The following is a 54,569-nucleotide window of genomic DNA, read 5'->3' on the forward strand; positions in this document are numbered from 1 at the left end:
TTGGGTCCGGCCGCAAGCAACACAAAACCCCGACGTCGGCACCCACCTTGGGTGCCGACGTCGGGGTTTCACTGCGTTCACTCAGCCCGCGTATACCCGCACGCCGTTGACCCAGGTCTCCACAACCTCGATGCTGCTGATGTCGCCTTCCGGCGCCTCAAGCGGGTCAGCGGCGAGGATCACGAAGTCGGCCAGCTTGTCCGGCTCCAAGGAACCAAGGTCCTTCTCGCGCCCCATGGCCTGCGCACCGTTGATCGTGTGGGCGCGGAGGGCCTCGACGACGTCGATCTTAAGATCGTCCGAGCCCAGTTGGACGCCGGAGCGGGTCTTGCGGGTCACGGACGTCTGGATGGCCTCCAGCGGACGGGGATCGGCCACGGGAGCATCCGAGCTCATCGTCACGGGCACCGCTGCGGCTACGAATTCACCGAGGGGGTTGAAACGCTCGCCCGGCGAACCGATGGCATCCGTGACGCCGGGACCCCAGTTGAAGTAGTGCTGCGGCTGGTTGACGGGGATGATCCCGAGCTCGGCCATCCGGTCGATCTGCTCCAAGGTGGGCAGTCCGCAGTGCTCGATCCTGTGCCGGTGGTCCTCCCGCGGCGACACCGAAAGAGCTTCGCTGACGGCGTCGAGCACCAACTGAATGGCGGTGGGCGATTGGGCGTGGGTCGCCGTCTGCAGCCCGGCGTTGTGCGCCTTGGCGACGAGGGCGCGGTACTCGGCCGGCTCATGGTACAGCGAGCCGGTGCGGCAAGGATCGTCGCGGTACCCCTCCGGGAAGTACGCCGTCCAGCCGCCCAAGGTGCCATCGGCATAGAGCTTGATTCCGGCGAAGGAAAGGAGTGAATCTCCGAACTTGTCCACGAGACCAAGTTCCAGGACCTCGTCCAAGAGGCTCGACAGGAAGTAAGCGTTGATCCGCGTCACCAGTTCACCCCGCTCCACGAGGTCCAGGTAGGCGCCGAATTCGCGCTTGGTCACCTGCGCGTCGCCGATGGTGGTCACGCCGTGGCTGAGGAACTCGCGTTGGGCGTGCAGCAGCTGGGCGCGGTGGTGTTCCTTGCTGTCCCCGAGGTGGAAGTTCGGTCCGTGGTGCCCCAGCTTGACGCCTTCGTCTCCCGTGAGGATGTCGCAAGCGGCGTCGGAGAGTTCGCCCGTCAGCTCGCCGTCGGCGTCCCGGAAGAACGTTCCGCCCGGCGGGTTGGGAGTGTCGCGGTCCACTCCGGCCTTCGCGAGGACGTACGAGTTCACCACTCCGCCGTGGCCGCTCGCGTTCATGACGTACACCTCTCGCGTGGTGGAGACGGTGTCGAACTCCTGCCGCGTGGGATGGCGCTGCTCGGCAAGGTTGCGGTGCTCGTAGCCATAGCCGCGGATCGGGGTGTCCCCCGGGTTGTCGGCCGCCGCCTTCGCCAGCAGTTCAAGCATGGTGGGGATATCCGGTGCCGCCTCGGGGCCGCAATCCACCCAGGACAGCAGTTGTCCGTACATCAGGGGATGCGCGTGCGGGTCGATGAAGCCGGGCACCAATGTGCGGCCCCGAAGGTCGACGACGGCGGGCACCGCCGTCGTGAGCTTAAGCGCCGCATCGCGGCACTCCTGCGGCGTCCCGACGGCGGCAACACGGTTGCCGATGACCAGCATCCCCTCCGCGACGGAGTTCAGGGCGTCGACGGTCCGGATGCGGCCGCCGTAGAAGAGCGTCGAGGCGGGAGCCACGGCTGAAGTTTCATGGGATGCCAGGAATGACATGGAAATGACCTTTGCGTGTTGAAGTTTGCGGTACGGCCGGTACTCAGCGGGCAGATGCCAGCTCGAACAACGGGGTGTCCGGGGCTCCGCTGCGGGCTTGGGAAATGACGTTCTGCGCCTGGATCCTGACGTATTCGGCCAGCGTGTACTCCGAGAGGAAGCCGACGTGGGGCGTCACGAGGATCCGGGGGTGGCTCATGAGCGGGTGGTCGGCAGGTGCCGGTTCGACGTCGAGCACGTCCAGCGCCGCGCCCCGGATATGGCCGGAGTCGACGGCGGTGCGTAGGGCTTCGTCGTCGATCAGCTGCCCGCGGCTCACGTTCACCAGGTAGCTGCCCTGCCGCATGGTGGCGAGGCTCCCGGCGTTGATGATGTGCCGGGTTTCGTCCGTGAGCGGCATGTGCAAGGACACGACGGCGGATTCTGCCAGGACTTCTTCCAGGCCAGTCCGGCGGATGCCTGCCTTGGCCAGCATCTCCATGGTGGTGGGAGTGTCCGGGAGGTACGGATCGTAGCCGACCACCTCGCCGAAGACGCCGGAGGCAAGTTCCCCGAGACGGCTGCCGATCCGCCCGAGTCCGATCAGCCCCAGCCGCTCCTGGCTGAGGCGGAACACCGTGTTGTCCGGGCGGCCGTTCCAGTCGCCCTCGGCCACGCGTCCCTGGAAGAACGGGATTTCGCGCGTGATGGCGAGGGCAAGCGCGAGCGCGTGCGAAGCGACTTCCTCGGTGGCCACGCCTGGAAGGTTGCTGACCCAAATGCCCCGCTCCTTGGCGGCATCCAGGTCAACGTTGTCGAAGCCCATCGAGACCAGCGCGATGATCTTCAAGCGCGGGATGGCGTCCATGACCTCGGCGGTCACGGGCGCGTAGCCCACCAGCAAGGCTTCGGCGTCCTTCGCCTGCTCCGCGATGACCACTGGATCCTGGGTGCCGAGGTACCGGACGTCGTAACCGTTGTCTTTGAGCAGTGCGACGCCGGCGGAATAGTCGAGGTCTTCCATGTCCGTGTAGACGGCGAGGGGGCGATGCTTAGTGGACATGGCTCAAGAACTTCCTGGTGCGTTGGTGCTGTGGGTTGTCGAAGAACTCGTCCGGGGTTGCTTGTTCCACGATCACGCCGCTGTCGAACAGTGTCACTTCGTCGGCCACCCGTCGGGCGAAACGGACTTCGTGGGTGACGACGATCATGGTCATGCCGTCGTTGGCCAGGCTTTCCATGACGTCCAGGACTTCTCCGACCAACTCGGGGTCAAGGGCGGAGGTCGGTTCGTCGAAGAGGAGGACGTCCGGGTTCATCACCAAGGCGCGGGCGATGGCCACGCGTTGCTGCTGGCCGCCGGAGAGTTCCGACGGAAAATGCCCGGCGCGGTGCGAGAGGCCGACGCGCTGGAGCATGGCCATGGCCTGCTCCTCGGCTTCTTTGTGGTGGATCCCCTTGACGGAGGTCAGCCCGAGCATCACGTTGCGGCAAGCCGTCAGGTGCGGGAACAGGTTGAACTTCTGGAAGACCATGCCGATGTTGCGGCGTTCCTTCGCGAGTTCGCGTTCGGGGAGGGCCACGGCTCCGCTTGCTTTCTCGCGGACACCGATGCGCCGACCGCGGAGCCGGATCTCGCCGTCGTCGGCTGGTTCAAGGAGCGCCATGAGGCGCAACATCGTGGACTTGCCGGAACCGGAAGGGCCGAGCACTGCTTTGACTTGTCCCTGGCGGATGTCGAATTCGACCCCGCGCAGGACGTGCTGGTCCTGGTAGCTCTTGTGGAGGTTCCGCACGCTCAGTACGGGATCGTTGGTGGACCAGGTTTCCGGCATGAGTTCCGGGCCGCTGTGGGTCATGACTGCACTCCTTGGCCGACTGGTTCCAGGATGGAAGGCTTCTTGGATTTGGACCGTGACGTCCAGACGAATTTCTTCTCCACGTAGCTTTGGAGAAGCGTCAGAAGGCTCACGATGATGAGGTAGTAGACGATTGCCGCGGCGTAGTACTCGGCGTAGCGGAACGTGATGTTCACTCCTACCTGGGCCGTGGTCAGGAGTTCCTGCAGGGAAATCACGGAGGCCAGAGAGGAGAACTTCACGAGGCCGATGAACTCATTGCCTGTCGGAGGCAGTGCGGTACGGATGGCCTGCGGCAGGACAACTTTGAGCATGACCTTGACGGGCGACATCCCAAGCGCCCTGCCGGCGAGGGCCTGTCCGTCGTCGATGCTAAGCAATGCCGACCGGATGATTTCCGCCATGAAGGCCGCCTCCACGATGCCCAGGCCGATGAACGCGGCAATGAACGGGGAGAACCAATCCTGGCGGAGGACGGGAAAGAGCTGCGGCAAGGCGTTCCAGATGATGAGCAACACCAGCAGCGCGGGGATGGCCCGGAAGAACCAGGTGTAGATTCCTGCGACGCCCTGGGCGATCCGGCTGCGGGAGGTGCGTCCCAGTGCAACCGCGAAGCCGATGGCCGTGGCCAGGATGAGTGAAAGCACCGCGACGGCCACGGACAGGAAAGCCCCGGACAGGTAGCTCGGATTCACGAGTTGTTGGACGAAGATGTTGACGTCGAATTCCATCACCAACTCCTTTCGCTTGAGGTGGCGGAGGCCGCAGCGCTGTTGCGGCCCCCGCGGGAAGGATGGCTAGGGGACGTCGACGATCGTGGGGTCCAGCTTGTTGTCCGTGGCGATCTTGCCCAGGGTGCCGTCCTGGTGGAGTTCCTTGAGCGCCTGCGCGATGGCGGGAGACAACGGATCGTTCTTGCGGGTGAACACGCCGAAAGTGGTGTCGGCCGGGAAGACTCCGGGGGCCACTGCCAGCTTGCCTTCGTTCTGGCTGGCCATGTAGGCGGCCGCCACATTGGTCTCGATCAGGGCCTCGGACTTGCCGTTGATGACAGCCAGCACCGTTTCAGCAGTCTTGGGGTATTCGGTGAGCTTGGGCTCCTCCTTGCCGGCTTTCTTGCACTCGTCCTTGAGCGCAGTGATGCGGGCGGCGTTGGAGGAGGCACTCTGCGCTGCGACGGAGTGGCCGCACAGATCCAGCGAGGTCTTGTAGTTCCCGGCGCTGCTTGGGGCGGCGAGGATCGCGGGACCCGCGTTCATCACTGCCGAAGCGTCTGCGACGTCCAGGCGAGCCTTGCTCATGTACAGGCCGCCGAAGATCGCGTCGCAGCGGCGCGTCTGGAGTCCCGGCATGAGGCCGTCGAACGTAGTGACCTCGAACTTGGCATCGACGCCCCAATGCTTGGCGAGCGCCCGGGCGGCATCGGCGTCGAACCCTACGATGTCACCGCTGGAACCGTTGGCGTAGTACTCCAGCGGCGCGTATTCGGGGTCGATACACAGGGTGAGCTTGCCGCTCGTGGTGAGTCCCTTCGGCGCGGTGGCCGGAGCTTGCCCCGTGGAACTGGGGGAAGCCGCGGCGGAGCAGCCGCTCAACAGCAGGGCCAACGCAGCGGCCGCCAAAGCGGGCTTCGTGAACTTGAGCATGTGCAGATCTCCAATTGAACTGTTGGGGTCGCGTGGAAACGCGAGTCGGAGTGCGCCGATGTGGCGTTGATCACGATGCTAGCGAAAAAGCTACGCAAATCAAGCGAATCAGTTGTTTAATATGGATGTGACACAGTTTTTGTACGTTTATATTATTTTTTGACTCCAAATCACTTGCGCGTTGCTTGAGTCGTGAAAGTATTAAGTACGACGGCGGCGCTCGGCTTGCCGGGGCGCCGCACCTTCGCTGAGCAACCCCTGCCGCGGCCCCGAAGACAAGGCGGTTATTGTGAAGACCATGCATGATCTGGACGACAGGCTGATCCGCCTGCTGCAGGCCGATGGCCGCGCCTCGTTCAGCGAGCTATCCAAGCAACTGGGCGTGACGCGCTCCGCCGTGACGGCCAAGGTCAATGAGCTCACGTCCTCCGGAGAGCTGCGGATTGTCGCGGCAGTCCATCCACGCCTGCTGGGCCTGACCGCCGTCGCGCACCTCTCCATCCGGCTGAACGGTTCCGCGCGCGCGGCCCTGGAGAAGCTGAGCCAATTGGACGGCGCCGTCTTCGCCTCGCTGACCACGGGCAAATACGGCATCATCGCCGAACTCCGCCTGCCCACTGTGGAAAGGCTCTACGAAGACGTCGAGGCGATCCGGCTTTGCGAAGGCGTGGCTGCCGTCGATGTCCTGATGTACAAAGAGGTGGTCCGCAGCCTCTTCCTCGGCAAGGAACCGCCGGACCCCCGGCTCGAGCTTGATCAGGCGGATCTGCTCCTCATGAGCGAGTTGCAAGTGGACGGCCGGCTTGGTTTCGAGGCCCTCGGCGAACGGATCGGCCTCTCGGCAAGCGCTGCCAGGATCCGGGTCCTTCGCCTGCTGGAAGCCCGCGTCATGCAGATCGGCCCTATCCGGAGCCGCTCCGGTTCCTCGCGGTCCATGGCCTTTGGCTTCGGAATCTCGACTGCGGCCGGAACCGAGGAGGCAATCGACTTCTTCTCGGCGACGCCCGGCGTAGAGTTCATCGCCAGTTGCCTCGGCAGGCACGACCTCGTGGCCACCGTGGGCGTCAGCTCGCTGGACGAAATGTACGAGATCCTGGACAAGGTGCGCGCGATGGACTCGGTGGCAAGCGTGGAGTGCTGGTTGCACCTGAAGATCGTCCAGGAACGGTACGCCAAGCCCCTCGACAAGATGCTCGCGACAAAAGCCCAATCCAACGGCCACTGACCCCCGGCCCCTCTCTTGCGACGCTCGCTCACAAACAACGCCTCCCGGGCCGACGCTCGCTCACATGACCGGCCCTTTTCGGCCAGAAGTGAGCGGGCGTTTGGGATTTGGCCGCCACATGTGAGCGAGCGTCAGGCTTTGGCGATTGCTTCTTCCAGTGCGCCAAGGACGAGCGTCACCGATGCCCTGTTGGCATTCGGACCCATCATGCCGATCCGCCACACGGTCGACGTAAACGCACCCGCCCCGGAGCCGATTTCCATACTGAAGTTCTCCAGAAGGTAAGCGCGGACGGCGGCCGAGTTCACGCCGTCGGGCACTTTGACTGTTGTGAGGCTCGGCAATCGCGAGCCCTCGGCGGCAAACAGCTCGAGCCCCATCGCCTCGAGGCCATCCCGCAACTCAGCCCCGGCCGCACGATGCCGGGCCTGAACAGCCGCGAGCCCTTCCGCCAAGATGCGGTCCAGCCCTGCCTCGAGTCCGGCAATCATGGTCACCGGCGCTGTGTGATGATACGTCCGGCTGCCGCTCGCCGCACCAACATACCCGCCCAGAAGGCCGATATCCAGGTACCACGAACGCGGCTCCTTGATGCGCCGCTCGAACGCGCGCTCGGACACCGTGAAGGGGGACAAACCGGGAGGCGCTCCCAGACACTTCTGCGTCCCGGCGTACCCGACGTCGATCCCCCAGCCGTCAGCCAGGAGTTCCAGCCCGCCGATGGACGTCACCGCGTCCACGATCAGGAGCGCGTCACCCTTGCCGGCGCCGAGGGGCGCGACGTCGGACAGGACACCTGTGGAGGTTTCGGCATGGACGGCGGCAATCACTTTGGGATGGGGGTGCGCTGCGAGGACCCGCTCCGGATCCACGGGCTGGCCCCATTCATGGTCGACGCGGACCACGGTGGCACCGCATCGCCGGGCAACCTCACACATCCGCTCCCCGAAAAGCCCGTTGACGGCAATTACCGCCACGTCGCCGTCGGACACTGTATTGACGAAGGCAGCCTCCATGCCGCCGGAACCAGTGGCACTCAATGGCAGGGTGCGGGCGTTCCGGGTCCCCCACACTGTCCGAAGCCCGGCACATGTCCGGTCCAGTCGCTCGATGAACACCGGATCCAAGTGCCCGATCACCGGATAGGCCAACGCGGCAGTCACTTCCGGATAGCAATTGCTCGGCCCCGGTCCGAAGAGATACCGGGAAGTCAGGACCTCTGGCATGGCGGAACTCCTTTGGCTCGTTGCTGACATTGTCCACCAGACGGCAAACGTGAGCGAGCGTTTCGGTAGAACCCGGCAAACGTGAGCGAGCGTTTCGGGAAAGGGCACCAAAGGTGAGCGAGCGTTTCGGGAAAGGGCAGTGCGGGGCCCGGAGGACCGGGGTGCGGTATTCTCTTGACACCACGGCAGTCATTGGATTCACTATTACGTATGCTGAAATAACAGTTCCATGATGTGGAAGGCCTGGAGTGCGGAGGCGCACAGGTCCATCCGGCAGGAATCGCCGGAGTTCCGCATAGCCAACACCATGGATGCCAGCACTCGCACGAGGAATGAACAAGCATGAAGCTTGAAGTATTCAACAGCGTGGACCGTGCGGACGCCATCGACGTCCTCCGCCCATGCCTCGACATCCAGCGTTGGGTGGAGCACGTCGCAGATGCGCGCCCCTTCAACGGCTTGGACTCCTTGCTCGATTTCGCCCGGGAAACCGCCGAACCCTTCACCTCGGACGAAGTGGCGGCGGCGATGGCCCACCATCCCCGGATCGGCGAACGGCCCAAGGCCCAGACCACCGAAGCCGCGATGTCCCGCTCCGAACAGGCCGGCGTGGACCCCGGCGATGACGGCGTCGTCACCGCTTTGGCCGAAGGCAACCGCGAGTACGAGGCCAAGTTCGGCCGCGTCTTCCTCATCCGGGCCGCGGGGCGGACAGCCACCGACATCCTCGGCTCCCTCCAAGAGCGCCTGGGCCACACCGCGGAGCAAGAAGACGTCATCGTGGCAGGCCAGTTGCGCGAAATCGCGTTACTGCGCCTTGCCGGCGTGATCAGCGAAGCCAGTGTCAGCAGCGAAGGAGTGCCCAACAAATGAGCGTTTCCCAGATCACCACCCATATCCTGGACACCGGTTCGGGGCGCCCGGCGGCCGGCGTCGCCGTCGTTCTCTCCGTGCGCGACGGCGACAACTGGAAGCACGTGGCGAGCGGTACCACCGACGCGGACGGCCGGATCAAGGATCTCGGCCCTGAGAAGGTCGACGGCGGCAGCTACCGCCTCAACTTCGCAACAGGTCCGTACTACAAGGCACAAGGCGTGGACACCTTTTTCCCGGAAGTGGACTTGAGCTTCACGGTGTCCGACGCCGGCGAGCACTACCACGTGCCCCTCCTGCTCAGCCCCTTCGCGTTCTCCACATACCGAGGCAGCTAACCTGTCCCATCGATTGCTCCCCACCGGCTCCCAACCTTCGCAAGCTCAGGTCGGGGCCCTCGCCGGCGTGGGCCTACGTAACAGTCGTTTTCAGGCTCCAAAAGGACCGTTACGGAGCAATCGATGGAAACTAGTCGATCGGGGTGACGTAGGCTCCCGAGATGCCGCCGTCAACCATGAAGGTCGACGCGGTAATGAACGAGGCGTCGTCGCTCGCCAGGAAGGCTACCGCAGCGGCCAGTTCCTCGGGCTCGGCGAAGCGACCAAGCGGCACGTGGACCAAACGGCGGGCGGCCCGCTCCGGATCGGAGGCGAAGAGTTCCTTCAGCAAAGGAGTGTTGACAGGCCCGGGGCACAATGCGTTGATCCGCACACCCTTGCGCGCGAATTCGACGCCCAGTTCACGGGTCATGGCAAGCACGCCGCCCTTGGACGCGCTGTAGGAGATCTGCGAAGTTGCCGCACCCATCACGGCCACAAAGGACGCGGTGTTGATGATCGAGCCCTTGCCTTGCTCCAACATGTACGGCAGCGCGTATTTGCAGCAGTAATAGACGCTCGTCAGGTTGACCTCCTGGACCCGGCGCCAGGCGTCAATTCCGGTGTCGAGGATGGATGCATCGTCCGGCGGCGAAATACCCGCGTTGTTGAACGCGATATCCGCGCTGCCGTAGTGGCTCTTGGCTGCGGCGAAAAGGTCGATGACTTCCTGCTCGTCAGTGACATTGACCTTCACGAAGATGCCATCGACGGCGGCCGCTGCAGCTTCCCCTGCTGCCGGATCAATGTCGGCTATGACCACGTTGGCACCCTCCGAGGCGAAGCGCTTTGCCGTGGCCAGGCCGATCCCGCTGCCGCCACCGGTGATAACGGCTGTGCGGTCCTTGAGTCGGTGTGAAATGAATTCGGTCATGGTGATCTCTCCTTGAATGATGGGGCTTCCAAAGTTGGTGGGTTCAGTGCGCGATGAAGACGTTCTTCACTTCGCTGAAGGAATCGAGCGCGTCAGGACCCAGTTCGCGGCCCAGGCCCGATTGCTTGAAGCCGCCGAACGGCGTCGAATACCGGACTGAAGAGTGCGAGTTCACCGAGAGGTTTCCGGCATCCACTCCGCGGGCCACACGCAAGGCCCGGCCAATGTCTTGGGTCCAGATGGATCCGGAGAGGCCGTATTCGGTGTCATTGGCAATCCGTACGGCGCCCGCCTCGTCGTTGAAAGGAACGACGACGACGACGGGTCCGAAGATCTCCTCACGCACCGCCGGATTGTCGAACGAGTCGGGCGCCAGGACCGTGGGCGGGAACCAGAATCCCGGCCCTTCCGGCACCTCGCCTTGGAAAGCAATGGGAGCTCCCGAGGGCACAAATCCTGCGACGGTTTCCCTTTGCCGGGCGGAAATCAAAGGCCCCATGACGGTACTTTCATCCGCCGGGTCGCCGACTTTGACAGCCCGAACAGCGGGCTCCAGGAGTTCCAAGAAGCTGTCATAGGCCGATCTTTCCACCAGGATCCGGGACCTGGCGCAGCAGTCCTGTCCGGCATTGTCGAACGCGCCGCCGGGAGCGGCCGCAGCAGCGGCCTCAAGGTCGGCGTCGGCGAACACGATGTTCGCGCTCTTGCCACCCAACTCGAGCGTCACGCGCTTCACTTGGTCAGCACAACCGGCCATGATCTGCTTGCCAACCCCGGTTGACCCGGTAAAGACGACCTTTCGCACCGCAGGGTGGGTGACGAATCGCGCCCCCACTACGGAGCCCTTCCCGGGGATGATCGTCAGCACGCCGTCGGGCAGGCCGGCCTCGCGCGCCAGCTCACCCAGCCTCATCGCCGTCAGCGGCGTAAGTTCCGCGGGCTTGAGTACCACTGTGTTGCCTGCCGCGAGCGCCGGCGCGAAGCCCCACGCCGCGATCGGCATGGGAAAGTTCCACGGCACAATGATGCCAACCACGCCCAGCGGCTCGTGGAAGGTCACATCGAGGCCTCCGGCAACCGGGATCTGCCGCCCGAAGTGCCGCTCAGGAGCCGCCGAGTAGTAGCTGATGACGTCGCGCGCATTGCCCGCTTCCCAGCGGGCGTTGCCGATCGTATGCCCCGCGTTGCGGACTTCCAATTGTGCGAGGTTCTCCAGATCGGCGTCGACGGCGGCCGCGAACCGGCGCAGGAGCAGTGCCCGGTCCGACGGCGACACTTTCCGCCAGGTCTCAAAGGCGGCGGCCGCGCGGGCAATCAGCGCGTCCGTTTCGGCGAGGGATGCCAGTTCTACGGTCTGAAGGAATTCTTCGGTGGCCGGATTGATGATGTCAAAAGTCGTGGCACTCACGCCCAGCTCTTTTCTGTCGCTGTGGTTTCCGTCGAGGGATCGGGGAGCTCAACGTAAAGCCCGCCCTCCCGGTACCTTCTGGCTGCGTCAATGAATCCTTCAAAGAGGCGCAAGTCGGAAGGATTTTGTTCAGGATGAAACTGAACGCCCAACGCCCAACTTCCCTGGGTGGACTCGACGGCTTCCACCGTGCCGTCAGCCGCGCGCGCCGTGACGCAAAGACCGTCAGCCACCCGGTCCAGAATCTGGTGGTGATAGACCGGCGCCGATGCCTTTTCGCCTAGTAGTTGCGCGCTGATGCTGCCCGGCCGCGTATCGAACTCAACCTCCCCGTAGACTCCGGGAGCAGGTTGGTAGTTGGCCTCCGGCAGCACGTCAGGCACATGTTGGATGAGGTTTCCGCCCAAGGCCACGTTGAGGATTTGAGCACCGCGGCAGATCGCAAAGAGCGGAATGCCCTTCTCCAATGCGGCCAGCGTCAACGCGATGTCGTGCTCGTCCCGCGCGGGCTGGCTGCGAGTGCTTGGGTGGGGCTCGGCGTCGTAATTTCCGGGGTCGACGTCGGCGCCTCCCACCACGATCAGGCCATCGACGAGGTCAAGGACGGAAGTATCGGTGCCGATGGGCGGCAGCAGGAGAGGGGTGCCGCCTGCCCCCACCACGGCTTCCAAATACGTTGCTGGCAGCACTGCTGCATGCGCGTCCCAAATCCCCCATTTTGCGTTTTGAAGGTAGGTAGTGAGGGCGATGCGAGGAGGCCGGTTTGAACCTGGAGCTTGCGTCTGGATCATCGCTCTACAGCCTTTCGAAGCCGCGGCGGAGCTCCCAGTCCGTGATGGCGGACTCAAAAGCTGCCAGTTCGACGTCGGCGTAGTTCACGTAGTGCCGGACTACTTCCTCGCCGAAGACTTCCTTGGCGATCACGGAGTTGGCGAACAGGTCCCGCGCTTCCCGCATCGTCGTCGGAACGGTGGGAGCGCCCGAGGTGTAGGCGTTGCCGGTGGTTGCCGGTTCGAGTTCGAGCTCGTTTTCGATTCCGTAAAGACCGCCGGCGAGCATGGCCGACAACGCCAAATACGGGTTGACGTCGCCCCCGGGCAGCCGGTTCTCCAGCCGCGCGCTCTGCCCATGCCCCACGAGGCGCACCGAGCAGGTGCGGTTGTCGAGGCCCCAGGCCACCGCCGTCGGAGCGAACGAGCCTTTGACGAACCGCTTGTAGGAGTTGATGTTGGGAGCGTAGAAGAGCGTGAATTCCCGCATTGTGGCCAGCACGCCGGCGATGAAGTGATCGTAGGTCTTGGTGCGGGCGCCGGTGGCCCTGTCCCAGAAGACCAGCTCATCGTCGAGCCCGCGAAGGGAGAGGTGGATGTGGCAGGAATTGCCCTCGCGTTCGTTGGGCTTGGCCATGAAGGTAATGGATTGGCCCATGTCATGGGCAATGTCCTTGGCCGCCGTCTTGTACACGGAATGGTTGTCCGCCGTGGTGACCACCTCGTCGTACTTGAACGCGATCTCGTGCTGGCCGAAGTTGCATTCACCCTTGGCTGATTCCACGGTCATGCCCGCTGCGTACATCTCGTTCCGGATCCGGCGGAGCAGGGGTTCCACGCGGCCGGATCCCAAGAGCGAGTAATCCACGTTGTATTGATTGGCCGGCGTGAGGTGCTTGTAGTCGAGGTCCCATGCTTGCTCGTACGAGTCGTTGTAGACCACAAACTCAAGCTCGGTTCCGGCGAGTGCCTTCCAACCGCGCTCGGCCGCCTTGGCCGTCTGGCGCTTGAGCATGGCGCGGGGTGAAACGGAGACCGGAGTGCCGTCGGTCATGGACAGATCGCACTGGATCAGCGCACTCCCCTCGCGGTAGGGAAGGACACGGATGGTGTCCAAATCCATGTCGAAGAGCATGTCTCCATAGCCCTTTTCCCACGAGGAAATGTCATAGCCATCCACGGTGTTCATTTCGGTGTCCACGGCGAGGAGGTAATTGCAGCCCTCGGTGCCATGCTCCAGCACGGAATCCAGGAAGAATTGCGCGTGGAGTAGCTTGCCCTGAAGCCTGCCCTGCATGTCGGTGAAGCCGAGAATCACGGTGTCTATGGTGCCGTCGCCGATCTGCGCCTTGAGTTGCTCAACGGTGAGCATCCGGTCATTGCGAGGGTGAGCGGTGGTTTTCACGGTGTTCGAAATGTCGTTCATGGTGCTGCTCATTTCAGTAGTCCCTTGAGTAGTGCGGCAGTGGACTCGCAATGCAATTCCATGACGCTCCGGGCCGCTGCAGGCTCCCCGTCGAGGATGGCCTGCACTATCAATCGATGTTCTTGGTTTGAATGTTCGATGTTCCGCTGCAGGAAGGGGATTTCCGCCAGGAACTCGTGGATCTTTGTCTGGATGGTGGTGCTGGCTTTATTGAGCTCGGATGACCCCGCAACAGCGGAGAAAGCCAGGTGAAGGCGGGCGTCCGCTTGCCTGTATTCCACCGGCGAACCCGCGTTTTCAACCTCAGCCAAGGAATCGGTCAGAAGCCGCCGCTGATCCTCGCTGAGCCGCATCGAAGCCGCCCGCTGGCAGGCTCCCGGTTCGATCACCGAGCGGAAGATGAGGATGTCGCTCATTTCCTCCTGCCGGTCCTTGTTGTCGAGACGCTCCGGCGGCCGGGCGTTGCCGACCGGTTCCACGATGGTTCCGCCGCCCCTCCCACGGACGGTCGTGACGAAGCCCGCGGCGCGCAACGCGCTGATCGCTTCCCGCAGCGTGGCCCGGGAGACCTGCATGCGCTCGGCCAAATCGCGCTCGGGCGGGAGACGCTCGCCGGTTTTGAAGATCCCCAACTGGATTGCCGATCCCAAGTGCTCGACGCATGACTCGAAGGCCATGTGTCCGCGCACGGGAAGCAAGACCGTCTCCAGCAGGGGCGATTCAATCGGTTCGGCGAACAACATGGTGGCCTTCCTTGGTGGGAGGCCGCCGGCGAGAACCGCCGGCGGCCCGCGTGTGTTGCTAGTTGAGCAGCTTATCGGCGTCGATCGTCAAGTGCTCCTGTTCGGCACTCGTCATGAACGTCCGGCGCCCCGTGGTGTACCAAAGCACGGTGGCAAGGAGGAACACGACCACGACGGCGATCGGCGCGTAGTTGAACGTGTCGATGGTGATGTCTGCGACGGGCGGAAGAACGAAGAGGATCACGATGATGGCGACCCACACAATCGCTATCCAGTTGATGATGGGACTCCATTTTCCGAGGTGCCACGGGCCTGGTACGAAGCTCTTGTTGAGCCTGCGCAGCAACACCGGGGTGATGTACGCGATGTAGAGGCCGATGACGGCGACGCTCGTCACGGCAAAGTACGCGGTGGTGTTGAACAGTGCGGGTGAAGCGAGCACGATCGCGCAGCCCACGCAGAGCCAGATGGAATTTGTGGGTGTGCCGCTCCGGGCGTTGACTTTGGCCCAGATACGGGAGCCTGGCAGTGCATTGTCGCGGGAGAAAGCGTAGGTCATGCGTGAGTTGGCGGTCACTGACGCCATGCCACAGAAGAACTGCGCGCCCACCACGATGGCGAGCAGGAATTTCGCTACGCCAGGGTTGCCAAGTGCATCCAGGAAAATCTGTGCCGGCGGCAAGCCGGTTGGCGTGGCACCTAGGGTGGTGAGACCCTCCTCTGAGCCGTTCGGGATCGCCGCGACGAGTGAGTAGAGCAGAATCCAGCCACCAATAATGGAGATGACCACGCTCATGACAATCCCCTTGGGAGCAGCGATGGCTGCGTTCTTGGTCTCTTCGGCAACGTGGGCCGAAGCATCGTAGCCGGTGTAGGTGTACTGCGACATGAGCAGGCCCATAAGGAAGACGTACGGTCCGAAGGTGAAGCCGGTTTCGTTGTGCCATGCCGTCATCGTCCAGTCGAAGGACTGGTGGCTCGTGGGCATGATCCACAGCGCTGCCACGATGATCGCGACGCCCACAATGTGCCACCAGGCGGAGACATTGGACAGGAAACTGACAATCTTGACGCCGAAACTGTTCAGCAGGGCGTGGATGATCATCAGGACAACGAACAGCGCGAACGTACCGCCAGCGGTGGGCTCGACGCCGAAGGTGAGCGCCGCGAAAGCCATCATTGTTGTGGCGCAGCCAAAGTCGATTGCCGCCGTGACGGCCACTTCCCCGAGGAAATTGAACCAACCGACGTACCAGGCCCAGGCCCGCTTGTTGCGTTTGGCGAGCCTGCCGGCCCAGAAATAAAGGCCACCGGCTGTCGGATATCGCGAACAAACCTCGGCCATGGAAAGTGCCACGCACAGGACCAGGAGGCCAACGATCGGCCAACCCACATTGATGGCAGCCGGGCCGCCGGACTTGAGCGCAATGCTGAAGGAGGTAATGCAGCCAGCCAAGATCGAAATGATGGAAAACGAAACTGCGAAGTTGGAGAAGCCGGACATGCCGCGATGTAGCTCTTGCTTGTAGCCAAGCTCGGCGAGGGCCGCAGCATCTGCGTCTTGCACAGCCTGCACCTTCGCTGCCGTAGAACGATCACTCATGATTATTCTCTTTCTAAACGGAAGGGGGGAACGGGCCGACACCGCTCGCATCGATGGTGACCCACTTCACACCAGTCTGTCAATGGTCTGACTTCAGACCACAAACCAACCTCCTCGGAACGGTAAGCTGGAAGGCATGGTTTCTGAGGGCGCGAACGCCGACGGCACATCGCAAAACAGCACGTCACACAACAGCCCGGCACGCAACGCCGCGGCAGACAACGGCACTCCGGAACGCCGCGGGATCACGGTCCGGCGCGCACCGAAGTTCGTTCCCTTCATGGGCCTGGGCGGGGTGCTCGGCATCATCGTTGCCGCATTCGTTGCCTACGGGATCCCCGGCGACGAGAGCTTCGACACCGGGGCGGTCTTCGGGTTCTTCCTTGTCTCTTTTGCCGCTGGAGGCGTTCTGCTCGGTGCCATCGCGGCCCTCGTGCTCGACAAGGTCAGCGTGCGGCGTTCCCGTCGCGCCGTCGTCGAGTCCGTACCCGACAGCACAGAGGACGACGCCGAGGGATAGGATCCCGGTCACAATGCCGCGTGAGGGAAAGTACCACGCCAACATCATGCGACAATTGACCAGTGGCACGTGGCGACGGAAAACTTTCTCATGATCTTCTCCCCGACGAAAAAGGACCTCAGGACGCTTGTGGCGTCTTCGGGGTCTGGGCGCCGGGCGAAGAAGTAGCAAAACTGACCTATTACGGGCTGTATGCGTTGCAGCACCGCGGACAAGAATCGGCTGGTATTGCTACCAGTGACGGCAAGCGCATCAATGTCTACAAGGACATGGGCCTCGTGTCCCAGGTCTTCGACGAGACAACCCTGAACACCCTCACCGGGCACCTTGCCGTCGGCCATTGCCGCTACTCCACCACCGGAGCAAGCCACTGGGCAAACGCGCAGCCCACCCTGGGCGCAACCGCCACCGGCACCGTTGCCCTCGCGCACAACGGCAACCTGACCAACACCGCTGAGCTCCGGGAAATGATCCTCGAACTCAACGGCGGCCAGCTGACCGGCGAAATGAAGCAGGGCAACACCTCGGACACCGCCCTGGTCACCGCCCTCCTCGAAGGCGAAGAGGGCAAGACCCTCGAACAAACCGCGCTTGAGCTGCTTCCCAAGATCCGGGGCGGCTTCTGCTTCGTGTTCATGGACGAAGGCACCCTCTACGCTGCCCGGGACACCTTCGGCATCCGGCCCTTGTGCCTTGGCCGCCTCGAGCGCGGTTGGGTTGTCGCCTCGGAGCAGTCCGCCTTGGCAACCGTCGGCGCGAGTTTCATCCGCGAGATCGAGCCCGGCGAGTTCATCGCCATCGACGAGAACGGCGTCCGTTCCCAGCGTTTCGCGGAAGCGACGCCGGCCGGTTGCGTTTTCGAGTACGTCTACCTTGCGCGCCCCGACGCTTCGATTGCCGGACGCTCCGTGTACGAGTCCCGCGTGGAGATGGGCCGCCAGCTGGCCCGCGAGAACACCCAGGTAGCGGACATCGTCATCCCGGTGCCTGAGTCCGGAACTCCGGCGGCAGTGGGCTACGCCGAGGAATCCGGCATCCCGTTCGCGCACGGCTTCGTCAAGAACTCCTACGTGGGCCGCACGTTCATCCAGCCCTCCCAGACTCTGCGCCAGCTCGGCATCCGGCTCAAACTCAACGCCCTTGAGTCCGTGATCCGCGGCAAGCGTGTGGTGGTAGTGGATGACTCGATCGTCCGCGGCAACACCCAGCGCGCCATTGTCCGGATGCTCCGCGAGGCCGGTGCCGCAGCCGTGCACATCAAGATCTCCTCCCCGCCCGTGCAGTGGCCGTGCTTCTACGGCATCGACTTCGCGTCCCGCGCCGAACTGATCGCCAACGGTGCCACCATCGAGGAAATCTCCCAGGCCATCGGAGCGGATTCGCTGGCCTACATTTCCGAAGACGGCATGATCGGCGCTACCCAGCAGCCGCGCGAACGCCTCTGCACCGCCTGCTTCACCGGCCAGTACCCCATCGCCCTTCCGGGTTCGGACAAACTGGGCAAGAACCTCCTGGAGCGCACCGACCTCGGCGGGCTGCCGACGTCGGGCATCTCCGCCGAAGCCGTAACCGCGGACTCGGACGACCCGGCCAACAAGCCCGGCGCCACGGGCTGCGACCCCGGACCCGACGCCGAGTTTGAGAACCTGCTGACCGACGCCGATAAGAAAGAGTCTGTATGACCTCCGCATCCTCCGCCGCTGAGAACACAACCGGCATCACCTACGCGTCCGCCGGCGTCGACGTCGAAGCGGGCGACCGCGCCGTCGAACTCATGAAGGACGCCGTCAAGGCGACCCACAACAGCTCAGTGCTCGGCGGCGTCGGCGGTTTCGCCGGCCTGTACGATGTCTCGAAGCTGCTCACCTACAAGAAGCCGCTGCTCGCCACGTCCACCGACGGCGTCGGCACCAAGGTTGCCATCGCCCAGGCCATGGACATCCACGACACCATCGGCTTCGACCTGGTCGGCATGGTGGTGGACGACATCGTCGTGGTCGGCGCCGAGCCGCTCTTCATGACCGACTACATCGCGTGCGGCAAGGTTGTCCCCGAGCGCATCGCGGACATCGTCCGCGGCATCGCGGCCGCTTGTTCCGTGGCAGGCACTGCCTTGGTGGGCGGCGAAACCGCTGAGCACCCGGGCCTGCTGGGTGAGCACGAGTACGACGTCGCCGGTGCAGCTACGGGTGTTGTCGAAGCCGACGCCCTGCTTGGCCCGGACCGTGTCCGCGCCGGCGACGTCGTGATCGGCATGGCATCCTCCGGCCTGCACTCCAACGGCTACTCCTTGGTCCGCCGCGTGATCAACCACGCCGGCTGGGCACTCGATCGCCAGGTCTCCGAACTCGGCCGCACCCTGGGCGAAGAACTGCTGGAGCCCACCCGCGTCTACGCCGCCGACTGCCTGGACCTCGCCCGCGCATTCCCGGTCAGCGGCCTGGGTACTGCGCCCGGCGCCGTGCACGGCTTCAGCCACGTCACCGGCGGCGGCCTCGCGGCCAACCTTGCCCGCGTCCTGCCTCAAGGCCTCGTGGCCACGGTTGACCGCGCCACGTGGGAACTGCCGGCCATCTTCAAGCTGGTCTCCGAGCTCGGCAATGTGCCGCTGGCCGACCTTGAGCGCACGCTCAACCTCGGCGTCGGCATGGTGGCCATCGTTTCCCCCGAAATCGCCGACGCCGCCGTGGCGCGCCTCAATGAGCGCGGCTTGCCGTCGTGGGTCATGGGTACCGTGGCTGCGGACTCCGACTCGATTATCAAGAGCGGCCCGGACTACGTCCAGGGCGCCAAGGGCGTCGACGGCGGCGCCGTGCGCCTCGTGAACACCTATGCATAACGGTTCTTAATGCAAACGAGTGCCCACCCCCTTGCCGATCCGGCAGTCGGGTGGGCACTCTTGTTTAGGGCTTAGTTGCTTTCTGCGGCCATGACGCTGAAGGCGGCTCCGGCGGGATCGCCAAGGACTGCCATGCGGCCGACACCGGGGACATCGAAGGCCGGCGCGAAGACCTGGGCCCCGAGCTCGACGGCCTTCGCTACGGATTCGTTCACGTCCGCAACATAGAAGTAGGTCATCCAGAACGGCGGCATACCCTCCACAGGCTGCTTCATGGCGCCGCCTACGGACTTCCCGTCCACCACGAACTGGGTGTATTCCTGCAGATCTCCGGCCGCGGCCGTCTCGCTGGCGCATCCCGTCACGGATTCATAGAAGGCCACGGCCTTGGGGACGTCGTTTGTCTGCAGTTCATTCCAGACCACCGTGCCGGGTTCATTGACCAACCCGGCGCCATGGTGGTTTCCGGCCTCCCAGAAGCCGATCTGCGCACCCGTGGGATCGGCGGCGAAGAACATCCGCCCGCTCCCGTTGGGGACGCTGTCCGGCGGGAAGAGGACGTTTCCGCCCGCCGCCGTCACGCGCTCAGCGGCCTCATCGACCGAATCGACGGCGAGGTAGTTGCCCCAAAAGGACGGCGCCCCTGCCGCAGCCATGTCCGGCATCTGCTGCATCATGCCCGCTACGTAGCGCTCCTGCAGCTTGGCCATGTAGTAGGTCATGCCGTTGCCGGCATCCATCGAGTCCAATTCCCAGCCGAACAGATCACCGTAGAAGGCCTTGGAAGCCTCAATGTCCGACGACGAAAGGTCCACCCAACACGGAGTTCCCTGCTTGTAGCTATCAACCTGCGGCATTGCTATCCCTTCGTTGAATAGCCGGCTGGCGCCGGCGGATACCACGTTCAAAGTAGTACGGGGGTCCGACACTGACAACAGCCGGCGCCGGTGGACCCCTCAGGAACGTTCTATGCGTGAACAGTCCGGCCGGTGAACGCGACCAGGCGCTCCAGGCTGGATGCCGTCTCGGCGACTTCCTGGGCCGGCGCGAAGCTGCCACTCGCGCGGACCTGCTCGCTGATGGTGTTCTGCGCGAGGACCTCGACGTAATCGGTCAGCTCATCTGCCACCGAGACCTCGAGGCCCAGGGCCTTGGAGAAGTCCCACGCGTGGACCAGGAACTCGAGGTTGAGGATCGAGGCGACCATCGTGGCCGGCAGTTCGGCGAAGCCCATGTCGATGGTGCCTTCAAGGCCGCGGCGGTGGAAGGCTTCGAGCGCGGGCTGCGCAAGGTCGGCGATGCGCACTTCAGGCGACTTGCCGGAGTCGTCGGCTACTTCGGCGCCCAGGGCCTTGGCGATGCCTGCAATCGATCCGGCGAGGTGGTCAAGCAACTGCGAGACGTTGAAATCGGCGCACGGGGTCTGGGTCTGCGCGTCGGTTTCCGTGACGTGCGCCAGCACGCGCTGCACAATGGCAAGCGTGGCGTCCGCGGAGGTGAGCTCGTTGAGATCGGCGGGGGCTGCGGCCCATTCGTCGGCACCTGCGTCGCCCGCGGAGGCGGCAGCGAGGAGGCGGTCGAGGTAGTGGTTCCAACCCTCGGAGTGGCCCGCAAGGGCTTCCGCCGTCGGCAGTCCCTCGTGCACCAGACGCACCGTGGTCCCGCCGTCGGCCGGCTCAAGGGTGATGGCTACGGTGGAGACGTTGTCCGCCGGCGCTTCGGGCTGCTCCCAGGCCCAGGTGAAGACGACGCGCTTGCCCGGCTCGATTTCGGTGAACGTTCCGGCCGCGTGGTGACCCGGGGTGATGGTCCAGCGGTATTCACCGCCTACCTTCAGGTCGACGCGTGCCGCAACGGTCTGCCAGCGGCGGAGGCGTGCGGGCTGCGTGATGAGTTCGAACGCCTGGTCGACGTTGAGGGGAAGAAGAACGGTCTTGTCGTAAATCATGGTGATTCCTCTGATGTTTGAAGGCGGTCGGTGGTGAAGTGTTGTGCGTCCGCGAGGAGCATGTCCAGCTCAGCGGTCCAGAACTGCTCAAAAAGCATCCGGAGTTCTCTCATGCCGCCGTGATCCAAGCGGTAGTAGCGGTTGCGTCCCTCTTTGCGGGCCGCAACGAGGCCTACCTGCTCCAGCAGCAACAAATGCTGCGAGACGGCGGATCTGCTTACCGTGAATTCGCCAGCCAGCTCCGTCACGGTCCGCTCGCCCGCCGCAAGCAGGTGCAACAGACGCCGCCTGTTCGGCTCCGCGGCAACTTCCAGTGGGTCGAGCATGGTTAATACGTTAGCCGTCACTAACACATTCCGTCAAAGGCTTCCGCTTGGGATTCCTGGCCGACTTTGTGAGGTACGGGACCCTGTAGGGCAAAAGGGAACGAAAAAGCCCGTAGGGCGCGCCAATCAAGGCGCGCCCTACGGGCTCGATCGTTTTGGGTGGCATCCGGGGATGCCAAATGACCTCGTGTACGACGGCGATACGCAACTCGATGCCGAAAGGCACCTGATTGTTGCTACAGCTATCCGATACGGCGGGTGTCTACCTCGTCGTCATCGTCTTCCAAGTCCTGTGCGTACTTGTCCTCGTAAGCCGAGTAGTCCGGCTCCGGCGGATCATCCGCGAATCGGCTCGTCGCACGACTTGATGGCCCGGTCAGCTCGCGCTGAAGGGCCGAATAGTCAGTGTTCGGGGAGTAGTACTTAATGTCCCGAGCCTGCTTGGTAGCTTTTGCCTTTTGACGGCCGCGCCCCATGGCGTGACCCCCTTTTGTACTTGGACCGGAGGTGGTCACCTTGGCTATCGGTGAGGCCCCGGAATGTTTGGTCAATTTGTCGTATGTCTAGATTACATGCTTTCGGGAGCTACTGCTTGCCATGACCGTCGCGAAAGCGGCGTCACCGTTCCACCTGGCAGCATCACCGTTCGTTGGCATGAAAAACTTGGGTAGAGTCGCCCTAATATCGGGCCGCACGCATGAAAGGCGCAAACTCAGACATGGGCCAGGACAACACCCCCCAGGGCAACAACGGTACAGGCGACGAGGAGTCGTCGGCAGACCCTGGTTCCCCCCTGCGGAGCGCCCTGGACTCCATCACGAAGTATCGGATCATCATCGGCGGCATTGTGCTGGGCGTACTGATCCTCATAGGCGTGGTGATCTGGATCCTCGTTGGAGTCCTGGCCAATCATCCGGCGGCCGTTTCCACCCCCGGACCGGCCACGTCCACCAGCCGCGGCCCCCTCCCGGCGGACGTCGAGGCAAAGGATTACCAGCTGGGCGATTGCTTCGCGGATTTCGACTCCAATGCCACCACGTCCAAAGTGGTGGACTGCACCACCGGCCATTCGGCCCAGCTGGGTGCCATCTTCCGGTACAAGGCTGAGGACAGTTTCCCCGGCGCCAATGCCTTGCGTGACAAAGGCCGCGAAATCTGCCGTGATGTGATGCTCAACGAAGCCTCCACCAAGTACGCACTCCTGCAGCAGAACGTGTACCCGAGCGCCACCAGCTGGGACAACGGTGACCGTCGCGTGGACTGCTTCATCGTGGTCAACACGGGAAACACGCTCAAGGAATCGGTGCTGCAGAAGTAGTCAGTCCTTCCGCCTCACTGTCAGGCCGCTGCCCACTGGCGCTCCGCCGTCGGGACCCGTCAAAGCTTCGAGCCCCTTGATGGTGAGCTCGTCGAAGTCGGCCGCGGTGTCCACCAGGACCGTGTCGCCGTCCGCGATCTCTCCGGCGAGGATCTCCCTGGCCAGGCGGTCGCCGATCTCGCGTTGTACCAGCCGTCGCAATGGACGGGCGCCGTACGCGGGATCGTAACCGGACATCGCGAGCCAGGCACGGGCGCCGTCGCTGACCTGGAGGGTGAGCCGACGGTCGTGCAGCCGCTTGGTCAGCTCGTCCACGTGCAGCTCGACGATCCTGGCGAGCTCGTCCACGCTGAGCGGATCGAACAGCACAATCTCATCGAGCCTATTGAGGAACTCCGGCTTGAAGGACGAGTTGACCACGGCCATGACCGCGTTTCGCTTCGCCGTGGGGTCCAGCGTTGGATCCACAAGGAACTGGCTGCCCGAGTTGGAGGTCAACACGAGGATGGTGTTCCGGAAGTCCACGGTGCGGCCCTGCCCGTCCGTGAGACGGCCGTCGTCAAGCACTTGCAGGAGGATGTCGAACACTTCGGGGTGGGCTTTCTCCACCTCGTCGAGCAGGATGACGGAGTACGGTCGACGGCGGACCGCTTCCGTGAGCTGGCCGCCTTCCTCGTAGCCCACGTATCCGGGAGGGGCGCCGACCAGCCGGGCTACGGAGTGCTTCTCCCCATATTCGGACATGTCGATCCGCACCATGGCGCGCTCGTCGTCGAACAGGAAGTCGGCGAGTGCCTTGGCGAGCTCGGTTTTACCGACACCGGTGGGGCCCAGGAACAGGAACGAACCCGTGGGACGGTTGGGGTCGCTGATGCCCGCACGGGCGCGGCGGACGGCGTCGGAGACGGCGGCCACCGCCTTGGACTGGCCGATCAACCGTTTTCCGAGTTCCTCTTCCATGTGCAGGAGCTTCTGGGATTCGCCCTGCAGCATGCGGCCGGCGGGGATTCCGGTCCAGGCAGAAATGACCTCGGCGATATCGTCCGCCGTGACTTCCTCCGCGACCATCAGGGCGGGCTTCGCTTCGCCGCGCGCTTCCCGGGCGGACTCTTCCTCGGCTGCCGCACTGAGCTCACGCTCCAATGCGGGTAGTTCGCCGTAGAGAATGCGTGAGGCAGCCTCAAGGTCGCCTTCACGCTGGTGTTTTTCAGCGGCCGAACGAAGTTCGTCGATTTTCGCCTTGAGGTCGCCGACACGGTTGAGTCCGGCCTTCTCGGCTTCCCAACGGGCATTCAGCGCCCCAAGGGCTTCCTTCTTGTCCGCTTTGTCCGCACGGAGCGCAGCGAGGCGTTCGATGGAGGCCGCATCGGTCTCGCGCTCGAGGGCCAGTTCCTCCATGGTGAGACGATCCACGGCACGGCGAAGCTGGTCGATTTCCTCGGGAGCGGAGTCGATTTCCATGCGCAGCCGGGACGCGGCCTCGTCCACGAGGTCGATCGCCTTGTCCGGCAACTGGCGGCCCGAGATGTAGCGGTTGGAGAGCGTGGCCGCGGCCACGAGGGCGGAGTCCGCGATGGCTACCTTGTGGTGGGCCTCGTAGCGTTCCTTGAGGCCGCGGAGGATGCCGATGGTGTCCTCGACGCTCGGCTCGCCGACGTAAACCTGCTGGAAGCGGCGTTCCAGGGCGGGGTCCTTCTCGACATTCTCACGGTACTCGTCCAGCGTGGTGGCGCCGATGAGGCGCAGCTCGCCGCGGGCCAGCATGGGCTTGAGCATGTTCCCTGCGTCCATGGCGCTTTCACCGGTGGCACCGGCTCCCACCACAGTGTGGATTTCGTCGATGAACGTGACGATCTGCCCGTTGGAGTTCTTGATCTCCTCCAGCACGGCCTTGAGCCGTTCCTCGAATTCACCGCGGTACTTCGCGCCGGCCACCATGGATGCGAGGTCCAGGGCGATGAGGGTCTTGCCCCGCAGGCTTTCCGGCACGTCACCTGCCACGATGCGCTGGGCGAGCCCTTCCACGACGGCGGTCTTGCCGACGCCGGGTTCACCGATCAGCACGGGGTTGTTCTTGGTGCGGCGGCTCAGGACCTGGACGACCCGCCGGATTTCACTGTCCCGCCCGATCACGGGATCCAGCTTGCCGGAGCGCGCGACCGCCGTGAGGTCCGTGCCGTATTTCTCGAGCGCTTGGAAGGTGTTTTCCGGGTCCTGCGAGGTGACTTTCCGGTCGCCACGGACACCCGGCAGGGCGGCGAGGAGCGCTTCGTGGGAGGCGCCGGCGTCGCGCAGTAGCTTCCCTACGGCGTCGCTCCCGGCAGAGAGACCCAAGAGGAGGTGCTCAGTGGATACGAAGGAATCACCGAGTTTCTCGGCCTCGTTCTGGGCGGCCTGGATCGCCTGCATGGAAGGACGGGAAAGCTGCGCTTGCTGCACGGAACTGCCCGACGACGACGGCAAGGCCTTGATGGCCGAACTCGCCTGTACGCTCACGGCATCCGGGTCCGCACCAGTGGCGCGCAAAAGCGCCACGGCAACGCCCTCGCGCTGGTCCATGAGCGCTTTGAGCAGGTGGGCTGGCTCCAGTTGCGGATTTCCGGCGGTGGAGGCGTTCATGGCCGCGGCGGAAAGAGCCTCCTGGCTCTTGGTGGTGAATTTGACGTCCATGGAAGAGCTCCTCTCGGGAAGACGACTGTTTCTCAAAGTTGAGTCTACTATGCTCAACTTTGACGAATCATCCCTCCTGCTCCATGTTTGCCGACGGCGAAACCCATGTCCATAGCCCCGCCCGCTTATTGCGGCGCGGCGACCCTCGCCGCCGTACGATATGCACATGGCACCCTTCACAGTCACTCGCAATGCGCTCATCCCCGCAGCGCCCTCGGACATCTTCCCCTTCGTCAACAACTTCCACGAGTGGACCAAATGGTCTCCGTGGGAAGCTGTCGACCCCCAGCTGAGCCGCAGCTACTCGGGCAACGAATCGGGCGTCGGGGCCAAGTATGCCTGGAGCGGCAACAACAAGGCCGGCACCGGGACCATGGAAATCGTTGGCTCGGAGGAGCCCGGCAAGATCGACATCCGCCTCGAATTCACCAAGCCAATGAAGGCCGTCAACCCCACGGGGTTCACGTTCGTGCCCGAAGGGGACGGTACCCGCGTCACCTGGACAATGGCCGGTGAGAACAAAGGCCTCGGCAAAATCTTCGCCCTGTTCATGAACATGGAAAAGATGGTGGGTGGCGACTTCGAAAAGGGCCTGGCCGCGCTCTCGGCGGTAGCCACCCGGAAAAACTCCTAGTGGTCTGTCTCAGGCCATGGCTGTCTACGTCGATCCGCCTCTGTGGCCCGCGCACGGGACCGTGTTTTCGCACCTCGTCTCGGACACGTCGCTCGAGGAACTGCATGCCTTCGCCGACGCAGCGGGGATTCCCGAGCGCGCCTTCGACGGCGACCATTACGACGTCCCGGAACGCCGCTACCAGGACCTCTTGTCCGCAGGCGCCATTCCTGTGGAGGCGCGCATTCTTGTGCGGAAACTGATCGCGAGCGGCTTGCGGATTCCTGCCCGCCAACGCAGCAAGTCGCTCACAGTGCCCTTGCTTGAGCGCTGGAATTCGACGCTTCCGGGGCATGAGGAGCTGGGTTTTGAGCTCCTCGAACGCTGGGGCGAGGACCATCGGAAGTACCACAGCCGCACGCATTTGCTGGCGGTCCTGGAAGCCCTTGACCTCCTCAGCGAACCCAGAACGCCTGCGCACTCAGTGACTTTGGCCGCTTGGTTCCACGACGCCGTCTACGAGGGAATCGCCGGGCAGGACGAAGAGCAATCAGCCAGGCTGGCCGAGGACCGCTTGGCCATTGCGGGCCTTCCCGGGCCAGTCATCGATGACGTTGCCCGGCTGGTCAGGCTGACCTCCACCCACAGCCCCGAACCGGGAGACCACGCCGGCGCCCTCTTGTGCGACGCCGATCTGTCCGTCCTCGGCGCCGAACCCGCGGCATACGCCCGCTACCTGGCCGCCGTCCGCGAGGACTACGCCCACGTCAGCGATGGCGACTTCGCCGCAGGCCGGGCCGCCGTCGTCCGCCAACTGCTTGCTTTGGACCCGCTCTTCCACAGCGAACGAGCGAAGAGCCTGTGGCTGGACGCCGCCCGCCGCAACCTGGAGGCCGAACTGTCATGACCATGGCGGGGACGGTGCATCGGCAGCTTCCGTTCACCGTGAGGTTTGAGTGGGGGCTCGACGGCGCCCGTTCCATTGCGTCTGGGGCGGACCTCGCCGTCGTGGTTGACATCCTTTCCTTCACCACCTGTGTCAGCGTCGCCGTCGATCGTGGTGCCGTGGTTTTCCCGTACCCGTGGAAGGACGCCGGGGCCGAAGATTTCGCCGCCCACCACGATGCCCAGCTGGCTGGTCCGCGAGGCGGCGGTGGACTGAGCCTCTCGCCGTCGAGCCTGCGGGACGCGCGGAGCTTGAGCCGGGTCGTCCTGCCTTCACCCAACGGGTCTTCCATCGCATATGGTCTCGCCCGGGAAATCCCGCTCATCGCAGCCGTCTCACTTCGCAACGCAGCGGCCACCGCGGATTGGGTGGCATCCGAACTCCCCCCGGATGCGGTGGTGGCGGTGATCGCGGCCGGCGAGCTCTGGCCCAGCCGTTCGCTCCGACCCGCCGTGGAGGATCAGATCGGGGCAGGCGCCTTCATTGCCGGGCTCGCTGCCGCAGGACGAGGCGGTTTCACACCGGAAGACGGAAGGCAGGGCTTCGCACCGGAGGCCGAGGCCGCGATGGCGGTCTACAACGCTGCCGAACCCAGGCTCCATGACGTTCTGCGACGCTGCTCCAGCGGCCGTGAGTTGATCGGCGCAGGGTACGCGGACGACGTCGAGATCGCAGCAGAACTCGACGCGGGGACCACCGTGGCCCTGTTGAGGGACGGCGCGTTCCGGCGTCCTTGAGTCCGCTTATGAATGTTCGGCAAGGGCTTGCGGTTCCACTACTTAGCGCTACTATGTACTGGTAGCTAGTAACACTAAGTAGTGAAGGGAGGAGTCCAATGGGCAAGCAGATGACGGAGATGCTCAAAGGGACCCTGGAGGGCATCGTTCTCGCCCTCCTGACCGGGAATCCCGCGTACGGGTACGAAATCACGACGCTGCTCCGGGGGCAGGGCTTCACCGAGATCGCCGAGGGCACCGTGTATGCGCTGCTCGTCAGGATCGAGCAGAAAGGCCTTGTCGATGTCGAGAAGCGGCCGTCCGAGAAGGGCCCGCCGCGCAAGGTCTATTCGCTCAACGAGCAGGGCGAGACGGAACTGGACGAATTCTGGAATACGTGGAGTTTCCTGTCCGAGCGACTGGAACAGCTCCGAAAGGGAGGAAAGTGAACATGGCCGCAGGGTGGATCGAGCAGCTCACGGGATCGCTCGAACAGAAGAAGCAATATCGGCAAAACAAGGCACGCGTGGAACGGCTTCCGGCGGACTATCGCGCGGTGGCGACCGCGCTGGAACGGTACCTGATGTATTTCGGGGCCATCACCAAGGGAGATGTCCTGCTGCGGATGCTCGGCGATCTCACCGATCTCTTCGAACAGAGCGCCGCGGACGGAACGCCGATCCGCGCGATCGTCGGAGACGACCCTGTGGAGTTCGCCGAAACGTTCATGCGGAACTACACGGGCGGTCAGTGGATCAACAAAGAGCGTGAACGCCTGGTCAAGGCCATCGACGCCGCCGCCGGAGACGACGGGAAGGAGGGGTAATCATGACCAACGCACCCATCACCCCCGAACCCGCGATCCGCGTGCGTGCCATCGAAAAATCCTACAAGGAACTGCGCGTGCTCCGCGGCGTGGACTTCGACGTGGAACCGGGCACCATCTTCGCCCTTCTTGGCTCCAACGGAGCAGGAAAGACCACGATGGTGAAAATCCTGTCCACACTGCTGAGCCCGGACGCCGGTTCTGCCAGCGTCAATGGATTCGACGTCGCGGCCCACGCGGAGCGGGTGCGGGAATCCATCAGCCTGACCGGACAATTCGCAGCAGTCGATGAAATCCTCTCCGGTCGGGAAAACCTGGTGCTCGTTGCCAGGTTGCGGCACCTGAAGGATCCCGGCCAGGCGGCGGATGATCTTCTGGCGCGCTTCAATCTCTCGGAGGCAGCATCCCGCAAAGTGTCCGCGTATTCAGGAGGCATGCGCCGTCGCCTTGACATCGCCATGAGCTTGATCGGGCAGCCCGAGGTGATTTTCCTCGATGAGCCGACCACCGGGCTCGATCCTGAGGCGCGCATCGAAGTGTGGCAGGTAATCCAGGAGCTCGCGAAACGGGGCACCACCGTACTGCTCACCACGCAGTATCTCGATGAGGCTGAACAACTCGCGGACCGGATCGCCATCCTTCATCAGGGGCGCATCATCGCGAACGGCACCCTCGCCGAGCTCAAACAACTACTTCCGCCTGCGAAGGTCGAGTACGTCGAAAAGCAGCCCACCCTGGAGGATATCTTCCTCGCGCTGGTGGGGAACGAGGGCAAGGTCGCGTCAAGTAAGGAGCAGTCATGAGCACACACTTCTTCGGAGACACGGCCGTCTTGCTGGGCCGCTCCATGCGTCACATCTTCCGCAGCGCGGACACCATCATCACCACCGCGATCACGCCTATCGCCCTCATGCTGCTGTTCGTCTACGTGTTCGGCGGAGCCATCAAGACAGGCACCGAGAACTACGTCAATTACTTGCTGCCGGGAATCATGCTGATCGCGATCGCATCGGGCATCGCGTACACCGCCGTTCGCTTGTTCACTGACATGAAGAGCGGCATTTTCGAGCGGTTCCACTCCATGCCGATCGCACGATCATCCGTGCTATGGGCACATGTGCTGACGTCCATGGTGGCCAACGGTATCTCCCTCGTGATCATCGTGCTGGTAGCCCTCCTGATGGGATTCCGCACGTCGGCAAGCCTGCTGTCCTGGCTCGCGATCATTGGAATCCTGGCACTCTTCACTCTCGCGCTGACCTGGCTCGCCATTATCGCGGGCCTGACGGCGAAGTCCGTGGACGGCGCCGGCGGGTTCTCCTACCCGCTCATCTTCCTGCCGTTCATCAGTTCAGCCTTCGTCCCCACGGCCACCATGCCGGGTCCCGTGCGTGCGTTCGCCGAGAACCAGCCGGTCACGTCGATCGTCAACACCATTCAGGATCTGTACGAACAACGGCCGATCGGCAGCGACATCTGGGTCGCCCTAGCATGGTGCCTCGGCATCCTGGTTCTCGCGTACTTCTTCGCGGTGGCGGCCTTCCGGCGCAAGATCAGCTGAGGACGGCCTCGGAAGGGCGCGGGTCCGAAGGCGTCGCCTCGTATCATGGAGGTGTGACCTCCTACCTTCAACGCAATGGTGCCGAACTCCCCCAAGCCCGTCCCGACGTCGAGCACGTCCTGGCGGTGCGCGGCACGGGAGGCTACCGCCAGTACCGCATCCCTGCGATGGCCGTCTCGACGGCGGGGACAGTGCTCGCCGCCTATGACGGCAGGCCGAACCTGGACGACCTCCCCAATCCGATCGACCTCCTTCTCCGGCGCAGCACGGACCATGGCCGCAGCTGGGAAGAGCAGCAGGTGGTCCGCAGCGGCGTCGGTCTCAACGGATACGGCGATCCGAGCCTCCTGGTGGACGCCATGACCGGGCGGATTTTCATGTTCCACGCCGCCGGGACGCATGCCGGTTTCTTCGAGGCGGTGGCCGGGCTGGAACCGGATGACGACGTGCAGCACTGCGACGTCAGCTTTTCCGACGACGACGGCGTCACCTGGGAGCATCGGCGGCTCACCGGTCAGCTCAAGCCGGGCCGTGTTGCCGGTGCCCGCGCCGGTGCCCGAGACCGCGGCATCACAGGGATCTTCGCCGCGGCCGGGCAGGGAATCCAGATGCACGCCGGTCCGTTAGCCGGACGCCTGGTGCAACAATTCGTCGTCCTCGTGGACGGCGAAATCATGGCGGCTTCGGCGTACAGCGACGATCACGGTGAGAACTGGACGCTCGGATCGCTGATCGGAAAGGGTCAGGGCCGGGTCGGCCCCAACGAGAACAAGGTCGCTTGCCTGGACGACGGCCGCCTCCTGCTGCACTCGCGCGCCACTCCCCGGCGGCTGGCGGCAATCTCCCATGATGGCGGCGAGACGTGGAGCCAGCTGGAACCGGTCGAAGACCTCCCCGACCCGAGCGACAACGGCTCGCTTGTCCGCTTCGACGGCCTGCCGAATGTGGCTTCGCCCGCCACCCCGGCCACCAACAGCTGGTTGCTCGCGAGCAACAACCAGGACACCTCCTTGCGACGCAATACGGTGCTCAGCCTCTCCACGGACAACGGGGCCAGCTGGCCCGCCAAGCTGGTCCTGTGCGAGGGCAGCTCGGCGTACTCGACGGCCGCGCGGCTCCCGGATGGCAACGTCGGCGTCTTGTACGAGCGGCAGGGATACCGCGAGATCGTGTTCGTTTCCGTGCCGGTGGAGCAGCTGACAGGACAGCTTTCAGGCCCAGTAGGCCCGGCGGGATCGCTTGAAACCCGGCCCGACGGCCTCGAGTTTCACATGGAACTGCGCTCCATCACCCCCGGCCGACCCGCGGTGTGGCGGAACGCCGGCGAGTTCCACGTCATCGCCGCGGACAACGACGGTGACTGGGACGTGCAGACCTGGAAGGAAATCGGCCAAGGCTACTCACCGGAGCAGGCGCAGATCCTCGGAACCCGCGAAGCCCAGGATCTTAACTACGGGCCCATCATTCCGGGCTACAAAGCCGGGGACATCCTCGCTTTCACCGGACGCGCCCGCAACCTCGGCACCCAAGCGGCGTCCGGCGTCGTACTCCGGGGACCGCATGCGAACCCGGCGGACTTCCCGCCCGCCGATCTTGTACCGGGCGCGGAAGCGCTGTACTTCACGCCGGTGTACACGGTCACCGCGGAGGATCTGGCGCGGGACTCGCTTGAGCTGACTTTCGCGGTGGCGTACGACGGCGGGGCACGGGTCACCGAGCGCAGCTTCAGTTTCGATCTGCGCACCGGAGCCGTGACGGCCAGCTAGTACTCCGGGGTTCGGTTCAGAAGATCTGGCGGATGTTGGTCTTGGCGAGGTCGATGAGCTGGTCGCCGCGGCCGGAGAGGACCGTCCGGATCGCGTAGAGCGTGAAGCCTTTAACCTGTTCGGCACTGATCGCCGGCGGAATCGACAGTTCCTGCCGCGCCGTGCGGACGTCAATGAGGGCTGGACCGTCGTGGGCGAAGGCTTCAGCCAGTCCCGCTTTCAGCCCGGAGGAGTCGTCCACCCGGATCCCACGGATTCCCAGGGATTCAGCGAGTTTGGCGAAATCCGGGTTCTCCAAGTCCGTGCCGAAATTGACGAAGCCCGCGGCCTTCATTTCGAGCTCCACGAAGTTCAGCGAGGAGTTGTTGAAGACCACCACTTTGACCGGGAGCGTGTTCTGCACCAAGGTGATAAGTTCGCCCAACAGCATGGTCAGGCCGCCGTCGCCGGCCAGGGCCACCACTTGGCGTCCAGGGTACGCGGCCGCCGCACCGATTCCGTGCGACAACGCATTGGCCATGGTTCCGTGGTTGAACGAACCGAGCAGCCGGCGTCGGCCATTCATGCTCAGGTACCGGGCCGCCCACACGGTGGGGGACCCGACGTCGCACGTGAAAACCGCATCCGGGGCCGCCAACTCATCCACGAGCCTGCCCACGAACTGCGGGTGGATCGGCTGGCCGTCCTTGGCCGGAGAAGCCAGGTCGTCGAGTTTGGCGCGCGACTTGGCGTAGTGCTTGAGCGAAGTACTCAGGTGTGTGCGTTTCGCCTTGCGCTCAATCAGCGGCAGGAGCGAGGCCGCAGTGTCCTTGACCGTGCCCACCAGGCCAAGATCGATCCGGGACCGCCGGCCAAGCTGTTCGCCCCTGATATCCACCTGGATGATCTTTGCGTTCTCCGGGTAGAACTGCTGGTACGGAAAATCGGTGCCCAGCATGAGCAGGGCCTCGCAGCTCTCCATCGCGCGGTAGCCGGAACTGAACCCCAAAAGGCCCGTCATGCCGACGTCGAACGGGTTGTCGTACTCGATGTGCTCCTTGCCGCGCATCGCGTGGACAATCGGCGCCCCCAGTGCGTCGGCCAGAGCCATGACCTCGGCATGCGCGCCCGCAGTGCCGGCACCGGCCAGGATGGTGACTTTGCCGGCCGAGTTGAGAATGCCCGCCGCCTCGGCGAGTTCCCTGGGGTTGGGCCGGATCTCCGGCCGGGCGGCCCGGATCACGGCAGTCCGGTCGCTCTGCGCCTCCGCGAGGGCCACGTCGCCGGGAATCACGACGACGGCGACGCCCCGCTTCTCGACCGCCGTCCGCATCGCGATTTCCAAGACCCTGGGCATCTGCGAAGGATGGGCGACGTGTTCGACATAGACGCTGCACTCCCGGAACAACTCCTGGGGGTGCGTCTCCTGGAAGTACTGGCTGCCGATCTCTTCGCTCGGAATGTGGGCGGCGATGGCCAGCACGGGAACCCTTGACTTGTTGGCGTCATAGAGGCCGTTGATCAGGTGCAGGTTGCCGGGACCGCAGGATCCGGCGCACACCGCGAGTTCATCCGTAAGGCCCGCCTCGGCGGCGGCCGCCAACGCGGCGGCTTCCTCATGGCGGACGTGCACCCAGCGGATGCCCTCCTCTTCCCGCAGCGCGTCCGTGAATCCGTTCAGGGAATCCCCTGGGATCCCATAGACGCGCTGGACGTTGTTGGCTTTGAGGGTGGCGACGATGTTCTTGGCAACAGTGTTCCTGGCGGCGGACATGGACTGTTCCTTTCGAGGGGAGGCAGTGCAGACAGGGCCTACGCTACTCCGGAACGGTCCATGGCGCCTGACGCGCGACGCCGGATGGCCGGCGCCGCGGGGCTAGTGGTAAGTGCTGACGAACGGGCGGTTGCTAGGCACGATCTGCTTGCCCAGCGGCATAAGCGATACCGGGATGAGCTTCAGGTTGGCGATGGCCAGCGGGATCCCGACGATAGTGATAGCCATGGCGAAGGCCGTGACCACGTGCCCGATCGCGATCCAAATGCCTGCAACCAGCAACCAGATGACGTTGCCCAAGAGGGTAAAGACGCCCGCGCTCCCGGGCTTGTCCACGACCATGCGACCAAACGGCCACAGCGTGTAGGAGGCAATCCGGAACGACGCAATGCCCCACGGGATGGTGACGATCAACAAGCAGCAGACGATTCCGGCCATGAAGTATCCCAAGGCCAGAACGAAGCCACCGCAAACAAGCCAGATGATGTTGAGCAGCGTTTTCATATCTTCCATTGTCCCTTGCTGGGTGCGGCCTGGTCCTAGGGGTTCGCTCTGAAATCCCCCTGATTTACGGTTTTCCTGTATCCAGCACCGCTGACAAATCGAACTTTACGGGTTCCTCAAGCTGCTCATAGGTGCACGACTCCGGCTCCCTGTCCGGCCGCCACCGCACGAACTGCGTGGTGTGCCTGAACCGCTCCCCTTCCATATGGTCGTAAGCCACTTCCACAACGAGTTCGGGCCGCAGGGGCGTGAACGACAGGTCTTTCCCTGCGCTCCAACGGCTGCCTTCGGCGTTCCGGGGTGTCCGGCTGCCTTCCTCCTGCTCGGCCCACGCCCAGGGATGCCCATCGAACCCGGTCACGAGGGGTTGGAGTTCGTCGAACAGTTCCTTGCGTCTTTGCATCGAGAAGGAGCCCACCACGCCCACGTTGGACAACCGGCCGCCGTCGTCATAAAGCCCCAACAAGAGCGAACCAATAAGGTCACCACCGGTCTTATGAACGCGGTAGCCGGCCACAACGCAGTCGGCGGTCCGCTGGTGTTTGACCTTGAACATCACGCGCTTGTCCGGTTGGTAGGTACCATCGAGCGGCTTGGCGAGCAGGCCGTCCAGGCCTGCGCCCTCGAACTGCTTGAACCACTGCTCCGCCGTTCCCTTGTCCCGCGTTGCCGCAGTGAGGTGGATGGGAGCGGCGGCGTCTGCGAGTGCTTGTTCAAGCGCTGCCCGCCGCTCGGCGAAGGGCCGTCCCGTGAAGTCCTCATCGCCAAGGGCGAGCAGGTCAAAGGCCACGAATTTCGCCGGCGTCTGCTCGGACAACAGCTTGACCCTGCTGGCTGCCGGATGGATGCGTTGCTGGAGGGCTTCAAAGTCAAGGCGGTCACCGGATTCGCCCACCAGGATGATCTCGCCGTCGAGGACGCAGCGTTCCGGCAGGTTTGCCTTCAACGCCTCGATGAGCTCCGGGAAGTACCGGTTCATGGACTTCTCGTTGCGACTGCCGATTTCAACGTTGTCACCGTCACGAAAAACGATGGAACGGAAACCATCCCATTTAGGCTCGTAACTCATGGCGCCGTCGGGGACGGCGCCGACCGCCTTGGCAAGCATGGGCGCGACAGGGGGCATGACTGGCAGTTGCATGAAGCCATTCTTGCCGCGGCACCGGGACCGCGCTACCCGTTCATTCGCTTAAGTGGATAAAAGGATTACTTGCAGTTGGCGCTCAGCCAGGCGGTGACGGGAGCCATCGCCTTTTCGAACTTGCCGCTCGAGTAGACGGTTTGGTCTTTCAAACCCGCGATTGCGGTGTCCTTGAGATTGGTGAAATCAGCCTTGAGCGCATCCGGGACGCGATCCGCCGTGGCGGCAAGCTCGGTCTTGTATTGCTCCAGCTCGGCGGTCTTTCCCTGCGCCGCCGACATCGGCAGCAACGAAGCTCCCGTGGCCTCTTGAGAGATGGTGGAACACATGTCGGCTGCCGATGCGAAGCCTCCGAATGGACCTGATGATGGAGTTGGGCTGGCACTTGCGGGCGCGGTGTCGCCCGCCGAAGAGGACGACGGCGTTGCCGCCGCGGCGGAGCCCCCTCCCTGGGTGGAGCAGCCGGACAGCGCCAGTGCGGCGAAGAGCGCGACTGTCAGGTATCGAAGAGGGCAATTAAGGGCTTTGGGAAGGATTTTCAAAGGTCGCATTCTGCTTGATCGTCTGTCTCCGGAACCGTTCGGCCGCCGGAGCAATGGCATTCTGTCCCCGCCGTGGAGTGTAGCCCGGATGGGCACCGACCTTCCAAGTTGACTTCGGCCCCCTTTTGGACGCCGTCCTATTCCCGCGCCAGCAATGTGTCCAGTTTGGTGAACGAGGTGCCCCATCCCTCGCGGGTCATGTCCACCCATTCGTCGGAGTCGAAGGGACCTTGGGTGAGATGAAGTCGCGTACGGCCGCCATCCAGTACCTCGAACTCAAGGCGCATTTCCAGCAAAAGCGTGATCCCGGCGTCGGGCTCGGCTTTCTGGGTGGCGACCAGTAGGGCGGGCGGATCGTACGCGGTGATGACCGCGTCGATGGGTGATTCCTTGGCGACGCCGTTCTCGTCCCACGTCATGACGAGCTGCCAGACTCCGCCCACCCGGGGGTCTACGGCGATCCGCTCGCGGGGCGAATCGACGCCGACCGGCCCGAACCATGCGGCAAGCTGATCGGGGTCCACGAAAGCTTGGAAGACGAGCTCGCGCGGGGCCTCGAATTCCCGGGTCATGGTGAGGATGTGCTGTTCCGTGTTCATTGCTTGACTCCTGGATCCTGTAAATCGTGCTGAATTTTGCGTAGGTGGGCGTCGAGGCGGATGAAACTGGCATCCCAGAAGCGCCTGTATCCGTCCATCCATTCGGTGGCTTCGCGCAGCGGTTCCGCTTCCAACTTGGAAGACCGCCATTGCGCATTCCGGCTCCGGCTGATCAGTCCCGCATTTTCCAGGACCTTGAGATGCCGGGAGACGGCGGGAAGGCTGATGTCGAACGGTTCGGCAAGCTCGTTCACGGTGGCCTCACCCTCCGAAAGCCGGGCCAGAATGGCCCTACGGGTGGGGTCGGCAAGTGCCGAGAAGATGAGACTGAGCCGGTCGGTGGACATCACTGGCGCCTTCGTATTTAACTGATCTGCTAATTAACCGATGCATTAAATATGCGACGCCGGACGGAGGCAGTCAAGGGTTTCGGGCGTTTGGTGGGGGCGTCAGGCTTTTGCGGCCTGGACAAACGCGCGCACGAGGTCGAGGTCCTTGACACCGCGAGAGGACTCCACGCCGCTCGACACGTCGACGCCCCAAGCCTCGGCTTCGAGCGCGGCGGCTCCGACATTGGACGGGGTCAATCCTCCGGCCAACAACCAATGGCGTGAGCCCAAGCCAAGCTTTCGGACCGAGGAATAGTCCCACGCCTCACCCGAACCCGGCACGGCGGCGTCGATCAGGAGAAGGTCCTCTCCCCACTCCTCGAACTCGTCCTGAGCGGCACCCATGGTGACGGCCCGGATGAGGCGCATGCCGGCGTCGTGCACGGTTTCCACGTCTTCCGGCGAGCGGCTGCCGTGGAGCTGGACCCACTCGAGGCCGGCCTCGCGCGCGGTTGCGAGGGCGTCGGCGGCTGTTTCGTGGCGGAAGACTCCGACGGCGGCAACACCTTCCGGTACATACGCCAGCAAATCCCGGGCACGGCTTGGCGATACCTCGCGCGGGCTCTTCGTCAGCACGAAACCCACGGCGTCCGCGCCGGACTCGACGGCAGCGTGGACGGATTCAGGCGTGCTCAAACCGCACACTTTGACGAACATTCCGCGCCTCCAACCGTTGACCTCCCTACGACGTTAGCAAGGGCCTCCGGGATTGTTGAACCGCGCCAAGGTTGCACGGATGTTACGCCGGCGTTCAGCAGGCCGCCGACGCGCTCGGGCTAGGCTGGAGCGCATGGAGATCATCCGCTTTGCCGAGCTCAAACCCGAACCGTGGCGCAACGGAGGCGGGGTGACCCGCGAAATCGCCAGCCATCCGAAAGCGGCGTCGGCGCAAGACGGAGCGTGGGACTGGCGGGTCAGCATCGCGGACGTCGGATCGGCCGGCGCATTCTCGACGTTCCCTGGCATGGAGCGAGTCATTACTGTGATCGACGGCGAATTGCTGCTGCTCACGGTGGACGGCGAAGAGCACCCTTTGGAGAAGTACCGGCCATTCCGGTTTTCGGGCGAGGCTGCTTCGACCAGCGCACTCCCCACCGGCGACATCCGGGACCTCAACGTGATCGCCCGGGCCGGCGAATTCAAGGGGTACACGTCCATTATCGAACTCTCCAAGAAGCGCGCACACCCGGTATTCGAAGGCCAGCTCGCAGTCCTCTTGGAGGGCAAGGCTTCTGTTAGTCCCGGCGCGGAGACTTCGGATGTGTCTGCGGACGGCCCGGCAGGCTCCAACGGCTCAGCCGATGGAACCGCGGCTGACGTACCTACCGGGTCCGTCGAACTCGGCCGCTACGACGCAGTAGTAGGTTCCGACACCCGCAGCCCGGAAGTCCTGGGCCGTGGATTCCTCGCCGTCATCTCGATCGACCGCGTGGAGCATGCGCCCTCCTAGGTCCCAGCACTGGACATAATGCCAGCATGCCCATTCGCTGAGCCGAAGACTGGACATGTCCCCCGTGGCGTCGGCGGCATGCCCACTCCCCGAGCCCAACACTGGACATGTCCCTCGGTAAAGCGCTCAACCGCGCATGTCCCTTGGTGAGGCTCGCCACCAAAGCTGGCCACCCGGCGTCGGGCTTTGCTAGCCTCGAAGGAAGGCCCGCACAGGGACCTCCGGACGACGGTTCAGTACCCGGCACGCGACAAGACTGGCCAAAGGATCCGTCATGTCGTGGTTAATCCTCATTCTGTCCGGCGCGCTCGAAGCCGTTTGGGCCGCAGCGCTCCACCGCTCCAAAGGCTTCCGCCGGCCATTGCCCTCCGCTGTCTTCCTCGTCAGCGTGACCGCGAGCACCGCCGGACTGGCGTTCGCAATGCAATCCATCCCCACCGGGACCGCGTATGCGGTGTGGGTTGGAGTCGGCGTCGTCCTCACGGCGGCTTACGCGATGATCACCAAAGTTGAGCGCCCGACGGCGGCCCGGCTGCTCCTGCTCGCCGGAATCGGCGTGTGCGTGGTCGGCTTGAAGGTGGTGGCGTAGCCGTGACCGCCAAGTTCGCATGGGCTATTCTGCTGGCCTCCGCCGTGCTCGAAGCTGTGTGGGCGACGGCCCTCGGGCTGTCGGACGGCTTCAGCCAAGCCCTCCCCACTATTGTCTTCGCCGTCACCGCGACTCTTAGCATGATCGGACTCGGCATCGCAGTGAAGCGGATTCCTCTGGGCACGGCCTACGCCGTCTGGGTCGGGATCGGCGCTGCGCTGACGGTTGGTTGTGCGATGGCCACCGGCGTCGAACCGGCCAGCCCGCTCAAGCTGCTGTTCATTGCCGGAATCGTTGGATGCGCGGCCGGGTTGAAGGCCCTCCCCACGGAGAAGCGTGAAGATGTGACTGAGCCGGCCCAGCGATAAGCGCGGAATACTCCCCCTGCCCATGGAGTTGGCAGCAGTGAGACGAACACTCGGCGAAGGAGAACTACCATGAGCCCGGAAACCACGAATGTACAACTCGGTGATGGCCTGACCGTGAGCCCCCTCGGTTTCGGCGGGATGGCCTTGACCCCCGTTTACGGCGAAGTGGATCCCGCCGAATCCCTCAAGACGCTGCACCACGCCGTGGATGCCGGCATCAGCTTCATTGACACCGCCGATATCTACGGCGCGGGCGACAACGAAGAACTGATCGCGAAGCTGCTGAAGGACCGACGCGACGAGGTCCAGTTGGCCACCAAGTTCGGCATCGTAGGCAACCCGCGCGACGGCTACACAGACGTCCGGGGAGATACCGCGTACGTGGGCCAGGCGGCGGAAGCAAGCCTCCGTCGCCTGGGCACCGACGTCATCGACCTCTACTACATGCACCGCCGCGACCTCCGCGTTCCGATTGTGGAAACCGTGGAGGCCATGGCAGAGCTTGTCCGGGCTGGCAAAGTCCGGCACCTTGGCCTGTCGGAAGTGACAGCCGAGGAGCTGAGGGAAGCCAACGCCGTGCACCCGATCGCAGCGGTGCAGAGCGAGTGGTCGATCTGGAGCCGGGACGTTGAGCGCAACGTCGCCCCGGCTGCGGCCGAGCTGGGTGTCGGATTCGTACCCTATTCGCCGCTTGGCCGGGGATTCCTCACCGGAACGGTCAGCGCCGAGCAACTCGGTGAGAACGACTTCCGGCACCGCATCCCCCGTTTCGCGGACGGCGCGCTCGACGCCAACCAGGCAGTTGTTGCCGCGGTGCGTGCCGTGGCCGCCGAGCTGTCCGAGAGTACCGGCCGGGATGCAACTCCCGCCCAGGTGGCTTTGGCCTGGCTTTTCGCGCAGGGCCGCCGCCTTGGGCTCAGCGTGGTCCCCATCCCCGGCACGCGCAAAGCGCACCGGATCGATGAGAACCTGGGCGCCTTGTCGCTCGAGTTGAGTGCCGCCCAACTGGACATGCTCGACGGCGCCGCGGACGCCGTCGTCGGCTCACGGTCCGCGGATCCCACCTGGGTTTCGCAGGGCCGCGAGTAGTCGGCGAGCCGCACACGGCTTCCGTAGAGTGGTCGAATGGACTCACTCATTCATTCACTGCGTGACATCACCATCCGGCGAATCTCGGTCAGCGAGATGAACAACAACGTGTACCTGCTCACCGCCAGGGCCAGCGGTGCACAGCTCCTGATCGACGCCGCGGACGACCTTCCGGCCATCCAACAGATGATCGAAGACTCGGCCGCGGACACCACCGCTGCACCGTCGCTGGCCCTCATTGCCACGACGCACCAGCACTGGGATCACGTCCGCGCGCTTCCCGGGTTGGTGGAAGCCACGGGCGCGAAGACTTCGGCCGGAGTGGACGACGCCGATGCGCTGCCCGTGCCGGTGGACGTGCAACTGCGCCATGGCGATGTAGGAAAGTTCGACGGTTTCGACATCACCGCGGTGCACTTGCGCGGCCACACTCCGGGTTCGATTGCCTTTGTGTACCTGGACCCGGAAGGGCCCGCGCACATTTTCAGCGGCGACTCGTTGTTCCCTGGAGGAGTTGGCAACACGCAGAACGATGCTGCCCGCTTCACGTCGCTGTTGAATGACGTGAGCGAACGGCTGTTCGAGGCCTACCCGGACGACACCGTGGTGCACCCGGGCCATGGAGATCCGACCACGCTCGGTGCGGAGCGGCCACACCTTGCGGAATGGCGCGAGCGCGGCTGGTAGTGCCCCGGGACATGCTCAGCCTTTGAGCCAAGGAGTGGACATATCAGGAATATGTCCACTCCTCTCCACCCACGCTGAGCATGTCCAGTGAAGTGACTAGACCAAGGTTGCTTAGCGGCCGCGGCGTTCGTTCGACGCCGGAGCCGAAGCACGGCGCGGGCCGCTGCGGGCCGGACGACCGGAACCCGAGTTGCCTGAGCCCGAGCCGTAGGAGCCACCGGAGTTGCCGCCCGTGTTCGAGGACCAGACAGCCTTGTTGCCACCGGTGCGCGTTGAGGTTGCGGATTCCGTGCGCGGTGCAGAAGCCGAGCGGTTGCCCGCGGCAGCACGCTGACCTGTCGCCGGTCGGCCGCTGCGACCACCCTGAGCACCTTGGCCACGAGCAGCAGGAACGTCATTGCGGTGAGCAGAAGCAGCGTTGCCGCGTCCGCGCGAGCTGCGGGCGACGTCGTCGTTCGCTGCTGCGCGGCGCTCAGCGCGGTTGATGTCTGTGCGCACGGGCTCGCTCGCAACCTTGCCACGGCCCCCGCGACCACCACGGCCACCCGCAGTGGGTGCAGCCTGGGTGGTGCGACGGTTGCGCTTGCGCTGGGCGTTGGCACCGGTGGAGGTACCGCCGCCCGGCTGCTGGGTCTTCGCTGCGAGCAAGGCGGCGCGAGTGCGCGGGTCAACCTTGTCGGCGACCTGGCCCACGAGCTCGGCAATCAGGGGAGAGTTGGCCGTGACTCGTTCGAACGAGACGTCGACGCCGGCAGCCTTCATGAGCTTCTTGACGTCGGACTGCTGCTCGGGGAGAGTCAGCGTGACCACGGTGCCGTCGGAACCTGCGCGGGCCGTACGGCCGGAGCGGTGCAGGTAAGCCTTGTGCTCTGTGGGCGGGTCGACGTGGATGACGAGTTCGACGTCGTCCACGTGCACGCCGCGGGCCGCGACGTCGGTGGCCACCAGGACCCGGACCTCGCCGCTGGAGAACTCGGCCAGGTTGCGGTCACGGGCATTCTGCGACAGGTTGCCGTGAAGGTCGACAGCGGGGATGCCGCAGTCGGTCAGGGTCTTGGCAAGCTTGCGGGCGTGGTGCTTGGTCCGCATGAAGAGGACGCGGCGGCCGGCGCCGGAGGCCAGCTCCACGATCAGCTGCTTCTTGACGGTCTGGTCGTTGACCACGAGGACGTGGTGCTCCATGGTGGTGACGGCGGCCTGGGGGTCATCCACCGAGTGGGTCAGCGGGTTGGACAGGTAACGGTTGACCAATTTGTCAACACCGTTGTCCAACGTCGCGGAGAAGAGCAGGCGCTGACCCTGGGTAGGAGTCATGTCCATGAGCTTCTTGACCACCGGGAGGAAGCCGAGGTCGGCCATGTGGTCGGCCTCGTCCAGGACGGTGATCTCGACGGCTTCCAGAGTCAGGATGCGCTGGCGGATGAGGTCCTCCAACCGGCCCGGGCAGGCGATGACAATGTCGACGCCGGCGCGCAGCGCCTTTTCCTGCCGGGCCTGGGAGATGCCACCGTAGATGACCGTGGTGTTCAGGCCCATGGCCTTCGCCAGCGGCTCGATGGTGGCGTTGATCTGGGTGGCCAGCTCGCGGGTCGGCGCAAGGACCAGACCCATCGGGCGTCCGGGCTTGCGGAAGTGCTTGGCTTCGCGCTCGGCGAGACGTGCCACAAGCGGGATAGCGAAAGCGATGGTCTTGCCGGAGCCGGTGCGGCCACGGCCGAGGACGTCGCGGCCTGCAAGCGTATCCGGGAGGGTCTTGACCTGGATGGGGAAAGCTTCTTCGATGCCATCTGTAGCGAGGGACTCGGCGATGGCCTTGGGCGTGCCAAGGGCAGCAAAAGTAGTCATGTGTTTCAAAGGTCTTTCTGGCGGTGTCCAACGGACATCGTCCCCCGACGCCGGTTGGGCCAAGGGTTCGCCGAGGAAAAAGTCAGTGATCGACCGGTAGGCAATAAGCCGTGGCCGGGACCAGAGAAAACGCGTTCATCGACGCAGGATGTGCCTCTCACATGAAAAAAGCCCACTTCCCAAGTTTGGAACCAAGCCAAATTCGGGGACTAAGCGGGCATCACTGCACATCAAGTAAACCCATTCTAGCATCCGCGAACAGCCGACCCTCCCACATGGCACCTTCACCCGGGCTTCGTTCCCCAACTGGCTCGCAGTTGTTGTCGTTTTGACGGCTCATAACGACAACAACTGCGAGCCAGTTGGGTGGGGACAGGCGTTGCCTCGCGGGGGCACCTCGGGGCAGGCTTGAGCCATGACGCACCAGCACGACGGCGGAACCCACCTGAACGGCGAAATCCACGACAGCGGAGCCCACCTTCACAGCAACCCTGACCGCGACGCCGACCCGGCGCAGTTCTGGGACGAGGTGTACCGGGAAAAGCCAAAGAGGTGGAGCGGGAATCCCAATCCGCAGTTGATCGCCGAAGCCAAGGGACTGGCTCCCGGGACCGCCCTGGATCTCGGCTGCGGAGAAGGCGCGGACGCGATCTGGCTCGCCCAGCATGGGTGGACGGTGACAGCGGTGGATGTCTCCGCCGTCGCTCTTGAACGGGCAGAAGCCCATGCCGCCGACGTCGGGCTACCTGACCGGATCACGTGGCTGCAGCGGAACTTCGGCTCGTGGCACCCCGACGAGGGCTTCGACCTCGTGTCCTCCCAGTTCCTTCATTCACCGCTCCTTCCGTGGCGCGATTCTCTGGCCTCGGCCGCGGCGGCCGTGGCTCCCGGCGGCGCCTTGCTGGTTGTCGGGCATCATCCGGATGGACTGACTCCGTGGAGCGGGCACAAGGACATGAAGGACAAGTTCTTCACGCCCGAGGACGTGGTGGACGCGCTCACGAGCGGCCCGGGCTCGTGGCGGATCAACGTTGCCGATTCCCGGGAACGCGCGGTGACGGGCCCGGAGGGCCAACACGCCACCACCATCGACAGCGTGCTCCGCGCCACCCGGACGGGCCAGGGCGCGAAGGACTAGGCCCGCACGTCGTCCGCTTCGGCGGCGCTGTGCGCCTCGGCGTCCCCCGCGCGTTCAGCACCCAAAGGCCGGCGGGATGCGACCCGCGGCGCAATGATGAGCCCGACAACGGCGATGGCCGACGTCAGGACGAACACCCCCGCGAAGGAGCCCTCCGTCGTCGTGAGGGCACTGAAGACGAGTCCCGTCACGGCGAGCGAGAGGGCGCCACCAAGGGAGTCGGAAATGGACATCGCAGAACTGTTGAAGCCTTGGTCCTCGGGCTTGGAGAGGGCCAGGGTCATGACACTCAGCCGCGGGTACATCAGTCCCATCCCCGCGCCCGCGAACAGCCAGCCAGCAATCGCCACTGCTGCGGACCACGAAAACACCGTGGTCACGAGGACGATGACCACCGAACCGAGCACCAGCGCAGACCCGATCTTGACCGCCAAGGCATTGCCAAGCCGGGAACCCATGCGGCCTTGGACGGCGGACGCCGCTGCCCAAGCGATCGCCGATCCGGTCAGCGCGAGTCCGGCAAATGCAGGGGCGAACGAGTATCGCTCGGTGAGGAGGTACGGCACGTAAACCTCGGTGCCGAAGAAGGCTGCGGAGGCGACTCCGCGCATGAGGATGACGCTCGGCAGTCCGCGGCGCGCACCGAGGGTGCCGCGCGGGACCAGCGGCCGCACTGCCAGCATGGCCGTGACGAGCGCGACGGCGGCAATCACCCAACCGACGCCGGGCACCTGCCCGGACAAGTTCAGGCCGAGAACGGCAAGGGCTGCGAGCGCGGCCCACCCCATGCGGCCGAACGCCCAGGGAACGACGGCACGTCCGGGCTTTGCCTCACCGGAAGCCACCTTTGGGGAGCCCCCTTCCCGCGCGTCCGCGTCCCGGGAGCCCGCGTCCGGGGCGCCCGTCTTCCGCGCGTCCGGCGCGGAACGTACGCCCCGCATGGCGGGAAGGATCATTGCCAAAGCCGGAACCACGAGGCCCACGACGCCGAGAAATACCCAGTGCCAGCTGCTCAACTCCGCAACCACGCCTGCGGCGAAGGGACCGATCATTGAGGGAATGACCCAGGACGCCGAGAACGCAGCGAAGACCTGGGCATGCAACCTGGCTGGGTAGACCCGGGCGATCACGACATACAGCGCCACGGTCATCGCGCCTCCGCCGAGGCCTTGGACGAGCCTGCCGGCCACGAGCATCGGCATGGAAACCGCGGTACCGGCGATGAGCAGCCCAGCCGCGAACAGCGCCACGGATGCGTAGAGCGGGGCGGCGGGACCACGCCGGTCCGCCCAGTTCCCTGCGGCCACCATGCCGATCACGCCCGTGGCCAGCGGACCCGCGAACGCCAACGCATAGAGTCCGGCGCCGTCCAGATCGCGGCTCACGAGCGGCATGATGGTGGTGACAGCCATGGATTCGAAAGCTGCCAGGAAGACCAACGCGCAGGCACCCGCCGTCGCCAGGAGATAAGGGCGTTGCAGTATGCCTGCTGTTGCGTCGTGGCTTGTCATCATCCCAGCCTAGAAGGCCAAGCGGGTTTGGGGGAGCCATTAAAATCCATTCAAGTGATTAACGTTTCACCTGAAATTAACTCTGGGCAAACACTGTACTAAATAGCCCACTATCGGTTGTTCCCGTAATCATTCCGTGATCGACTGCTTGGCGTGAACTTCACAAGACGCAATTTCCTATCAGTTGCCGGATCTGCCACGGCTGCGACGCTTGCCACCGGCGCCACCGTGAGGACTGCGCCTACCGTGGCAACCCTCCCCCCACCCGGCGCTTCCGGGATCGACCACATCATTGTGGTGATGATGGAGAACCGCTCGTTCGACCATTTCCTTGGCTGGATGCCTGGCGCGGATGGGAAACAGGCCGGACTGAGCTACATTGACCGCTACGGGATCCCCCATACAACGCACCACCTGACGGATTTCCAGGGCTGCGGGCATCCGGACCCTGACCATTCCTACGAGGGCGGCCGGATCCAGTTCAACAACGGCAAGAACGATGGCTGGTTGCGGGCAGGCGAGAACGATGAATTCGCGGTCGGATACTACGATTCGAGCGATCTCGATTTCTGGCGCCAAGCTGGTCCCGACTGGACTGTCTGCGACCGTTATTTCGCAGCCACCCTCGCCGAAACATATCCGAACCGCTTCTACCAGCACTCCGCGGCCACGGACAGGCTCCACAACTCGACCGTCACCAGCACCATGCCCACGATCTGGGACCGCTTGGCGGCCGCCGGCGTGCAGGGAAAGTACTACTACGGCGACATTCCGTTCACCGCCCTCTGGGGAACCAAGTACGTCGGCATCTCCAGGCCCTACGCCGAATTCCTCAGCGACTGCAGTTCCGGCAAGCTGCCCTCGGTGTCCTTCGTGGATCCCCGCTTCACGGACGAGTCCAGCGGAACCTCCGGCGACGACCACCCGCACGCCGACATCCGCTCCGGCGAGCTTTTCCTGGCGGAGGTCTACAACGCCGTGACCAAGAGCCCCAACTGGGCGAACACGATGCTGGTGGTCAACTACGACGAATGGGGCGGGTTCTACGACCACGTGCCACCGCAAACCGCACCGGACAGCAATCCGGATACCGCCCAGCGCGGCTTCCGCGTCCCGTCCATGGTCATTTCGCCACGCGCCCGCAGGCAATACGTGGCACATGACACGTACGACCACACCTCAGTCCTGAAGGCCATCGAGTGGCGCTGGGGGCTTCAATCCCTGACCCCGCGGGACAACGCCGCCCTCAATATCGCCGAAGTGCTCGATTTCCAGTCGGCACCCAATCTGGCCGCCCCGACGTACCTCGTGCCGCCTTATGCCGCCGGACCGGCATGCTCCCCGGTCGGGCCGCCGGCGGAGGAAGAGTGGACCGGCTTGAAACAGAAAGCACTTGCGGACGGATGGATCTTGCCATGACCTTCAAAAACTTCGCCATTTCCAAAATGCGGCTCGGATTCGCCGCGCTTCTCGTTGTCCTGCTGGGCGCCTCCTGCATCGTCTTCGGATTGCAGCAGACGGAAGCACAGGCAAGCGAACCCCAAACCGCGCAGAGCTCCGGGTATCTCCCGGGAGCGAAGCACGTGTTCGTGATCAACCTCGAAAACAAGGGGTACGACACGACGTGGGGACCGGGTTCGGCTGCGCCGTACCTTTCCACCACACTGCGGAACCAAGGCGTCCTGCTGAACCAGTACTTCGGCACGGCACATAACTCGCAGCCGAACTACGTTGCGCAGATTTCCGGTCAAGGCCCCAACCCGCAGATGCAGGCCGATTGCCAGACCTACTCTCCGTTCGTGAAGACCGGAACGGCAGCGCCCGGCCAAGCCGTTGGAGATGGCTGCGTCTTCCCTGCCGACGTGCCCACCGTGGCCGGCCAATTGACGGCGGCCGGGAAGACCTGGAAAGGCTACATGGAGGACATGGGCACGCCGTGCCGCCACCCGGCCCTCGGCGCGGCCGATGACACCCAGAAGGCGAAGGTCGGGGACCAGTACGCCGCCCGACACAATCCCTTCGTCTACTTCGCGGGGATCACGGGATCACCGGACTGTGCGAAGAACGATGTAGACCTCGGGGCCCTGAGCACAGATCTTGCGTCGGTCGCGACTACGCCGAACCTTTCCATGATCACGCCGAACCTTTGCCACGACGGACACGACTCCCCCTGTGTGGACGGACAGCCCGGAGGCCTGACCAGCGCGGATGCATGGCTGAAGCAGTACGTTCCGATGATCACCTCGTCCCCCGCGTTCCGCCAGGACGGTGTCCTGGTGATCACCTTCGACGAATCCGACAGCCCCCAATCGGACGCGTCCGCATGCTGCGGCGAGGGCCCCGGACCCAACTCCCCGCTTCCCGGAATTGTCGGACAAGGCGGCGGCCGGGTCGGCGCTTTGGTTATCTCCCCCTTCACCAAGGGCGGCACGTGGTCCACCACGCCCTACAACCACTACAGCCTGCTGGCCAGCATTGAAGACACCTTCGGCCTCCCCTACCTCGGCTATGCAGGCACACCCGGACTGAACCGCTTCGGACTGGACGTCTACAACGCCGGCCTCTAGGCCAGGCTGGCAGCGGTGGCCGGCACGACGGCGGCGGTCGGCACGACAGCGCCGGTCGGCACGACAGCGCCGGTCGCCGTCGAGTCCGGGTTCAGCATCCAGCCGACCCGCTTGGCCGTGCTCAGCATCACGACGCTTTCGACGAGTTCGATCCCGGGAATGCGTTGCTGGATGGCGAGTTCCATCTCCATGACCTCGGCCAGCGAGCGCAGCCACATGATGATCACAAAGTTGGTGCTGCCGGTGGTGGAGGCGGTGAACCTGACGTTCCTGACGGCCCGTAGCTCTGCGGCCGCGGCTTCGTGCTGGCCTGCTGGAACATTCGCGAACCACTGGCACGTCATGGGATAGCCGGAGAATTGCTGGGCGATCTCGCAGCGGAAGGACAGCATCCGGCTCGCGAGCACGCGGCCGAGCTGCCGCTGCACCGTGGCAGGGTGCCGTCCGAGGGCACGTGCGATCTCCGCGGCGGAGGCCCTTCCGTCCCGGGCGAGGAAGGGAAAGAGCGCCATATGGCTCTCCGGCAGCGGGGTGACCTGCGCGTAGGGGGCCGACGGATTGAGCGCTTCCGGCCCGGCGAGGGCGCGCAGCGCCTGCTGCTCCGCCCGGCTCAGGACGTTGAGCCGCCATGCATAGCCGCTCGTGTGGATCCGGGTGCAGAGCGAGGTCCGGTACTTGGTGAGCCCCCGGATTTCCTTGAGCTGGGGCAAGAGCCGGGTGCTGAATTCGCCCAGGTCTTGGGTAATGACGGTGAGCATGAGGTCGCGGTTACTGGCCGCCTCCTCAACCGTGATGATTTCCGGAATCGCCGCGAGCGCGGCCGTCACCTCGGGCCTGAGGTGCATTTCGCAGTCCACGTCCAGCAGGGCGAGGCAGGCATGCTTGGGGTCGCCCATGAGGTGCGCCGTGGTCCAGGCCGCTCCGGACTCGCGCAGGCGGTCCCATCGGGAGGCCAAAGTGGTTGCGTGGACGTCCAGGACCTCAGCGGCGTCGGACCAACTGATCCGCGGCGAGATCTGGAGGGCATTGATCAGCCGCAGGTCCTCTTCACTGAGTTCCATCAGCGATCCTCTCCTATGCGATGCGCGATTCCTGTTAATTCTGGCATGATCCTGAATTTTTTCATGGCTTTTGAAGATTGTGAGGCTAGTCACTCCACAATGGCTATGGATACCTACCAAACGTTCAGGAAACAGGAGAACAGATGTCGATCGCCTCAGACGCCAACGAGATGCAGGGAGAAATCGCCCGGTTCCGTCACGAGCTCCACCAGGAACCGGAAATCGGCCTGGACCTCCCGCGCACCCAGGAAAAGGTGCTCAAGGCGCTCGACGGACTCCCGTACGAAATCACGCTTGGCGAGAGCACGACGTCGGTCACGGCGGTCTTGCGCGGCGGCGCGGCACACGCTTCAGCCCGGAAGCCGGCAGTGTTGCTCCGCGCCGACATGGACGGCCTTCCTGTCCAGGAGCGCACCGGCGTCGAGTTCTCCTCGAAGATCGACGGCGCCATGCACGCCTGCGGCCACGACCTCCACACCTCCATGCTCGCCGGAGCCGCAACCCTGCTGGCCGAGCGACGCGATCAGCTGGCCGGCGACGTCGTCCTGATGTTCCAACCGGGCGAAGAAGGCTTCGACGGCGCGGGCCACATGATCCGCGAAGGCGTCCTGGACGCCGCTGGCCGCCGCGTTGACGCCGCCTACGGCATGCATGTCTTCTCCTCCCTGGAGCCATATGGCCAGTTCTGCACCAAACCTGGCGTGATGATGAGCGCCTCGGACGGGCTCTTCGTCACGGTCCTCGGGGCCGGCGGTCACGGCTCGGCGCCGCATGCGGCCAAGGACCCCGTCACGGCGGCCGCGGAAATGGTTACGGCGCTGCAGGTCATGATCACCCGGCAGTTCAACATGTTCGATCCCGTAGTCCTGACCGTGGGCGTCCTGCAGGCAGGTACCAAGCGCAACGTCATCCCCGAATCCGCTCGTTTCGAAGCGACCATCCGCACGTTCTCGGAAGCCTCCCGCGAGCGGATGATGACTGCGATTCCGCAGCTGCTCAAGGGCATTGCCTCCGCGCACGGCCTGGAGGTGGACGTCGACTACCGCGGCGAATACCCCATGACCGTCACTGACGAGGACGAGACCCACACCGCCGAGAACGTCATCTCGGACATGTTCGGCGGTTCCCGGCTCTCCCGCTGGGCCACGCCGATCAGTGGCTCGGAAGATTTCTCCCGGGTCCTGGCCGAAGTTCCCGGAACCTTCGTGGGCCTCAGCGCCGTGCCGCGGGGCGTAGACCACACCACCTCAGCGTTCAACCACTCCCCTTACGCCACGTTCGACGACGGCGTCCTATCCGACGGCGCGGCGCTCTACGCAGAGCTCGCGGTCTCCCGCATCGCCACCCTCGCCGCCGGCAACTAACCACCACCCAAGACCTTGGAGCAAGACATGACCGCAACCGTAGGCGCTTCAGCCACAGTGCAGGTTCACAAGTCCCACCTGCGGACCCTCATCGGCACCGGCATCGGTAACGCCGTCGAATGGTACGACTGGGCAATCTACGCCACGTTTTCGCCTTTCATCGCCAGCGCGTTGTTCAGCAGTGCCGACCCCACGTCCGCGGTCCTCTCCACCCTGGCGATCTTCGCCGTCGGATTCGTGGCCCGGCCGTTCGGCGGTTTCGTCTTCGGCTGGATCGGCGACAGGATCGGCCGCAAGACGTCCATGACGTTCGCGGTAGGCCTCGCGGCTGTCGGCAGCCTGCTGATCGGTATCGCCCCGACATTCCAGGCAGTTGGAGCCTTCGCCTCCGTGATGCTCCTGGTGGCCCGCCTCATCCAGGGCCTCGCCCACGGTGGCGAGCTGCCGTCGTCGCAAACGTACCTGTCCGAAATGGCGCCCAAGGAAAAGCGGGGCTTCTGGGCAACGCTCATCTACACGTCCGGCACCGCCGGCATCCTTGCCGGGACCCTGCTGGGTGCCATCCTGACCGGGGTGCTGAGCAAGGCGGACATGAACGCCTGGGGCTGGCGCGTGCCGTTCCTGGTGGGCGGTGCCTTGGGAATCTATGCCTTGGTCATGCGGGCCAAGATGAAGGAGACCGAGGCGTTCGAAGCCGAGGTGCCGAAGGAAAAGCGCGAGCCCATGTGGCCGCAGATCGTCAAGTACCGCAAGCAGGCCCTGCAGGTGATCGGGCTGACCGTTGGCCTCACCGTTGTCTACTACATCTGGGGCGTCGTGGCTCCGAGCTACGCGGCCAGCTCGCTCAAGATGGATCGTGGAGCAGCCTTGTGGGCCGGTGTTATCGGCAACATCGCTTTCATTGCGTCGCTGCCGTTCTGGGGCAAGCTGTCCGACCGCATCGGCCGCAAGCCCGTGCTGATCGTGAGTTCCGCGGGGGCGGCGTTGCTGCACTTCCCGATGACCTGGCTCCTCAAAGACTCCCCGTGGCAGCTGGCTGTTTCGATGTCTGTCATGTTGTTCTTCATCGCCGGCAGCGCCTCGATTGTCCCTGCCGTGTACGCGGAGCTGTTCCCGACCAAGATCCGCACCGTGGGTGTCGGCGTCCCGTATTCCATCTGCGTTGCGGTCTTCGGCGGGACGGCCCCGTACCTGCAGACGTGGCTCGGCAGCATCGGCCAGGCCAACATGTTCAACGTCTATGCCGTGATCCTTTTGGCCATCGGCATCGCGTTCGCCTTCATGATCCCGGAAACCAAGGGCAAGGACCTGACACACTAAACTCCCCCGCTTGAACCCAACTGGCTCGCAGGTAATGTCGTTTTGAGCCCTCATAACGACAACAACTGCGAGTCAGTTGGGTTGGCCGACGTAGCGGTTGCGTCCTGCACGGAAACCGAAGAAAGCAGCCAATGAACCCACCACGAGGAACAAGATGCCGGCCGCCGAGAAGCCACCGGTCGCTTGGTGCAACTGGCCGACCATCAAGGTTCCCGTGGAGCCCAAGCCATAGCCGACGCCCTGCATCATGCCGGAAAGGTGCGCCGCGGTATGCGAATCACGGGTCCGCAACATGATCATGGTCAACGCCACAGCCGTGAGGCTCCCCTGCCCCAGGCCCAGCAGTCCGGTCCACACCCAAATCAGGTCCGTGGGTCCGAAGATGCTCAAGGCGAAGCCGCCGCCGGTCATCAGCGCAACCACGGTGTTGATGACGCGCTGATCCTTGAACCGGGCTGCGAGCCCCGGAGCGATGAACGAACCAAGCATCTGCAGCACGATCGACACGGACACGATCAGGCCGGCCGTCCCGCCGTCGATCCCGCGGTCACGCAGGATCGGCGCCAACCAGGCGAACACGCTGAAGGACATCATCGCCTGCAACACCATGAAGATGGTGACTTGCCAGGCGACGGCGGAACGCCAGACGTTCGCACCGCCGTCGGCGGCGTTGTGGCGGACGGGATGCTGGCGAATCGCCAGAGGGAGGAAAAGCAAGAGTACGACGGCGGCGGGCAGCGCCCAGAACCACAGCGCCGAGGTCCAGTTTCCGGTCGCCGTGAAGACGGGATAGGTGAAACCGGCGCCAAGCGCTGCTGACGCGCAAATCGCCGTCGTATACAGACCGCCCATGAGCCCGAGCCGGTGCGGGAAATCACGCTTGACCACGCCGGGCAGCAGCACGTTGCAGAGCGCGATCGCGGCGCCGCACGCCGCGGTACCGGCAAGGAGTGCCGGCAAGTGCCCGGCGCCGGCGAGATCCACGGGACGGATCAGCAGTCCCGCTGTGAGCACTACCATCGCGCCGAGCAACACCCTCTCGGCACCGAACCTGCGGGCCAGGATCGGCGCCAGCGGCGCGAAGACACCCAGCAATGTCACCGGCACAGTAGTGAGGACAACCACCGCCCAGCCCGGCAACCCGGCGTCGGCGGTGACTTCCGGAAGGACTGCCGAAAAACTCGAAAAAACCGTCCGCAGATTCAGGCCGATGAGCACCAGGCAGATCCCCAGGAAGACAAGTCCGCCTCGCGTCTTGACCAGCGTGGGCTCGGGCGCGGGAAGCTCGTCGATCTCGGCGTCGACGAGGATCTCGCGGGCGCCGGGGTGCGGCGTAGTGTTCTTGGGGGCGCTTGAAGCGGGGGTCACCAAACCATTCTGGCAGTCATGCTCATACCGGGGCGCCTCATGACGGGAGCGCACCCAGGGTCCGCCGCGGGCGTTTGGTGCCGCAACGGTATTCTGGAGGAGATGAGTGAAACCCCAGAAACCCCTGAAACACCGCAGTCTGCGCGCCCCGTGACCCCCGGCAGCCAGGCCTCCTTCGGCACGTACGGCGGCCGGCCGGTCAGTTTCGTGCGCCGCGGGACGCGGCTTCAGGGCCGCCGCCAGGCCGCGTGGGAGGAGCACTCGGACCGCTGGGCCATCCAGGTTCCGCGGCACGTTGCCAACACTTCAGTGCACCCGGACTACGTGTTCGACGCCGAAGCGGAGTTCGGGCGCAAGGCGCCGCTGATCGTCGAAATCGGTTCGGGACTCGGCGACGCCGTATGCCACGCCGCGGAGGAGAACCCGGACAAGGATTTCCTCGCCGTGGAGGTCTATACCCCGGGCCTGGCCAACACGATGATCAAGATCAACAGCCGCGGGCTCAGCAACGTACGCGTGGTGGAGGCCAACGCCCCCGAGGTCCTGGCCACCATGCTCCCCGAGGGCTCGGTCAGCGAGCTCTGGGTCTTTTTCCCGGATCCGTGGCACAAGTCCCGGCACCACAAGCGCCGCCTCATCCAGCCGGCGTTCGCTGAACTCGCAGCACGGTCCCTCAAGAAGGGCGGCCTGTGGCGGATCGCCACCGACTGGTCCAACTACGCAATCCACGTCCGCGAGGTCCTCGCCGGCTCCACCGAGTTTGAAAACCTGCACGACGGCGAGCGCACCGGCGAAGAGAGCCCCCTCACCCAAGTGTGGGAATCCGGAGTCGAATCCATGGTGGGCGGGGCACCTGTCAAGGAAGGCCGCGCCCCGGTCAGCACCGAGCACACCGGCCCCAACGAGGGAGTGGACCACGTGGGCGGGTGGGCTCCACGCTTCGATGGCCGCATCCGCACCAGCTTCGAAAACAAGGCCCACGAGGCCGGACGCATGATCTTCGACCTCAGCTATCGCAGGATCTAGCTTCACGACCGCGCCTGGGTTCTTTGCGCACCGCACAGGCACCGGATACCATGTGAGACGTGTCACCGAAAGGCGACACGTGCTTATGATCTGCGGCGGGAGAGTCCTGCCGGTACATTTTCAGCAGGCGCCGTAGGAGCAAATCCTCCCCAGGAATCTCTCAGGCCCATGTACCGCCGCGGCAAGGCAACTCTGGAAAGCAGTCCGGGCAACCGGACTCACCGACGGTGCAAGCGTCCAGCCACGAGGTGGAGACGCGGAAACTCTCAGGTCCAATACAGAGCGGGGAGGAACCGACTCATCGTGGCGCGTGAGCGTCACCTGAATTTTGGAGTTCCTCATGACCCTGGCACCTGAAGGCCGTAAGCTGCTGCGCGTTGAACAGCGCAACAAAGCCGTCCCGGTCGAACGCAAGCCCGAGTGGATCAAGGCCAAGGTCCAGATA

Annotated in this window: 54 protein-coding genes, 1 pseudogene and 3 riboswitches; of the genes and pseudogenes, 27 read left to right on the forward strand and 28 right to left on the reverse strand. The window is 64.3% G+C overall.

Features of this window, described 5'->3' with window-relative positions:
* Window positions 1-81: 81 nt before the first annotated feature.
* The 5 genes from KNN17_RS16955 to KNN17_RS16975 form a co-directional block, all read right to left on the reverse strand.
* Window positions 82-1,755, reverse strand: a complete 1,674-nt coding sequence (locus KNN17_RS16955) for an amidohydrolase (RefSeq protein WP_241710124.1) — start codon at window positions 1,753-1,755, stop codon at window positions 82-84.
* A 43-nt stretch (window positions 1,756-1,798) separates the two neighbouring features.
* Entirely contained in the window at window positions 1,799-2,797 is a 999-nt protein-coding gene (locus KNN17_RS16960) for a C-terminal binding protein (RefSeq protein WP_241710125.1), read from the reverse strand.
* Window positions 2,787-3,593 carry an amino acid ABC transporter ATP-binding protein gene (locus KNN17_RS16965; protein WP_308196836.1) on the reverse strand — a complete coding sequence of 269 codons (807 nt, stop codon included), beginning with the start codon at window positions 3,591-3,593 and terminating at the stop codon, window positions 2,787-2,789. The genes KNN17_RS16960 and KNN17_RS16965 overlap by 11 nt, the downstream gene beginning before the upstream one ends.
* Complete coding sequence (locus KNN17_RS16970) at window positions 3,590-4,324, reverse strand: amino acid ABC transporter permease (RefSeq protein ID WP_241710126.1); 735 nt, start codon at window positions 4,322-4,324, stop codon at window positions 3,590-3,592. Before KNN17_RS16970 ends, KNN17_RS16965 begins: the two co-directional genes overlap by 4 nt.
* Before the next feature lie 66 nt (window positions 4,325-4,390).
* Window positions 4,391-5,239, reverse strand: a complete 849-nt coding sequence (locus KNN17_RS16975) for a transporter substrate-binding domain-containing protein (RefSeq protein ID WP_241710127.1) — start codon at window positions 5,237-5,239, stop codon at window positions 4,391-4,393.
* A 298-nt stretch (window positions 5,240-5,537) separates the two neighbouring features.
* On the opposite strand from KNN17_RS16975, the gene KNN17_RS16980 reads away from it, so the two are divergent.
* Window positions 5,538-6,464, forward strand: coding sequence for an Lrp/AsnC family transcriptional regulator (locus KNN17_RS16980; RefSeq protein ID WP_241710170.1), 927 nt, complete (start codon window positions 5,538-5,540; stop codon window positions 6,462-6,464).
* Between the two features lie 131 nt (window positions 6,465-6,595).
* Here the strand turns inward: KNN17_RS16980 and KNN17_RS16985 are convergent, their stop codons facing one another.
* Window positions 6,596-7,690 carry a pyridoxal-phosphate-dependent aminotransferase family protein gene (locus KNN17_RS16985; protein ID WP_241710128.1) on the reverse strand — a complete coding sequence of 365 codons (1,095 nt, stop codon included), beginning with the start codon at window positions 7,688-7,690 and terminating at the stop codon, window positions 6,596-6,598.
* A gap of 342 nt (window positions 7,691-8,032) precedes the next feature.
* On the opposite strand from KNN17_RS16985, the gene uraD reads away from it, so the two are divergent.
* Together uraD and uraH are read left to right on the forward strand one after the other, a co-directional pair.
* On the forward strand, window positions 8,033-8,563 hold the full coding sequence (gene uraD, locus KNN17_RS16990; protein WP_241710129.1) for a 2-oxo-4-hydroxy-4-carboxy-5-ureidoimidazoline decarboxylase: 531 nt from the start codon (window positions 8,033-8,035) through the stop codon (window positions 8,561-8,563).
* Window positions 8,560-8,901, forward strand: a complete 342-nt coding sequence (uraH, locus tag KNN17_RS16995) for a hydroxyisourate hydrolase (RefSeq protein WP_241710130.1) — start codon at window positions 8,560-8,562, stop codon at window positions 8,899-8,901. Before uraD ends, uraH begins: the two co-directional genes overlap by 4 nt.
* 130 nt (window positions 8,902-9,031) lie before the next feature.
* Here uraH and KNN17_RS17000 read toward each other — a convergent pair whose 3' ends face one another.
* The 6 genes from KNN17_RS17000 to KNN17_RS17025 are packed head-to-tail and all read right to left on the reverse strand — an operon-like array spanning window position 9,032 to window position 15,764.
* Window positions 9,032-9,814 carry a 3-oxoacyl-ACP reductase gene (locus KNN17_RS17000; RefSeq protein WP_241710131.1) on the reverse strand — a complete coding sequence of 261 codons (783 nt, stop codon included), beginning with the start codon at window positions 9,812-9,814 and terminating at the stop codon, window positions 9,032-9,034.
* A 43-nt stretch (window positions 9,815-9,857) separates the two neighbouring features.
* Window positions 9,858-11,222, reverse strand: coding sequence for an aldehyde dehydrogenase family protein (locus tag KNN17_RS17005; protein WP_241710132.1), 1,365 nt, complete (start codon window positions 11,220-11,222; stop codon window positions 9,858-9,860).
* Window positions 11,219-12,013 (reverse strand): gamma-glutamyl-gamma-aminobutyrate hydrolase family protein, encoded by a 795-nt coding sequence (locus KNN17_RS17010; RefSeq protein WP_241710133.1) that lies wholly within the window; start codon window positions 12,011-12,013, stop codon window positions 11,219-11,221. Before KNN17_RS17010 ends, KNN17_RS17005 begins: the two co-directional genes overlap by 4 nt.
* A 4-nt stretch (window positions 12,014-12,017) precedes the next feature.
* Window positions 12,018-13,430, reverse strand: coding sequence for a glutamine synthetase family protein (locus tag KNN17_RS17015; protein WP_274619743.1), 1,413 nt, complete (start codon window positions 13,428-13,430; stop codon window positions 12,018-12,020).
* The gene (locus KNN17_RS17020) at window positions 13,427-14,161 is read right to left on the reverse strand and encodes a FadR/GntR family transcriptional regulator (protein WP_078107478.1); all 735 of its coding nucleotides are present in this window, start codon (window positions 14,159-14,161) and stop codon (window positions 13,427-13,429) included. The genes KNN17_RS17015 and KNN17_RS17020 overlap by 4 nt, the downstream gene beginning before the upstream one ends.
* A gap of 58 nt (window positions 14,162-14,219) precedes the next feature.
* Entirely contained in the window at window positions 14,220-15,764 is a 1,545-nt protein-coding gene (locus KNN17_RS17025; protein WP_241710134.1) for an amino acid permease, read from the reverse strand.
* A gap of 136 nt (window positions 15,765-15,900) precedes the next feature.
* On the opposite strand from KNN17_RS17025, the gene KNN17_RS17030 reads away from it, so the two are divergent.
* The 3 genes from KNN17_RS17030 to purM all read left to right on the forward strand — a co-directional run bounded on the left by KNN17_RS17030 (window position 15,901) and on the right by purM (window position 19,123).
* The gene (locus tag KNN17_RS17030; protein WP_241710135.1) at window positions 15,901-16,284 is read left to right on the forward strand and encodes a hypothetical protein; all 384 of its coding nucleotides are present in this window, start codon (window positions 15,901-15,903) and stop codon (window positions 16,282-16,284) included.
* Between the two features lie 62 nt (window positions 16,285-16,346).
* On the forward strand, window positions 16,347-17,966 hold the full coding sequence (gene purF, locus KNN17_RS17035; RefSeq protein WP_241710136.1) for an amidophosphoribosyltransferase: 1,620 nt from the start codon (window positions 16,347-16,349) through the stop codon (window positions 17,964-17,966).
* Window positions 17,963-19,123, forward strand: coding sequence for a phosphoribosylformylglycinamidine cyclo-ligase (gene purM / locus KNN17_RS17040; RefSeq protein ID WP_078107475.1), 1,161 nt, complete (start codon window positions 17,963-17,965; stop codon window positions 19,121-19,123). The genes purF and purM overlap by 4 nt, the downstream gene beginning before the upstream one ends.
* Window positions 19,124-19,194: 71 nt before the next feature.
* Here purM and KNN17_RS17045 read toward each other — a convergent pair whose 3' ends face one another.
* The 4 genes from KNN17_RS17045 to KNN17_RS17060 all read right to left on the reverse strand — a co-directional run bounded on the left by KNN17_RS17045 (window position 19,195) and on the right by KNN17_RS17060 (window position 21,873).
* The gene (locus tag KNN17_RS17045) at window positions 19,195-19,980 is read right to left on the reverse strand and encodes a VOC family protein (protein WP_241710137.1); all 786 of its coding nucleotides are present in this window, start codon (window positions 19,978-19,980) and stop codon (window positions 19,195-19,197) included.
* Window positions 19,981-20,090: 110 nt separating this feature from the next.
* Window positions 20,091-21,071, reverse strand: a complete 981-nt coding sequence (locus tag KNN17_RS17050; protein WP_241710138.1) for a TIGR03086 family metal-binding protein — start codon at window positions 21,069-21,071, stop codon at window positions 20,091-20,093.
* Window positions 21,068-21,397: an ArsR/SmtB family transcription factor gene (locus KNN17_RS17055; RefSeq protein ID WP_241710139.1), complete on the reverse strand. Its 330-nt coding sequence runs from the start codon at window positions 21,395-21,397 to the stop codon at window positions 21,068-21,070. The genes KNN17_RS17050 and KNN17_RS17055 overlap by 4 nt, the downstream gene beginning before the upstream one ends.
* A 242-nt stretch (window positions 21,398-21,639) precedes the next feature.
* Window positions 21,640-21,873: a DUF3073 domain-containing protein gene (locus KNN17_RS17060; protein WP_028265518.1), complete on the reverse strand. Its 234-nt coding sequence runs from the start codon at window positions 21,871-21,873 to the stop codon at window positions 21,640-21,642.
* Between the two features lie 221 nt (window positions 21,874-22,094).
* Here KNN17_RS17060 and KNN17_RS17065 point away from each other — a divergent pair, with 221 nt between their 5' ends.
* Window positions 22,095-22,715 (forward strand): septum formation family protein, encoded by a 621-nt coding sequence (locus tag KNN17_RS17065; RefSeq protein ID WP_241710140.1) that lies wholly within the window; start codon window positions 22,095-22,097, stop codon window positions 22,713-22,715.
* Here KNN17_RS17065 and clpB read toward each other — a convergent pair whose 3' ends face one another.
* Entirely contained in the window at window positions 22,716-25,385 is a 2,670-nt protein-coding gene (clpB, locus tag KNN17_RS17070) for an ATP-dependent chaperone ClpB (RefSeq protein WP_241710141.1), read from the reverse strand.
* 166 nt (window positions 25,386-25,551) lie between these two features.
* Between clpB and KNN17_RS17075 the strand changes: the two genes are divergently transcribed.
* The 8 genes from KNN17_RS17075 (at window position 25,552) to KNN17_RS17110 (ending at window position 31,813) form a co-directional block, all read left to right on the forward strand.
* The gene (locus tag KNN17_RS17075) at window positions 25,552-26,019 is read left to right on the forward strand and encodes an SRPBCC family protein (protein WP_241710142.1); all 468 of its coding nucleotides are present in this window, start codon (window positions 25,552-25,554) and stop codon (window positions 26,017-26,019) included.
* Between the two features lie 16 nt (window positions 26,020-26,035).
* On the forward strand, window positions 26,036-26,905 hold the full coding sequence (locus KNN17_RS17080; RefSeq protein WP_241710143.1) for a DUF4031 domain-containing protein: 870 nt from the start codon (window positions 26,036-26,038) through the stop codon (window positions 26,903-26,905).
* Window positions 26,902-27,681, forward strand: coding sequence for a 2-phosphosulfolactate phosphatase (locus KNN17_RS17085; protein ID WP_241710144.1), 780 nt, complete (start codon window positions 26,902-26,904; stop codon window positions 27,679-27,681). Before KNN17_RS17080 ends, KNN17_RS17085 begins: the two co-directional genes overlap by 4 nt.
* Before the next feature lie 98 nt (window positions 27,682-27,779).
* Window positions 27,780-28,109 (forward strand): PadR family transcriptional regulator, encoded by a 330-nt coding sequence (locus KNN17_RS17090; RefSeq protein WP_241710145.1) that lies wholly within the window; start codon window positions 27,780-27,782, stop codon window positions 28,107-28,109.
* A gap of 2 nt (window positions 28,110-28,111) precedes the next feature.
* Window positions 28,112-28,486, forward strand: a complete 375-nt coding sequence (locus KNN17_RS17095; RefSeq protein ID WP_241710172.1) for a DUF1048 domain-containing protein — start codon at window positions 28,112-28,114, stop codon at window positions 28,484-28,486.
* A 2-nt stretch (window positions 28,487-28,488) separates the two neighbouring features.
* Window positions 28,489-29,289, forward strand: coding sequence for an ABC transporter ATP-binding protein (locus KNN17_RS17100; protein ID WP_241710146.1), 801 nt, complete (start codon window positions 28,489-28,491; stop codon window positions 29,287-29,289).
* Window positions 29,286-30,047: an ABC transporter permease gene (locus KNN17_RS17105; protein WP_241710147.1), complete on the forward strand. Its 762-nt coding sequence runs from the start codon at window positions 29,286-29,288 to the stop codon at window positions 30,045-30,047. Before KNN17_RS17100 ends, KNN17_RS17105 begins: the two co-directional genes overlap by 4 nt.
* Window positions 30,048-30,100: 53 nt before the next feature.
* The gene (locus tag KNN17_RS17110; RefSeq protein WP_241710148.1) at window positions 30,101-31,813 is read left to right on the forward strand and encodes a sialidase family protein; all 1,713 of its coding nucleotides are present in this window, start codon (window positions 30,101-30,103) and stop codon (window positions 31,811-31,813) included.
* Window positions 31,814-31,829: 16 nt separating this feature from the next.
* Here KNN17_RS17110 and poxB read toward each other — a convergent pair whose 3' ends face one another.
* From poxB to KNN17_RS17145, 7 genes are all read right to left on the reverse strand, one after another.
* Window positions 31,830-33,566 (reverse strand): ubiquinone-dependent pyruvate dehydrogenase, encoded by a 1,737-nt coding sequence (gene poxB / locus KNN17_RS17115; protein ID WP_241710149.1) that lies wholly within the window; start codon window positions 33,564-33,566, stop codon window positions 31,830-31,832.
* Window positions 33,567-33,668: 102 nt separating this feature from the next.
* A complete protein-coding gene (locus KNN17_RS17120; RefSeq protein ID WP_078107460.1) occupies window positions 33,669-34,070 on the reverse strand; it encodes a YccF domain-containing protein in 402 nt (133 codons plus the stop codon).
* Between the two features lie 64 nt (window positions 34,071-34,134).
* A complete protein-coding gene (locus KNN17_RS17125; protein WP_241710150.1) occupies window positions 34,135-35,211 on the reverse strand; it encodes an ATP-dependent DNA ligase in 1,077 nt (358 codons plus the stop codon).
* A gap of 65 nt (window positions 35,212-35,276) precedes the next feature.
* Window positions 35,277-35,753, reverse strand: a complete 477-nt coding sequence (locus KNN17_RS17130; protein ID WP_241710151.1) for a hypothetical protein — start codon at window positions 35,751-35,753, stop codon at window positions 35,277-35,279.
* Between the two features lie 137 nt (window positions 35,754-35,890).
* Entirely contained in the window at window positions 35,891-36,352 is a 462-nt protein-coding gene (locus KNN17_RS17135; RefSeq protein WP_078107457.1) for an SRPBCC family protein, read from the reverse strand.
* Window positions 36,349-36,699, reverse strand: a complete 351-nt coding sequence (locus KNN17_RS17140) for an ArsR/SmtB family transcription factor (RefSeq protein WP_241710152.1) — start codon at window positions 36,697-36,699, stop codon at window positions 36,349-36,351. Before KNN17_RS17140 ends, KNN17_RS17135 begins: the two co-directional genes overlap by 4 nt.
* A gap of 102 nt (window positions 36,700-36,801) precedes the next feature.
* Entirely contained in the window at window positions 36,802-37,398 is a 597-nt protein-coding gene (locus KNN17_RS17145; RefSeq protein ID WP_241710153.1) for a phosphoribosylanthranilate isomerase, read from the reverse strand.
* A gap of 133 nt (window positions 37,399-37,531) precedes the next feature.
* On the opposite strand from KNN17_RS17145, the gene KNN17_RS17150 reads away from it, so the two are divergent.
* The 5 genes from KNN17_RS17150 (at window position 37,532) to KNN17_RS17170 (ending at window position 40,924) form a co-directional block, all read left to right on the forward strand.
* Window positions 37,532-38,191, forward strand: coding sequence for a HutD/Ves family protein (locus KNN17_RS17150; RefSeq protein ID WP_241710154.1), 660 nt, complete (start codon window positions 37,532-37,534; stop codon window positions 38,189-38,191).
* Between the two features lie 199 nt (window positions 38,192-38,390).
* Window positions 38,391-38,456: riboswitch (guanidine-III (ykkC-III) riboswitch) on the forward strand.
* Window positions 38,457-38,465: 9 nt separating this feature from the next.
* Window positions 38,466-38,780, forward strand: coding sequence for a DMT family transporter (locus tag KNN17_RS17155; RefSeq protein WP_241710155.1), 315 nt, complete (start codon window positions 38,466-38,468; stop codon window positions 38,778-38,780).
* Window positions 38,781-38,782: 2 nt separating this feature from the next.
* Complete coding sequence (locus KNN17_RS17160; RefSeq protein ID WP_241710156.1) at window positions 38,783-39,148, forward strand: DMT family transporter; 366 nt, start codon at window positions 38,783-38,785, stop codon at window positions 39,146-39,148.
* A 69-nt stretch (window positions 39,149-39,217) separates the two neighbouring features.
* Window positions 39,218-40,237 carry an aldo/keto reductase gene (locus KNN17_RS17165; protein ID WP_241710157.1) on the forward strand — a complete coding sequence of 340 codons (1,020 nt, stop codon included), beginning with the start codon at window positions 39,218-39,220 and terminating at the stop codon, window positions 40,235-40,237.
* A 36-nt stretch (window positions 40,238-40,273) separates the two neighbouring features.
* The gene (locus KNN17_RS17170) at window positions 40,274-40,924 is read left to right on the forward strand and encodes an MBL fold metallo-hydrolase (protein ID WP_241710158.1); all 651 of its coding nucleotides are present in this window, start codon (window positions 40,274-40,276) and stop codon (window positions 40,922-40,924) included.
* A 111-nt stretch (window positions 40,925-41,035) separates the two neighbouring features.
* Here the strand turns inward: KNN17_RS17170 and KNN17_RS17175 are convergent, their stop codons facing one another.
* A complete protein-coding gene (locus tag KNN17_RS17175) occupies window positions 41,036-42,769 on the reverse strand; it encodes a DEAD/DEAH box helicase (RefSeq protein WP_241710159.1) in 1,734 nt (577 codons plus the stop codon).
* A 415-nt stretch (window positions 42,770-43,184) separates the two neighbouring features.
* Between KNN17_RS17175 and KNN17_RS17180 the strand changes: the two genes are divergently transcribed.
* Window positions 43,185-43,907 (forward strand): SAM-dependent methyltransferase, encoded by a 723-nt coding sequence (locus KNN17_RS17180; RefSeq protein WP_241710160.1) that lies wholly within the window; start codon window positions 43,185-43,187, stop codon window positions 43,905-43,907.
* Here KNN17_RS17180 and KNN17_RS17185 read toward each other — a convergent pair.
* Entirely contained in the window at window positions 43,904-45,418 is a 1,515-nt protein-coding gene (locus KNN17_RS17185) for an MFS transporter (protein ID WP_241710161.1), read from the reverse strand. The two genes, KNN17_RS17180 and KNN17_RS17185, sit on opposite strands and share 4 nt — an antisense overlap.
* A gap of 246 nt (window positions 45,419-45,664) precedes the next feature.
* Between KNN17_RS17185 and KNN17_RS17190 the strand changes: the two genes are divergently transcribed.
* Together KNN17_RS17190 and KNN17_RS17195 are read left to right on the forward strand one after the other, a co-directional pair.
* Window positions 45,665-46,837 (forward strand): alkaline phosphatase family protein, encoded by a 1,173-nt coding sequence (locus KNN17_RS17190; RefSeq protein WP_241710162.1) that lies wholly within the window; start codon window positions 45,665-45,667, stop codon window positions 46,835-46,837.
* Entirely contained in the window at window positions 46,834-47,985 is a 1,152-nt protein-coding gene (locus KNN17_RS17195; protein ID WP_241710163.1) for an alkaline phosphatase family protein, read from the forward strand. Before KNN17_RS17190 ends, KNN17_RS17195 begins: the two co-directional genes overlap by 4 nt.
* Here the strand turns inward: KNN17_RS17195 and KNN17_RS17200 are convergent.
* On the reverse strand, window positions 47,982-49,046 hold the full coding sequence (locus KNN17_RS17200) for an Lrp/AsnC family transcriptional regulator (RefSeq protein ID WP_241710164.1): 1,065 nt from the start codon (window positions 49,044-49,046) through the stop codon (window positions 47,982-47,984). The genes KNN17_RS17195 and KNN17_RS17200 overlap by 4 nt on opposite strands.
* Before the next feature lie 143 nt (window positions 49,047-49,189).
* On the opposite strand from KNN17_RS17200, the gene KNN17_RS17205 reads away from it, so the two are divergent.
* The gene (locus KNN17_RS17205) at window positions 49,190-50,410 is read left to right on the forward strand and encodes a M20 metallopeptidase family protein (protein ID WP_241710165.1); all 1,221 of its coding nucleotides are present in this window, start codon (window positions 49,190-49,192) and stop codon (window positions 50,408-50,410) included.
* Window positions 50,411-50,437: 27 nt separating this feature from the next.
* Window positions 50,438-51,730: an MFS transporter gene (locus KNN17_RS17210; RefSeq protein WP_241710166.1), complete on the forward strand. Its 1,293-nt coding sequence runs from the start codon at window positions 50,438-50,440 to the stop codon at window positions 51,728-51,730.
* Window positions 51,731-51,802: 72 nt separating this feature from the next.
* On the opposite strand, the gene KNN17_RS17215 is transcribed toward KNN17_RS17210, so the two are convergent.
* Window positions 51,803-53,098, reverse strand: a complete 1,296-nt coding sequence (locus KNN17_RS17215; RefSeq protein WP_241710167.1) for an MFS transporter — start codon at window positions 53,096-53,098, stop codon at window positions 51,803-51,805.
* A gap of 102 nt (window positions 53,099-53,200) precedes the next feature.
* Here KNN17_RS17215 and trmB point away from each other — a divergent pair, with 102 nt between their 5' ends.
* A complete protein-coding gene (gene trmB, locus KNN17_RS17220) occupies window positions 53,201-54,124 on the forward strand; it encodes a tRNA (guanosine(46)-N7)-methyltransferase TrmB (protein ID WP_241710168.1) in 924 nt (307 codons plus the stop codon).
* Between the two features lie 86 nt (window positions 54,125-54,210).
* Window positions 54,211-54,310: riboswitch (glycine riboswitch) on the forward strand.
* 1 nt (window position 54,311) lies between these two features.
* A riboswitch (glycine riboswitch) is annotated at window positions 54,312-54,415 on the forward strand.
* A 49-nt stretch (window positions 54,416-54,464) separates the two neighbouring features.
* Window positions 54,465-54,569: pseudogene (locus tag KNN17_RS17225) on the forward strand (lipoyl synthase); the annotation flags it as partial.

This window comes from Arthrobacter bambusae (assembly GCF_022606295.1).
GTDB classification, from domain to species: domain Bacteria; phylum Actinomycetota; class Actinomycetes; order Actinomycetales; family Micrococcaceae; genus Arthrobacter; species Arthrobacter bambusae_A.

Excerpts from the sequence above, each read along its gene's own strand:
- KNN17_RS17210 (WP_241710166.1), top strand. The coding sequence starts at position 50,438 with ATGACCGCAACCGTAGGCGCTTCAGCCACAGTGCAGGTTCACAAGTCC.
- KNN17_RS17020 (WP_078107478.1), bottom strand. The coding sequence starts at position 14,161 with ATGTTGTTCGCCGAACCGATTGAATCGCCCCTGCTGGAGACGGTCTTG.
- KNN17_RS16955 (WP_241710124.1), bottom strand. The coding sequence starts at position 1,755 with ATGTCATTCCTGGCATCCCATGAAACTTCAGCCGTGGCTCCCGCCTCG.
- KNN17_RS17050 (WP_241710138.1), bottom strand. The coding sequence starts at position 21,071 with ATGATTTACGACAAGACCGTTCTTCTTCCCCTCAACGTCGACCAGGCG.
- KNN17_RS17150 (WP_241710154.1), top strand. The coding sequence starts at position 37,532 with ATGGAGATCATCCGCTTTGCCGAGCTCAAACCCGAACCGTGGCGCAAC.
- KNN17_RS17165 (WP_241710157.1), top strand. The coding sequence starts at position 39,218 with ATGAGCCCGGAAACCACGAATGTACAACTCGGTGATGGCCTGACCGTG.
- KNN17_RS17195 (WP_241710163.1), top strand. The coding sequence starts at position 46,834 with ATGACCTTCAAAAACTTCGCCATTTCCAAAATGCGGCTCGGATTCGCC.
- KNN17_RS16980 (WP_241710170.1), top strand. The coding sequence starts at position 5,538 with ATGCATGATCTGGACGACAGGCTGATCCGCCTGCTGCAGGCCGATGGC.
- KNN17_RS17045 (WP_241710137.1), bottom strand. The coding sequence starts at position 19,980 with ATGCCGCAGGTTGATAGCTACAAGCAGGGAACTCCGTGTTGGGTGGAC.
- KNN17_RS17125 (WP_241710150.1), bottom strand. The coding sequence starts at position 35,211 with ATGCAACTGCCAGTCATGCCCCCTGTCGCGCCCATGCTTGCCAAGGCG.
- KNN17_RS17180 (WP_241710160.1), top strand. The coding sequence starts at position 43,185 with ATGACGCACCAGCACGACGGCGGAACCCACCTGAACGGCGAAATCCAC.
- uraD (WP_241710129.1), top strand. The coding sequence starts at position 8,033 with ATGAAGCTTGAAGTATTCAACAGCGTGGACCGTGCGGACGCCATCGAC.
- KNN17_RS17025 (WP_241710134.1), bottom strand. The coding sequence starts at position 15,764 with ATGAGTGATCGTTCTACGGCAGCGAAGGTGCAGGCTGTGCAAGACGCA.
- KNN17_RS17145 (WP_241710153.1), bottom strand. The coding sequence starts at position 37,398 with ATGTTCGTCAAAGTGTGCGGTTTGAGCACGCCTGAATCCGTCCACGCT.
- KNN17_RS17205 (WP_241710165.1), top strand. The coding sequence starts at position 49,190 with ATGTCGATCGCCTCAGACGCCAACGAGATGCAGGGAGAAATCGCCCGG.
- KNN17_RS16985 (WP_241710128.1), bottom strand. The coding sequence starts at position 7,690 with ATGCCAGAGGTCCTGACTTCCCGGTATCTCTTCGGACCGGGGCCGAGC.
- KNN17_RS17135 (WP_078107457.1), bottom strand. The coding sequence starts at position 36,352 with ATGAACACGGAACAGCACATCCTCACCATGACCCGGGAATTCGAGGCC.
- KNN17_RS17090 (WP_241710145.1), top strand. The coding sequence starts at position 27,780 with ATGGGCAAGCAGATGACGGAGATGCTCAAAGGGACCCTGGAGGGCATC.
- KNN17_RS17170 (WP_241710158.1), top strand. The coding sequence starts at position 40,274 with ATGGACTCACTCATTCATTCACTGCGTGACATCACCATCCGGCGAATC.
- KNN17_RS17065 (WP_241710140.1), top strand. The coding sequence starts at position 22,095 with ATGAAAGGCGCAAACTCAGACATGGGCCAGGACAACACCCCCCAGGGC.
- KNN17_RS17030 (WP_241710135.1), top strand. The coding sequence starts at position 15,901 with ATGGTTTCTGAGGGCGCGAACGCCGACGGCACATCGCAAAACAGCACG.
- clpB (WP_241710141.1), bottom strand. The coding sequence starts at position 25,385 with ATGGACGTCAAATTCACCACCAAGAGCCAGGAGGCTCTTTCCGCCGCG.
- KNN17_RS17080 (WP_241710143.1), top strand. The coding sequence starts at position 26,036 with ATGGCTGTCTACGTCGATCCGCCTCTGTGGCCCGCGCACGGGACCGTG.
- purM (WP_078107475.1), top strand. The coding sequence starts at position 17,963 with ATGACCTCCGCATCCTCCGCCGCTGAGAACACAACCGGCATCACCTAC.
- KNN17_RS17055 (WP_241710139.1), bottom strand. The coding sequence starts at position 21,397 with ATGCTCGACCCACTGGAAGTTGCCGCGGAGCCGAACAGGCGGCGTCTG.
- KNN17_RS17060 (WP_028265518.1), bottom strand. The coding sequence starts at position 21,873 with ATGGGGCGCGGCCGTCAAAAGGCAAAAGCTACCAAGCAGGCTCGGGAC.
- KNN17_RS17155 (WP_241710155.1), top strand. The coding sequence starts at position 38,466 with ATGTCGTGGTTAATCCTCATTCTGTCCGGCGCGCTCGAAGCCGTTTGG.
- KNN17_RS17000 (WP_241710131.1), bottom strand. The coding sequence starts at position 9,814 with ATGACCGAATTCATTTCACACCGACTCAAGGACCGCACAGCCGTTATC.
- trmB (WP_241710168.1), top strand. The coding sequence starts at position 53,201 with ATGAGTGAAACCCCAGAAACCCCTGAAACACCGCAGTCTGCGCGCCCC.
- KNN17_RS17010 (WP_241710133.1), bottom strand. The coding sequence starts at position 12,013 with ATGATCCAGACGCAAGCTCCAGGTTCAAACCGGCCTCCTCGCATCGCC.
- KNN17_RS17105 (WP_241710147.1), top strand. The coding sequence starts at position 29,286 with ATGAGCACACACTTCTTCGGAGACACGGCCGTCTTGCTGGGCCGCTCC.
- KNN17_RS16970 (WP_241710126.1), bottom strand. The coding sequence starts at position 4,324 with ATGGAATTCGACGTCAACATCTTCGTCCAACAACTCGTGAATCCGAGC.
- poxB (WP_241710149.1), bottom strand. The coding sequence starts at position 33,566 with ATGTCCGCCGCCAGGAACACTGTTGCCAAGAACATCGTCGCCACCCTC.
- KNN17_RS16975 (WP_241710127.1), bottom strand. The coding sequence starts at position 5,239 with ATGCTCAAGTTCACGAAGCCCGCTTTGGCGGCCGCTGCGTTGGCCCTG.
- KNN17_RS17085 (WP_241710144.1), top strand. The coding sequence starts at position 26,902 with ATGACCATGGCGGGGACGGTGCATCGGCAGCTTCCGTTCACCGTGAGG.
- KNN17_RS17140 (WP_241710152.1), bottom strand. The coding sequence starts at position 36,699 with ATGTCCACCGACCGGCTCAGTCTCATCTTCTCGGCACTTGCCGACCCC.
- KNN17_RS17200 (WP_241710164.1), bottom strand. The coding sequence starts at position 49,046 with ATGGAACTCAGTGAAGAGGACCTGCGGCTGATCAATGCCCTCCAGATC.
- uraH (WP_241710130.1), top strand. The coding sequence starts at position 8,560 with ATGAGCGTTTCCCAGATCACCACCCATATCCTGGACACCGGTTCGGGG.
- KNN17_RS17175 (WP_241710159.1), bottom strand. The coding sequence starts at position 42,769 with ATGACTACTTTTGCTGCCCTTGGCACGCCCAAGGCCATCGCCGAGTCC.
- KNN17_RS16965 (WP_308196836.1), bottom strand. The coding sequence starts at position 3,593 with ATGACCCACAGCGGCCCGGAACTCATGCCGGAAACCTGGTCCACCAAC.
- KNN17_RS17015 (WP_274619743.1), bottom strand. The coding sequence starts at position 13,430 with ATGAGCAGCACCATGAACGACATTTCGAACACCGTGAAAACCACCGCT.
- KNN17_RS17095 (WP_241710172.1), top strand. The coding sequence starts at position 28,112 with ATGGCCGCAGGGTGGATCGAGCAGCTCACGGGATCGCTCGAACAGAAG.
- KNN17_RS17100 (WP_241710146.1), top strand. The coding sequence starts at position 28,489 with ATGACCAACGCACCCATCACCCCCGAACCCGCGATCCGCGTGCGTGCC.
- KNN17_RS16960 (WP_241710125.1), bottom strand. The coding sequence starts at position 2,797 with ATGTCCACTAAGCATCGCCCCCTCGCCGTCTACACGGACATGGAAGAC.
- KNN17_RS17075 (WP_241710142.1), top strand. The coding sequence starts at position 25,552 with ATGGCACCCTTCACAGTCACTCGCAATGCGCTCATCCCCGCAGCGCCC.
- KNN17_RS17120 (WP_078107460.1), bottom strand. The coding sequence starts at position 34,070 with ATGAAAACGCTGCTCAACATCATCTGGCTTGTTTGCGGTGGCTTCGTT.
- KNN17_RS17185 (WP_241710161.1), bottom strand. The coding sequence starts at position 45,418 with ATGACAAGCCACGACGCAACAGCAGGCATACTGCAACGCCCTTATCTC.